This is a genomic window from Micromonospora saelicesensis, assembly GCF_900091575.1.
Classification (GTDB): domain Bacteria; phylum Actinomycetota; class Actinomycetes; order Mycobacteriales; family Micromonosporaceae; genus Micromonospora; species Micromonospora saelicesensis.
Genome location: NZ_FMCR01000003.1, coordinates 681,945 through 738,745 on the forward strand (window position 1 = coordinate 681,945; position 56,801 = coordinate 738,745).

The 56,801-nt window shown below is 72.2% G+C and carries 51 protein-coding genes and 1 riboswitch (2 of these 52 cut by a window edge); of the genes, 25 read left to right on the top strand and 26 right to left on the bottom strand.

Annotated features, from left to right (window positions below; genetic code table 11):
- Positions 1 to 1,136: the 3' portion of an amylo-alpha-1,6-glucosidase gene (locus tag GA0070561_RS16165; RefSeq protein WP_091401348.1), read on the top strand. 922 nt of this gene lie to the left of the window's left edge; the window shows 1,136 of its 2,058 coding nt (coding positions 923-2,058); the start codon falls outside the window, past its left edge; the stop codon is at positions 1,134 to 1,136.
- 43 nt (positions 1,137 to 1,179) lie between these two features.
- Here GA0070561_RS16165 and GA0070561_RS16170 read toward each other — a convergent pair whose 3' ends face one another.
- Entirely contained in the window at positions 1,180 to 1,683 is a 504-nt protein-coding gene (locus tag GA0070561_RS16170; protein WP_091401350.1) for a DinB family protein, read from the bottom strand.
- Positions 1,684 to 1,817: 134 nt separating this feature from the next.
- Between GA0070561_RS16170 and GA0070561_RS16175 the strand changes: the two genes are divergently transcribed.
- A complete protein-coding gene (locus tag GA0070561_RS16175) occupies positions 1,818 to 2,723 on the top strand; it encodes a DUF72 domain-containing protein (RefSeq protein WP_091401352.1) in 906 nt (301 codons plus the stop codon).
- 36 nt (positions 2,724 to 2,759) lie between these two features.
- On the opposite strand, the gene GA0070561_RS16180 is transcribed toward GA0070561_RS16175, so the two are convergent.
- Together GA0070561_RS16180 and GA0070561_RS16185 are read right to left on the bottom strand one after the other, a co-directional pair.
- A complete protein-coding gene (locus tag GA0070561_RS16180; RefSeq protein ID WP_091401355.1) occupies positions 2,760 to 3,131 on the bottom strand; it encodes a hypothetical protein in 372 nt (123 codons plus the stop codon).
- 199 nt (positions 3,132 to 3,330) lie between these two features.
- Positions 3,331 to 3,957: a hypothetical protein gene (locus GA0070561_RS16185; RefSeq protein WP_091401358.1), complete on the bottom strand. Its 627-nt coding sequence runs from the start codon at positions 3,955 to 3,957 to the stop codon at positions 3,331 to 3,333.
- 197 nt (positions 3,958 to 4,154) lie between these two features.
- On the opposite strand from GA0070561_RS16185, the gene GA0070561_RS33620 reads away from it, so the two are divergent.
- A complete protein-coding gene (locus tag GA0070561_RS33620) occupies positions 4,155 to 4,325 on the top strand; it encodes a hypothetical protein (protein WP_158629581.1) in 171 nt (56 codons plus the stop codon).
- 30 nt (positions 4,326 to 4,355) lie between these two features.
- On the opposite strand, the gene GA0070561_RS16190 is transcribed toward GA0070561_RS33620, so the two are convergent.
- The 3 genes from GA0070561_RS16190 to GA0070561_RS16200 all read right to left on the bottom strand — a co-directional run bounded on the left by GA0070561_RS16190 (position 4,356) and on the right by GA0070561_RS16200 (position 7,621).
- Complete coding sequence (locus GA0070561_RS16190) at positions 4,356 to 5,219, bottom strand: alpha/beta hydrolase family protein (RefSeq protein WP_091401360.1); 864 nt, start codon at positions 5,217 to 5,219, stop codon at positions 4,356 to 4,358.
- A gap of 143 nt (positions 5,220 to 5,362) precedes the next feature.
- Entirely contained in the window at positions 5,363 to 6,619 is a 1,257-nt protein-coding gene (locus tag GA0070561_RS16195) for an SGNH/GDSL hydrolase family protein (RefSeq protein WP_091401362.1), read from the bottom strand.
- Positions 6,620 to 6,814: 195 nt separating this feature from the next.
- Positions 6,815 to 7,621: a hypothetical protein gene (locus tag GA0070561_RS16200; RefSeq protein WP_141710385.1), complete on the bottom strand. Its 807-nt coding sequence runs from the start codon at positions 7,619 to 7,621 to the stop codon at positions 6,815 to 6,817.
- Positions 7,622 to 7,792: 171 nt separating this feature from the next.
- Between GA0070561_RS16200 and GA0070561_RS16205 the strand changes: the two genes are divergently transcribed.
- From GA0070561_RS16205 to GA0070561_RS16215, 3 genes are all read left to right on the top strand, one after another.
- The gene (locus GA0070561_RS16205; protein ID WP_091401367.1) at positions 7,793 to 9,850 is read left to right on the top strand and encodes a DNA gyrase/topoisomerase IV subunit B; all 2,058 of its coding nucleotides are present in this window, start codon (positions 7,793 to 7,795) and stop codon (positions 9,848 to 9,850) included.
- 32 nt (positions 9,851 to 9,882) lie between these two features.
- Positions 9,883 to 12,366: a DNA gyrase/topoisomerase IV subunit A gene (locus GA0070561_RS16210; protein ID WP_091401369.1), complete on the top strand. Its 2,484-nt coding sequence runs from the start codon at positions 9,883 to 9,885 to the stop codon at positions 12,364 to 12,366.
- Between the two features lie 251 nt (positions 12,367 to 12,617).
- Positions 12,618 to 13,136, top strand: a complete 519-nt coding sequence (locus GA0070561_RS16215; RefSeq protein WP_208603778.1) for a TrmH family RNA methyltransferase — start codon at positions 12,618 to 12,620, stop codon at positions 13,134 to 13,136.
- A gap of 201 nt (positions 13,137 to 13,337) precedes the next feature.
- On the opposite strand, the gene GA0070561_RS16220 is transcribed toward GA0070561_RS16215, so the two are convergent.
- Positions 13,338 to 13,910 carry a peptidoglycan-binding domain-containing protein gene (locus tag GA0070561_RS16220; protein ID WP_167362420.1) on the bottom strand — a complete coding sequence of 191 codons (573 nt, stop codon included), beginning with the start codon at positions 13,908 to 13,910 and terminating at the stop codon, positions 13,338 to 13,340.
- Between the two features lie 416 nt (positions 13,911 to 14,326).
- Between GA0070561_RS16220 and GA0070561_RS16225 the strand changes: the two genes are divergently transcribed.
- Positions 14,327 to 17,071 (top strand): AfsR/SARP family transcriptional regulator, encoded by a 2,745-nt coding sequence (locus GA0070561_RS16225; protein WP_244166264.1) that lies wholly within the window; start codon positions 14,327 to 14,329, stop codon positions 17,069 to 17,071.
- 13 nt (positions 17,072 to 17,084) lie between these two features.
- Here GA0070561_RS16225 and GA0070561_RS16230 read toward each other — a convergent pair whose 3' ends face one another.
- From GA0070561_RS16230 to pseB, 7 genes are all read right to left on the bottom strand, one after another.
- Positions 17,085 to 17,720, bottom strand: coding sequence for an alpha-ketoglutarate-dependent dioxygenase AlkB (locus GA0070561_RS16230; RefSeq protein WP_091401378.1), 636 nt, complete (start codon positions 17,718 to 17,720; stop codon positions 17,085 to 17,087).
- 69 nt (positions 17,721 to 17,789) lie between these two features.
- The gene (locus tag GA0070561_RS16235) at positions 17,790 to 18,866 is read right to left on the bottom strand and encodes a PseG/SpsG family protein (protein ID WP_091401380.1); all 1,077 of its coding nucleotides are present in this window, start codon (positions 18,864 to 18,866) and stop codon (positions 17,790 to 17,792) included.
- Positions 18,863 to 19,636, bottom strand: coding sequence for a glycosyltransferase family protein (locus GA0070561_RS16240; RefSeq protein ID WP_258395523.1), 774 nt, complete (start codon positions 19,634 to 19,636; stop codon positions 18,863 to 18,865). The genes GA0070561_RS16235 and GA0070561_RS16240 overlap by 4 nt, the downstream gene beginning before the upstream one ends.
- Complete coding sequence (locus GA0070561_RS16245; RefSeq protein WP_091401382.1) at positions 19,633 to 21,459, bottom strand: hypothetical protein; 1,827 nt, start codon at positions 21,457 to 21,459, stop codon at positions 19,633 to 19,635. Before GA0070561_RS16245 ends, GA0070561_RS16240 begins: the two co-directional genes overlap by 4 nt.
- Positions 21,449 to 22,297, bottom strand: coding sequence for a hypothetical protein (locus tag GA0070561_RS16250; RefSeq protein ID WP_091401385.1), 849 nt, complete (start codon positions 22,295 to 22,297; stop codon positions 21,449 to 21,451). The genes GA0070561_RS16245 and GA0070561_RS16250 overlap by 11 nt, the downstream gene beginning before the upstream one ends.
- A 10-nt stretch (positions 22,298 to 22,307) precedes the next feature.
- Positions 22,308 to 23,465, bottom strand: a complete 1,158-nt coding sequence (locus GA0070561_RS16255; RefSeq protein ID WP_091401387.1) for a DegT/DnrJ/EryC1/StrS family aminotransferase — start codon at positions 23,463 to 23,465, stop codon at positions 22,308 to 22,310.
- Positions 23,462 to 24,445, bottom strand: coding sequence for a UDP-N-acetylglucosamine 4,6-dehydratase (inverting) (gene pseB / locus GA0070561_RS16260; RefSeq protein WP_091401390.1), 984 nt, complete (start codon positions 24,443 to 24,445; stop codon positions 23,462 to 23,464). The genes GA0070561_RS16255 and pseB overlap by 4 nt, the downstream gene beginning before the upstream one ends.
- Positions 24,446 to 24,810: 365 nt before the next feature.
- On the opposite strand from pseB, the gene GA0070561_RS16265 reads away from it, so the two are divergent.
- Positions 24,811 to 26,547 (top strand): hypothetical protein, encoded by a 1,737-nt coding sequence (locus GA0070561_RS16265; protein WP_167362421.1) that lies wholly within the window; start codon positions 24,811 to 24,813, stop codon positions 26,545 to 26,547.
- Positions 26,548 to 26,649: 102 nt separating this feature from the next.
- On the opposite strand, the gene GA0070561_RS16270 is transcribed toward GA0070561_RS16265, so the two are convergent.
- A complete protein-coding gene (locus tag GA0070561_RS16270) occupies positions 26,650 to 27,159 on the bottom strand; it encodes a GNAT family N-acetyltransferase (protein WP_091401394.1) in 510 nt (169 codons plus the stop codon).
- Positions 27,160 to 27,259: 100 nt separating this feature from the next.
- Between GA0070561_RS16270 and GA0070561_RS16275 the strand changes: the two genes are divergently transcribed.
- The 4 genes from GA0070561_RS16275 to GA0070561_RS16290 are packed head-to-tail and all read left to right on the top strand — an operon-like array spanning position 27,260 to position 30,044.
- A complete protein-coding gene (locus GA0070561_RS16275; protein WP_091401397.1) occupies positions 27,260 to 27,511 on the top strand; it encodes an acyl carrier protein in 252 nt (83 codons plus the stop codon).
- Positions 27,508 to 28,788 carry an AMP-binding protein gene (locus GA0070561_RS16280; RefSeq protein WP_091401399.1) on the top strand — a complete coding sequence of 427 codons (1,281 nt, stop codon included), beginning with the start codon at positions 27,508 to 27,510 and terminating at the stop codon, positions 28,786 to 28,788. Before GA0070561_RS16275 ends, GA0070561_RS16280 begins: the two co-directional genes overlap by 4 nt.
- The gene (locus GA0070561_RS16285) at positions 28,781 to 29,536 is read left to right on the top strand and encodes an SDR family NAD(P)-dependent oxidoreductase (protein ID WP_091401401.1); all 756 of its coding nucleotides are present in this window, start codon (positions 28,781 to 28,783) and stop codon (positions 29,534 to 29,536) included. The genes GA0070561_RS16280 and GA0070561_RS16285 overlap by 8 nt, the downstream gene beginning before the upstream one ends.
- Positions 29,537 to 29,588: 52 nt before the next feature.
- The gene (locus GA0070561_RS16290; protein ID WP_208603779.1) at positions 29,589 to 30,044 is read left to right on the top strand and encodes a hypothetical protein; all 456 of its coding nucleotides are present in this window, start codon (positions 29,589 to 29,591) and stop codon (positions 30,042 to 30,044) included.
- A gap of 27 nt (positions 30,045 to 30,071) precedes the next feature.
- Here GA0070561_RS16290 and pseI read toward each other — a convergent pair whose 3' ends face one another.
- Together pseI and GA0070561_RS16300 are read right to left on the bottom strand one after the other, a co-directional pair.
- Entirely contained in the window at positions 30,072 to 31,124 is a 1,053-nt protein-coding gene (pseI, locus tag GA0070561_RS16295) for a pseudaminic acid synthase (protein ID WP_091401404.1), read from the bottom strand.
- 133 nt (positions 31,125 to 31,257) lie between these two features.
- Positions 31,258 to 32,421 carry a glycosyltransferase family 2 protein gene (locus GA0070561_RS16300; RefSeq protein ID WP_091402178.1) on the bottom strand — a complete coding sequence of 388 codons (1,164 nt, stop codon included), beginning with the start codon at positions 32,419 to 32,421 and terminating at the stop codon, positions 31,258 to 31,260.
- A gap of 298 nt (positions 32,422 to 32,719) precedes the next feature.
- Between GA0070561_RS16300 and GA0070561_RS16305 the strand changes: the two genes are divergently transcribed.
- From GA0070561_RS16305 to GA0070561_RS16325, 5 genes are all read left to right on the top strand, one after another.
- Positions 32,720 to 33,955: an acyltransferase family protein gene (locus GA0070561_RS16305; protein ID WP_244166265.1), complete on the top strand. Its 1,236-nt coding sequence runs from the start codon at positions 32,720 to 32,722 to the stop codon at positions 33,953 to 33,955.
- 92 nt (positions 33,956 to 34,047) lie between these two features.
- Positions 34,048 to 34,470 carry a hypothetical protein gene (locus tag GA0070561_RS16310; protein ID WP_091401407.1) on the top strand — a complete coding sequence of 141 codons (423 nt, stop codon included), beginning with the start codon at positions 34,048 to 34,050 and terminating at the stop codon, positions 34,468 to 34,470.
- A 132-nt stretch (positions 34,471 to 34,602) separates the two neighbouring features.
- Positions 34,603 to 35,373 carry a hypothetical protein gene (locus GA0070561_RS16315; protein WP_091401409.1) on the top strand — a complete coding sequence of 257 codons (771 nt, stop codon included), beginning with the start codon at positions 34,603 to 34,605 and terminating at the stop codon, positions 35,371 to 35,373.
- A gap of 284 nt (positions 35,374 to 35,657) precedes the next feature.
- Positions 35,658 to 35,798, top strand: a riboswitch (cyclic di-AMP (ydaO/yuaA leader).
- 233 nt (positions 35,799 to 36,031) lie between these two features.
- Positions 36,032 to 36,880: a C39 family peptidase gene (locus GA0070561_RS16320; protein ID WP_181541056.1), complete on the top strand. Its 849-nt coding sequence runs from the start codon at positions 36,032 to 36,034 to the stop codon at positions 36,878 to 36,880.
- Between the two features lie 123 nt (positions 36,881 to 37,003).
- Complete coding sequence (locus tag GA0070561_RS16325; RefSeq protein WP_091401414.1) at positions 37,004 to 37,750, top strand: alpha/beta fold hydrolase; 747 nt, start codon at positions 37,004 to 37,006, stop codon at positions 37,748 to 37,750.
- Positions 37,751 to 37,798: 48 nt separating this feature from the next.
- Here GA0070561_RS16325 and GA0070561_RS16330 read toward each other — a convergent pair whose 3' ends face one another.
- The 4 genes from GA0070561_RS16330 to GA0070561_RS16345 form a co-directional block, all read right to left on the bottom strand.
- Positions 37,799 to 39,469 carry a CDP-glycerol glycerophosphotransferase family protein gene (locus GA0070561_RS16330; protein WP_091401416.1) on the bottom strand — a complete coding sequence of 557 codons (1,671 nt, stop codon included), beginning with the start codon at positions 39,467 to 39,469 and terminating at the stop codon, positions 37,799 to 37,801.
- 33 nt (positions 39,470 to 39,502) lie between these two features.
- Entirely contained in the window at positions 39,503 to 41,020 is a 1,518-nt protein-coding gene (locus GA0070561_RS16335; RefSeq protein ID WP_091401419.1) for a bifunctional cytidylyltransferase/SDR family oxidoreductase, read from the bottom strand.
- Between the two features lie 145 nt (positions 41,021 to 41,165).
- The gene (locus GA0070561_RS16340; RefSeq protein WP_091402180.1) at positions 41,166 to 41,942 is read right to left on the bottom strand and encodes an ABC transporter ATP-binding protein; all 777 of its coding nucleotides are present in this window, start codon (positions 41,940 to 41,942) and stop codon (positions 41,166 to 41,168) included.
- Positions 41,943 to 41,976: 34 nt separating this feature from the next.
- Complete coding sequence (locus GA0070561_RS16345) at positions 41,977 to 42,870, bottom strand: ABC transporter permease (RefSeq protein ID WP_091401422.1); 894 nt, start codon at positions 42,868 to 42,870, stop codon at positions 41,977 to 41,979.
- Positions 42,871 to 43,050: 180 nt separating this feature from the next.
- Between GA0070561_RS16345 and GA0070561_RS16350 the strand changes: the two genes are divergently transcribed.
- The 3 genes from GA0070561_RS16350 to GA0070561_RS16360 all read left to right on the top strand — a co-directional run bounded on the left by GA0070561_RS16350 (position 43,051) and on the right by GA0070561_RS16360 (position 48,023).
- Entirely contained in the window at positions 43,051 to 43,689 is a 639-nt protein-coding gene (locus GA0070561_RS16350) for a TetR/AcrR family transcriptional regulator (protein WP_091401424.1), read from the top strand.
- A 109-nt stretch (positions 43,690 to 43,798) separates the two neighbouring features.
- On the top strand, positions 43,799 to 45,913 hold the full coding sequence (locus GA0070561_RS16355; protein WP_141710386.1) for a DUF6077 domain-containing protein: 2,115 nt from the start codon (positions 43,799 to 43,801) through the stop codon (positions 45,911 to 45,913).
- Positions 45,914 to 46,265: 352 nt separating this feature from the next.
- Complete coding sequence (locus GA0070561_RS16360) at positions 46,266 to 48,023, top strand: CDP-glycerol glycerophosphotransferase family protein (protein WP_091401429.1); 1,758 nt, start codon at positions 46,266 to 46,268, stop codon at positions 48,021 to 48,023.
- 101 nt (positions 48,024 to 48,124) lie between these two features.
- Here GA0070561_RS16360 and GA0070561_RS16365 read toward each other — a convergent pair whose 3' ends face one another.
- A complete protein-coding gene (locus tag GA0070561_RS16365) occupies positions 48,125 to 48,463 on the bottom strand; it encodes a DUF952 domain-containing protein (RefSeq protein ID WP_091402182.1) in 339 nt (112 codons plus the stop codon).
- A 113-nt stretch (positions 48,464 to 48,576) separates the two neighbouring features.
- On the opposite strand from GA0070561_RS16365, the gene GA0070561_RS16370 reads away from it, so the two are divergent.
- The 3 genes from GA0070561_RS16370 to GA0070561_RS16380 all read left to right on the top strand — a co-directional run bounded on the left by GA0070561_RS16370 (position 48,577) and on the right by GA0070561_RS16380 (position 51,082).
- Positions 48,577 to 48,888 carry a hypothetical protein gene (locus tag GA0070561_RS16370; protein WP_091401431.1) on the top strand — a complete coding sequence of 104 codons (312 nt, stop codon included), beginning with the start codon at positions 48,577 to 48,579 and terminating at the stop codon, positions 48,886 to 48,888.
- A gap of 97 nt (positions 48,889 to 48,985) precedes the next feature.
- Entirely contained in the window at positions 48,986 to 49,642 is a 657-nt protein-coding gene (locus GA0070561_RS16375; protein WP_091401433.1) for a response regulator transcription factor, read from the top strand.
- Positions 49,643 to 49,651: 9 nt separating this feature from the next.
- A complete protein-coding gene (locus GA0070561_RS16380) occupies positions 49,652 to 51,082 on the top strand; it encodes a sensor histidine kinase (RefSeq protein ID WP_091401435.1) in 1,431 nt (476 codons plus the stop codon).
- A 10-nt stretch (positions 51,083 to 51,092) separates the two neighbouring features.
- On the opposite strand, the gene GA0070561_RS16385 is transcribed toward GA0070561_RS16380, so the two are convergent.
- The 4 genes from GA0070561_RS16385 to GA0070561_RS16400 all read right to left on the bottom strand — a co-directional run bounded on the left by GA0070561_RS16385 (position 51,093) and on the right by GA0070561_RS16400 (position 55,492).
- Complete coding sequence (locus GA0070561_RS16385) at positions 51,093 to 51,992, bottom strand: TAXI family TRAP transporter solute-binding subunit (protein ID WP_373861564.1); 900 nt, start codon at positions 51,990 to 51,992, stop codon at positions 51,093 to 51,095.
- A 122-nt stretch (positions 51,993 to 52,114) separates the two neighbouring features.
- Positions 52,115 to 52,867, bottom strand: a complete 753-nt coding sequence (locus GA0070561_RS16390) for a hypothetical protein (protein WP_244166266.1) — start codon at positions 52,865 to 52,867, stop codon at positions 52,115 to 52,117.
- Positions 52,868 to 52,973: 106 nt separating this feature from the next.
- Entirely contained in the window at positions 52,974 to 53,771 is a 798-nt protein-coding gene (gene yaaA, locus GA0070561_RS16395) for a peroxide stress protein YaaA (RefSeq protein WP_091401439.1), read from the bottom strand.
- Positions 53,772 to 53,836: 65 nt separating this feature from the next.
- Entirely contained in the window at positions 53,837 to 55,492 is a 1,656-nt protein-coding gene (locus GA0070561_RS16400; RefSeq protein WP_091401442.1) for an ArnT family glycosyltransferase, read from the bottom strand.
- A 174-nt stretch (positions 55,493 to 55,666) separates the two neighbouring features.
- Between GA0070561_RS16400 and GA0070561_RS16405 the strand changes: the two genes are divergently transcribed.
- Positions 55,667 to 56,707 carry an App1 family protein gene (locus GA0070561_RS16405; RefSeq protein WP_091402183.1) on the top strand — a complete coding sequence of 347 codons (1,041 nt, stop codon included), beginning with the start codon at positions 55,667 to 55,669 and terminating at the stop codon, positions 56,705 to 56,707.
- A gap of 64 nt (positions 56,708 to 56,771) precedes the next feature.
- Positions 56,772 to 56,801, top strand: partial view of a family 10 glycosylhydrolase gene (locus GA0070561_RS34535; protein WP_091401444.1) — the 5' portion only. It continues 1,974 nt past the right edge of the window; the window shows 30 of its 2,004 coding nt (coding positions 1-30); it begins with the start codon at positions 56,772 to 56,774; its stop codon lies beyond the right edge, outside the window.

The following is a 56,801-nucleotide window of genomic DNA, read 5'->3' on the forward strand; positions in this document are numbered from 1 at the left end:
GCGGCCAGCTCGACGACGCGCTGGACGAGGAGCCCGGCAAGATCCTCGCCCAGCTCCGGTACGGCGAGACCGGAACATTCAGCGACCGGGTGAGCGCGCTGTACTACGGCGCGGCGGACACCACCCCGCTCTTCGTCGTGCTGCTCGACGAGTACGAGCGCTGGTCCGGTGACGCCGACCTGGTCCGCGAGCTGCGCCACCCGGCCCGGATGGCGCTGGACTGGATCGACGAGTACGGCGACCTGACCGGCGACGGCTACCTGCGCTACCAGCGTCGCAACGAACGTGACGGCACGATCAACCAGTGCTGGAAGGACTCCCCGGACGCCATCGTCGACGCCCACGGTCGACAACCCGCCTTCCCCCGCGCCACCTGCGAGTTGCAGGGCTACGCGTACGACGCGAAGCGGCGCGGCGCCCGACTGGCCCGCGAGTTCTGGGGCGACCCCGCGTACGCCGACCGGTTGGAACGGGAGGCGGCAGCACTGAAGGAGCGCTTCAACCGGGACTTCTGGCTGCCGCACCGGGAGTACTACGCGTTGGCGCTCGACCCGTACGGCGAACCGGTCGACGCGCTGGCCTCCAACATCGGGCACCTGCTCTGGAGCGGGATCGTCGCGGACGAACGCGCGGAAGCGGTCGCCGAGCACCTGGTCGGGCCGCGACTGTTCAGCGGTTGGGGGGTACGCACGTTCGCCGCGGGGCAGCGCACGTACAACCCGGTGGGCACGCACCTGGGCGCGGTGTGGCCGTCGGACAACGCGCTGATCGCCGCCGGGTTGCGCCGCTACCGCCTCGACGCGCAGGCGGCCCGGATCGCGGCCGGCATCTTCGACATGGCGCAGACGCTCGGTGGCGAGGCGCCGGGAGTGATCGCCGGATACGAGCGCGACCTGACGACCTACCCCGTCCAGTTGACGACGAGCTGCCGCCCGCAGGCCTGGTCGTCGGGAGCGTTGCTGATGCTGCTCGGCACCATGCTGGGCCTGCGACCCACCGGCGACAACCTGTTGGTGAACCCGGCGGTGCCGGAGGGGTTCGGTCGGCTGGAACTGCTGGACATCCCGGGCCGTTGGGGTCACTCCGACGCCTACGCGAGAGACCGGACCACCGAACGCCGGCACCGCCTGCGCTGAGGCGATGCGGCAGCGTTCGGCCCGGCGACGGTCGACGTCGGAGTCAGCCCATCGTCTTGGCGCCGTCGATCGACTCCCGCAGGATGTCGGCGTGCCCGGCGTGCTGGGCCGTCTCGGCGATCAGGTGCAGCAGCACCCGGCGGACCGTCCAACTCGCCCCCGGCTCGAACCACGGCGCCTGCGGCAGCGGGTGCGCCGCGTCCAGGTCGAGGGTGGCGGTCAACTCGTCGGTCTGGGCGGCCACCTCCTGGAAGCGCTCGACCAACCCGGCGAGGGTCTCGCCCGGCAACATCTGGAACTGACCGACCCAGTCGATCTCCTCGCGCCCCATCGCCTCCGCGCCGCCGACGGCGAAGAGCATCCACCGGTGCTCGACGCCGGACACGTGCTTGATGAGGCCACCGAGGCAGAGCCCGCTGACGGTGGGGCGGCTGGCCGCCTGCTCGTCGGTGAGCCCGTCAACCGTCTGCAAGAGGAAACCGCGGTGCCTGCGCAGGCTCTGCAGGAGGTCGGTGCGCTCACCGGTGAGCTGCTCAGTGCTGGTCATGCCGCCACCCTTCGTTGATGTCCACCCGGTGCCACCGTAGGGCGAGGCACCGACACTTTTCGGGCACGACACCTTCTCGACCGAAGACCCCCCAGCGGTTGCCGATCCGCGCCGGTGGCGGTCCACTGAATGACATGGGTGTGATTAAGGTGGGCACGTCGTCCTGGGCGGACCAGTCCCTGCTGCGCTCCGGGTGGTACCCGCGCTCGGCCAGCACACCGGCCCGTCGACTGGGCTTCTACGCCAGCCAGTTCCCGATGGTCGAGGTGGACACGTCCTACTACGCCATCCCGGTGCCGGAGACGACCCAGGGATGGGTGGACGCCACACCTGACGACTTCACCTTCGACGTCAAGGCGTTCAGCCTCTTCACCGGTCACCCGACACCGGTCGCCGTGCTGCCCCGGGACCTGCGACCGGCCGGCGGCCCGAGCCGGATCCGCCGCCGGGACCTGCCGGAGCCGGCGTACGACGAGCTGTGGGCCCGGTTCCGCGCGGCCCTCGACCCGATCGCGGCGGCCGGCAAGCTGGGTGTGGTGATGTTGCAGTTCCCGCCGTGGCTGGTGCGCAGCCCCGCGGCCGAACGCCGGATCGTCGAGCTGGCGCAGCGCTGCCGGCCGTGGCGGGTCGCTGTGGAGCTGCGGCACGGCTCCTGGTTGGACGACGACGCCGTGACGGACACTCTGGACCTGTTACGCGCCCACGACCTGTCCCTGGTCTGCGTCGACATGCCACAGGGGCACCCGTCGTCGGTGCCGCCGATCCTGACCATGACGGCGGAGCCGGCGATCGTCCGGTTCCACGGTCACAGCGACGCCTGGGGCGAGGGCGACAAGCAGGAGAAGTTCCGGTACGCGTACGCCGAGGACGAGCTGCGGTACTGGGCCGGACGGCTGGCCGAGTTCGCCGAGCTCTCCGACGAGCTGCACGTGTTGTTCAACAACTGCTGCGCCGGGCAGGCCCAGCGCGACGCCACCCGGCTGGCGCAACTGCTCGCCGAGACGATGGTCGTCGAGCAGGCCGTCCCGGCGACCGGCTGATCGCGGCACGGGCCGCTCGGCCGGGTGCCGGTCCGCTCAGGACCGCCGTCCCCGGCTGCGCAGGGCGTCCTGGGTCGACTCGCCGATGTCCGCGTCGTCGGGGAAGCTCCGGCCACTGGGGGCGGGATCGGGTGGGGCCCCCGGTCCGGCCATCGTCGTACGGGTCGGCTCGACCGAGCCGAAGCCGTGTCGTCCCGCCGGGTCCGACCGGCCCGCCGGAGCACCCGCGCGTCGCTCGCCGCGCCGTCCTTCGGGCACCGCGGTCTCCTCGCTGCCCTCGTCCATCGGTGAGTCGTCGGCCGTGCCCCAGGGCGCGTCGGCGTCGAAGCCGTCGCCGGTGCCCCACGGCTTGGTCGCCTCCGGCTCCAGCCGGTCGTTGTCCCCGCTGCGTCCCTTGTGCGCCGTCATGACAACCCCGCTCGTCGGTCCGCCGCCAGCGGCGGACGATGTGCCGTCCTCGGGCCGGGACCGCCGGCCCGAGTGCGGCGCACGACATGTCGCCGGCACGCCGCCGCGCACGTGGCATCCGTCATCGCTCCGGTGCGCGCGTAGGGCCGGCCAGCGCCCCGCCGTCGAGGTGGCGGCGGGACGCCGGTCGGCCCGACGTTCAGCGTCCGGCCATCGCCATCGGCCGCTTGCCGTTGCTCATTCCCATCTTGATCATGCTCTTCGAGGCGCCCTTCATCCCACCGGCGCGACCGAGCATGCCGCGGAACACCTGGCCGGGCTTCTGCTGCTCACCCATGTACGCCGTGACCACGACCAAGGTCCCGGTCAGCGCCGGAATGGCCCACTGGAGCAGCTTCATCTGCCGCTGCGACGAGGCCACACTGGCCGGGGTCTGGTGGTTCGGCTCGGTGGCGCCACTCACCGACGGGCCGCCAGCCTTCTCCAGCCGCATGCCGATCAACCGGCTGTAGCCGGTGACCGCCAGCGCGCCGATGGTCAAGGCCGTCTTGATGGCGCTGGCCCGGGCGACGCCGGACTGGGCCGCCACCCGTGGGCTCTCGGTCACCAGCTCGCCGACGGCACCGGCCAGGTGCGCGCCGATCGCGGCCGCGTTGACCGGTGTCCACTTGGACCATCCCGCCGAGGCGACCGGGAGCCGCTGGGTCGAGTCGCTGATTTTCGCCGCTGCGCCGTTGACGCCGAAGGCACCCATGAGGGAGCCGCCAAACCAGGCCGCCAGGCCCAGATCGTGCATCGAGCGCAGTGCGGTGTGCCGTTCGGACATGTGATCCCCTTCCGCCGTGTCGGGCGGTGCGGCTTACCCGCCGGTCGGGCGGCTAACCCCGCCCCGGGCGGACCGATCCGGGTCGTGGAGGGCCGCTACCGGACATCCGTGGCGTCGGCGGGTCGACCTGCCCCGGGCAGGAGTCGTTCGCCCGGTGGTGGGTAGATCCCGAGCGACGCCGACGAGAGGGGAACGCGATGTCGCAGCCGGACGAGAGCCGGGAGAAGACCCCCAAAACAGACGCGGTGCTCATGCACCCCGACAACGACCCACACCGGAACACCGCAGAGGTCGCACCCCGCAAGGAGCACGCCGAGATCCAGGTGGAGCGGGACGGTGAACTGGTGCCGCTGGACCAGGACGAGTGAGCCGACCGGCCGCCAACCGGCCGGTACGGCTCAGCGGGGCGGCAGATCGCCGACGAAACCGGCGATCCGCCGCGCCAGCGGGACGCTGGCGCGGACCCAGGTGAAGTGGTCCAACGTCGTACCGGCCTGCGCCACTGTGTACCGCTCCCGGGTCACCGGCGCGTCGGCGAGCTTCGCGCAGAGGTGGTCCATGGTCTCGTGCGGGGTGAACTGGTCGTCGTCCACACTGACGGCCAGCACCGGGGTCCGTACCGCGCGGACGGCGGCCTCGGTGTCCGTACCGTCGAGCCGGGGGAATCGGCCGGTCCGCGCGGTGTGGGCCCAGTCGCGGATCACGCCGCGTGCCTGCCGACCGCCGAAGCCCCAGCCCGGCCAGACCCCGAGCAGCGCCGCAGTGGCGGCGATCCCCTGGGTGTAGGGCAGTACGCCGAGGCCGCGCCGGCCCGGGTAGCTCCGCCAGTACGGGATGCCGACCGCCACCAGCGCCAACCCGTCCACCTCGCCGCTGCCGTGCAGGGCGAGGTGCAGCAGCGCGGCCTGCCCGCCGAGCGAGTGTCCGAGGAGCAGTCGGGTGCGTCCGTCCAGACGTGGCTTGAGGGCGGCCAGGACGGCGCCGACGTCGTCGGCCAGTTCGGCGTAACCGTGCCGGTCCGCCCGACTCGGCGCGGGCGTGCTCGCCCCGGTGCCGCGCAGGTCGGCCACGACCACGGCCAGTCCGGCGGCGCGCAGGGCGGCGGCGAAGGGCCGGTAGTACCGGGCCCGGACCCCCATCGCGGGCCAGATCACGACCACTGGCGCGCCCGACACGCCGGCCGGTTCCGGATAGACCTGCACACCCAACCGGCCACCGTCGACGTCGACGAACTCCTGCGCGTACTCCGGGTCCCCGTTCATCGGCCCAGCCTACGGCCTGACGTTACCGGCGGGTAGCAGTAGGCCGTCGGGGTCCACGACAGCGGTGGGCAGACGTGCCGCGCGCGCGACGGACGCGACGGAGGGCCCCGCCGAATGGCGGAGCCCTCCGAAGGACGCTGCGGTCAGGAGACCGAGATCGCCCCGTTGCTGGCCCGCACGCAGGCCACCGAACGGGCGCTGGTGGAGGCCGCGCCGCTCAGGCACTGGCCGAGCACCTGGTGCCCGGTGGCGTTCGGGTGCCACGACTCCTGGCAGGTCTGGAAGTAGGTGACGCAGGTGTTGGCGATGCGCTGGATGGCGATCTTGTCCTTGCCGGCGAGGCTGGTGACGAAGGTGCCGGTCGCGCCGTCCTGAAGCCGGATCGGAGTGGCCAGCGAGCCGCTCGGGCTGCTGGTCTGCTCGCAGAGCCGTGCACCGTTGAAGGCCTGCTGCACGTTCAGGTACACCAGCTCGTCGGCGGGGAACTCGGCGGCCAGAGTGTCCCGGGTGGACTTCACGATGCTGCCCAGACCCTGCGAGAAGCGGTGCCCCGGCGCCAGGCTGGCCCGGTGGATCGGGCAACCGCCCGCGTACCGCTCGGCACCCAGGTCACGGAACTTGTCCCTGGTGTCGTCCCGGCTGTCCTCCTCGTGGAACTGCGGGTTCAGGTCCAGCGGCAGTGGGTTCGTGTAGTCCTGGAACACCACCCGGTGCTGCCCGTCCGCGTCCACCTGGTCGAGGGTGGTCAGGATCTGGCGTACGGCCGCGGTGGTCTCCGCGGTCGCGGCGCTGATCTGCGCGGCGGTGGCCAGGTCGGCGTCGCTGCACGGCTTCTGCTCCACCGGCCCGTTCAGGTACGCCCAGAACTCCCACCAGCCGGTCCAGGCGTCGGCGATGAACCGGTTGGCGCACTTCTCCGCGACACTGCCGAAGGTGAACGAGCTGTTGTTGGAGCCGAGGCCGACCAGCACCAGGTCGATGTCCTGGGTCTGCGCCACGGCGCGCAGCTGACTCAGCTGCGAGGCGACCGTACGACCGTTGGTCCGCGCCTGGGAGGCGTTGGCGATGTCGTGTGGCTGACCGCCGGAGCAGGCCAGGTTGAACCGGTTCTGGATGCCCGGCAGGTTGGCCTGGTTGAGCGAGGCGTTCGCCGAGCGGTGGCAGAAGAACGCGTTGTTGTTCGCCGCGGTCCAACCGGGGAAGCCCTGGCTGACTCCGTTGACGTCGACGACCGGGGTGTACGCCCCGGCGCCCTCGCCACTGATGAAGCTGTCCCCGAGTGCCACCGCGGCGGTGGGCAACGCGGCGGACGCGGGTGCGGGCAGCGCGACGGCGGTCGACAACGCGGCCATGGCGATCGTTAGTCCCGCGGCGAGCGCGGTACGCCGGAACCTGGGCATGGGGCCCCCAACCATCGAAAGATGAAAGATTCTCTGAGAGCGCGATCAGATCACCCCGGCGCGACGGGCGTCAATGGCCCGTAACAGATTCGTTCGACGAAAGACATGCGCCCGTAGGCATGACGGGCTACCGCGTCGAGATTGGACCCGCGCTCAGGGTTGTCGACCGCGCCGACCCGCGCCCTCGGCGCGGAGTCAGCGACCGGTCGGGCGGCCGCGGCGGTTCAACAGGGCCGCGCCCACGGCGTTCAGCCCGACACCCCAGACCAGGAGTACGCACAGCCACTGCACCCACGCCACGGCGCTCATCTCGCCCGAGAGCAGGTTGCGCACGCTGCCGAACGGGGTCAGCCACGACTGTGCCGGACGGAGCGCGTCCACGACGCCCAGCAGCGCGAACAGCCCCAGCGGCAGGATGATCGTGGCCAGGAACGCCAGCACCACCGAGCGCAGCAACAGGCCCAGCCCGGTGCCCACCAGGCCGGCGACGATCTGCACCAGCACACTGCCCACCGCGACCGTCCCGGCGAACCGCCACGGCGCTTCGGCGACGTCGGCCGGGGTGAGGGCCAGCGTCGCGGCGCAGATCAGCACACCGGCCACGCCGATGACGACAGCCGGCAGCCCCACCGCGAGCACGGTGGGCAGGACCGGAAGGCGGACGGGCGCCCGGCGCAGGTCGCGTACCAGCAGGATGCCGAAGAGCGGGGTCGCGACGGACAGCAGGCTCTGCACAGTGCCCGAGAGTTCGGCGAAGGTCCGGTCGGCGGGATCCGCCGCCGCGACCAGCGCCACGGCGGCCAGCAGCCCCATCACCAGGGTGCCCACCAGAAGCCACCGCCGGGCCGGCGTGCCGAGAGAGCGCCGCAGCGCCTCGCGAATCGTCTCGTCCACCTCGACCGCCTCCCGATCTCCTCGACCCGGACCGGCGTGCGCCCCCGCGCTCAACCGGCCGCGATCATGGGTGAGCGTACCGGCGGCGGTGTCTCTGCGTGGTCCCATGATCACGCGGCGGCTGTTCGTTGGCTCACGTCCGGAGGGGCGCGCGCGGCGGGTCGCGTAGGTCCTCCGGTAGTTGTCCTAGCCTCGGGCTAGGCTCGCTGCGGCGCGCCCACGCCGGCTGATGTCGCCGGTGACCGGCAGCACACCGCCGAGACCGGGGAGTACGACCAGTTGACCGCAGAGCCTGACACCCTGTACGGGGCCGATGACCTCACCCACCTTGAGGGGCTGGACGCTGTCCGCAAGCGGCCCGGCATGTACATCGGTTCCACCGACAGCCGTGGCGTGGGTCACCTCGTCAACGAGATCCTCGACAACTCCACCGACGAGGGTGTCGCCGGTCACGCCAGCCACGTCGAGGTGATCCTGCACGCCGACGGCTCGGTGCAGGTCGACGACGACGGCCGCGGCATCCCCACCGACGTGCACGCCAAGTCCGGCATCTCCGGCGTCGAGCTGGTGCTGACCCGGCTGCACGCCGGCGGCAAGTTCGGCGGCTCCGGCTACAAGACCTCCGGCGGTCTGCACGGCGTCGGCGCATCGGCGGTCAACGCGCTGTCCCGCCGCTTCGACGTGACCGTCCGCCGGGCCGGCAAGATCCACGCGATGTCGTTCCGGCACGGCGTCCCGGGCATCTTCGACGGCGACGGGCCGGACGCCCCCTTCACCGCCGGCCCCGGGCTCCAGGTGACCGGTGCCATGAAGCGCGGCCAGCGCACCGGCACCTCGATCCGCTGGTGGCACGACGCCCGCTACTTCGAGACCGGCGCCGCGCTCGACGTCGACGCCGTCCGGATGAAGCTTCGCAACACCGCGTTCCTGGTCCCCGGCGTGACCTACCTGCTGCGCGACCTGACCGGTGAGGCGCCCGCCGAGGAGCGGTTCCACTACCCCAACGGGCTCAGCGACATGGTGGAGTTCCTCGCCCCGGCCGGCGATCGGCCGGTCTCCGGCACCCTGCTGGTCAACGGCGAGGGCACCTACCGGGAGAACGCCGCCGACGCCAACGGCGTCATGCAGTCCAACGTGCAGCGTCGCGCCGAGGTCGAGGTGGCGTTCCGGTGGGGCACCGGTTACGAGCGCACCGTCGAGTGCTTCACCAACACCATCCGCAACGCGCACGGCGGCACCCACCGCAAGGGTTTCGAGCGGGCCCTCGTCCGCGCGCTCGCCGACGCCATCCGCAACACCCGCGGCCTGCTCAAGGCCAAGGAGGAGCCGCCCACCCTGGACGACGTCCTGGAGGGGATGACGGCGGTGGTGCACGTGCGGATCCCCGAGCCGCAGTTCACCTCGCAGACCAAGGACGAGCTCTCCACCACCGGCATCACCAAGGTTCTCCAGTCCCTGGTCGATGCCCACATCAAGGCCTGGCTGGAGGACCGGCGCACCAAGGCCGAGGCGCGCACCGTCCTGCAGAAGATCGTCGACGCCGCCCGGGTGCGACTCACCCAGAAGCAACAGAAGGACGCCGCCCGGCGCAAGACCGCCCTGGAGGGCGCGTCCATGCCGCCGAAGCTGGTCGACTGCCGGGCCACCGGCATCGATCGCAGCGAGCTGTTCATCGTCGAGGGTGACAGCGCCCTGGGTACGAGCCGGATGGCCCGTTCGTCGGAATACCAGGCGCTGCTGCCGATCCGCGGCAAGATCCTCAACGTGCAGAAGGCCAACCTCCAGCAGGTTCTGGACAATGCCGAGTGCGCGGCCATCGTGCAGGTCCTCGGCGCCGGCTCGGGGCGCACCTTCGACCTCTCCGCGCTGCGCTACGGCCGTGTGCTGATCATGGCCGACGCCGACGTGGACGGCGCCCACATCCGTACGTTGCTGATCACCCTGTTCGCCCGGTACATGCGACCGCTGATCGAGGCCGGTCGGCTCTACGCCGCGATGCCGCCCCTGCACAAGATCACCACCAAGGGGCGCAGCCCGCAGACCGTCTACACCTACACCCAGGCCGAGATGGAGACGACGGTCCGCAAGCTGGAGAAGGCCGGCAAGCAGATCGTCACGCCCATCCCACGGTTCAAGGGTCTCGGTGAGATGGACGCCGACGAGTTGTGGGACACCACGATGAACCCGGCCACCCGGGCCGTCCGCCGGATCACCCTCGATGACGTCGACGCCGCCGAACGCATCCTCGAACTGCTGATGGGCGAGAAGGTCGAGCCGCGTCGCAACTGGCTCATCGACTCCGCCGACCGCGTCGACCGGGATGCGATCGACGCATGAGCGCCCGTTCCGTTCCAGTGGAGAGCTGAGTCATGGCACGCCGTAAGGAAAACAAGGTCGACCTCTCCTCGTTCGACCAGGCCGGTGCGCGGGTGTTCGACAACCCGCTGGTCACCGAGGTTTCCGACTCCTACCTGGAGTACGCGTTCTCGGTCATCCACTCCCGCGCACTGCCCGACGCCCGCGACGGCCTCAAGCCCGTGCACCGGCGCATCCTGTGGTCGATGTACGAGCAGGGCTACCGCCCCGACCGTGGGCACGTGAAGTCTGCCCGAATTGTCGGCGATACGATGGGTAAGTACCATCCGCACGGGGACACGGCGATCTACGACGCCATGGTCCGCCTCGCGCAGGACTTCTCCCTCAACGTGCCACTCATCGACGGGCATGGAAATTTTGGGTCCCCTGACGATGGACCGGCAGCATCGAGATACACCGAAGCGCGGATGTCCCGCGAGGCCATGCTGCTCGTCGGTGAGCTGGGCGAGGACACCGTCGATGTCGAGCCCAACTACGACGGGTCGCTGACCCAACCGACCGTACTGCCGGCGGCCTTCCCCAACCTGCTGGTCAACGGCGCGTCCGGGATCGCGGTCGGGATGGCCACCAACATGATCCCGCACAACCTGGCGGAGGTCGTCTCCGCGGCCCGCTGGTTGATCAACCACCCGGACGCCACTCTGGACAAACTCATGGAGTTCGTCCCCGGCCCCGACCTGCCCACCGGTGGGGTGCTGCTCGGCCTGGACGAGGTGCGCCGGGCGTACGAGACCGGGCGTGGCGTGGTGCGGATGCGCGGCAAGGTGGAGATCGGCCCGATCGAGGGCAGCCGGGGCCGTCAGGCGATCACCGTGGTCGAGCTGCCCTACGGTGTCGGCGCGGAGAAGGTCATCGCCGCGATCACCAACGAGGTCACCAAGACCAAGCGGCTGACCGGCATCGCCGACGTCAAGGACCTCACCGACCGGGAGAGCGGCACCCGACTCGTCGTCGAGTGCAAGGTCGGGGTCAACCCGCAGGCGCTGCTCGCCGACCTCTACCGGCTGACCCCGCTGGAGCAGTCGTTCGGCGTCAACAACCTGGTCCTGGTCGACGGGCAGCCGCGCACACTGGGCCTCAAGGCGCTGCTGGAGGTCTTCCTGGCCCACCGGTACGAGGTGGTCACCCGGCGCACCTCGTACCGTCGGCGCAAGCGTCAGGAGCGGCTGCACCTGGTCGACGGTCTGCTGATCGCGCTGCTGGACATCGACGAGGTGGTCCGGCTGATCCGGGGCAGCGACGACGCGCAGGCCGCGAAGGACGGGCTGATGAGCCGGTTCGGCCTCTCCGACATCCAGGCCACGTACATCCTGGACACTCCGTTGCGCCGGCTGACCAAGTTCGACCGGATCGAGCTGGAGGCCGAGCAGGAGCGGCTGCGCGCCGAGATCGCCGAGCTGAGCAAGATCCTCGACGACGAGCGCGTGCTCCGGAAGGTGGTCTCCGACGAGCTGGCGGCCGTGGTCAAGCAGTTCGCCACCGAACGTCGTACGACGCTTGTCGACGGTGACCTGAAGGAGGTGCTGGCCGCGTCCGCGCCGGCCGGCCCGCTGGAGGTCGCCGACGATCCGTGCCAGGTGATCCTCTCCGCGACCGGGCTGGTCGCCCGGACCGCTGCCGAGTCGGAGGAGAGCTCCGAGGGGCGCCGACGCAACGGCCGGGTCAAGCACGACACGGTACGCGCCATCGCGCACTCCACCGCCCGTGGTCGGGTGCTGCTGTTGACCAGCGCCGGTCGGGCGTTCAAGGTCGACGTCCTGCCGCTGCCGGTGCTGCCCGAGCACGCGGGCACTGTGTCACTGCGTGGCGGTATGTCCGCGGCCGAGCTGGTGCCGTTGGCGGCGGGGGAGGCCGTCGTCGGCCTGGCCCCGCTGGGCGGGCAGGCGGAGGGCTCACCGGGGCTGGCGTTGGGCACCCGGCAGGGCGCGGTGAAGATCTGCTCGCCGGAGTGGCCGGTGCGCTCCGACGAGTTCGAGGTGATCGGTCTGCGCGACGGTGACGAGGTGGTCGGGGCGACCTGGCTGGCCGATGGCACCGAGACGCTGACCTTCGTCACCTCGGAGGCGTCGCTGTTGCGCTTCCCCGCCGGGTTGGTCCGGCCGCAGGGTCTCAAGGGCGGCGGTATGGCCGGCATCAACCTGCCGGCCGGGGCGCGGGTCGCGTTCTTCGGCGCGGTGCGCACCGACGATCCGGGGCATGGCGAGCCGATGGTGGTCACCTCCACCGGCGCGACGGTCAAGGTGACGCCGTTCAAGGCGTACCCGGCGAAGGGCCGGGCGACCGGCGGCGTGCGCGCGCACCGCTTCCTCAAGGGTGAGACGGACGTGGCCGTCGCCTGGGTGGGCCCGCGACCGGTCGGCGCGACCGCCACCGGCGACCCGGTGGAACTGCCCGCGGCGGATCCACGCCGCGACGGCAGCGGCTTCGCGGTGATGCTCGGCCCGACTGTGGTGGGCCACCTGATCGAACGCGACTGACCCACCCGCGTTGTCGGGCCGTCCCCCGGGCCGGCCCGGCACCTGCGGCCCGAAGATCGTGCTCGATCCTGGAAGTAGTGGTTCACCGACGCGGTGATGCCACTCGATCCTGGATCGAGCACGATCATGCGGGGTGGGGCGTCCGCCAGCGCGGTATGGTGGTGCCCTCTGTTGTCGGTGAGGGTCCGGGTGCACCGCGAAGCGCCCCTCAACATGATTTCTTCTCTGTCCGGCGGAGTCGCCGGCGCGGCGTGAGCGCCGCCATCCGGGTCCGGCCGAGGCGTGAGCTACGCGCCGCCCGCCGCCCCCGGCCACACCGCTGTTGGGGTCACCTGATCGCCGCGCCACTCTGGCCGCTGCACGGCGCGAACCTGGGCACCCTGTTGCGTACGTGCGACGCGGTCGGCGCCTGCCTCGCCGTGCCACCGTTCCGTTGGGTGGACGAGGCCGTGGCCCGGGGCAACACGCTGCGGCGGCCGGGCTGCATCCACCGGGTCGGCAGTCCGCTGCAATGGCTGGCCGCCGAACGGGCCGCCGGCACCCGGGTCCTCGGGGTGGAACTGGCCGACGAGGCCGTCCGGCTCGGAGATCTGCCCGCCGCTCGGGGGCGCACCGTGGTGCTGCTGGGCCACGAGGCGACCGGCATCCCGCCCGAGGCGCTCGACCAACTGGACGCGGCGGTGGAGATTCCCATGGTCGGCCACGGCCACAGCCTGAACGTCGCGGTAGCCGGCTCCCTGGTCCTCTACAAACTGGCCGGCCTCCTCTAGTACGGTGCCCGGTCGCCGCTGGATCAGTGGCGATCAGGCCGGAGAACCGCACGGTAGGTCCGGACAACCGGTCCCGTCGCGTCCGGACCTACCGTGCGAGTCGCTGGTCACCGCGTGGGGGTCGGGCCACTCGCGATATTTCTCTTCCGGATCGGCACACGGGCTGGCCCGGCATCCGCCCCGCCGTGGTCCTGGGCGAGGTCAGCAGGTGCGGGAGTTGTAGGCGGCCCAGTAGGGGCCGCTGCCCTGAGGCGGGTAGAACCGGTAGTTCCCGTCGGGCGAACGCTGCAGGACGAACTGGTGCGAGCCGTACGGGCTCCGGGAACCTGTCGCACCGTGGTACACCACGTACAGCCACCCGTTCTGGTTGTCGTGCTGCACCAGCTTGTCGCCGGCCTTCGTCCAGCTGTTCCGGCCTGCGGAGCCATCCGCCGAGAGGCCCTTGTCGCGCTGGAAGTTCCTCGTCGCGGCATCGGTCTGGTCGCCGAAGACGCCGTCGACCCCGGACGAGGGCAGGTACCCATTCGCCCAGAGAATGGTCTGCCAGAGACAGGCGACGTTGGAGTTGCGGTGCGTGGTGACGTTGGTGACGCCTTCGTCATCGAAGTCGTCAGACACCGCGCCGGTGCCATGGACGAACGCCCGGCCCGTGTAGGAGCCGCTGGCCGCGGCCGGCGTGGCGATGGTGACGTTGATGCCGATGGCCAGTGCCGCGCCGATGGCGGGCACCGCGACTCTCTTGAGGACCCGGCGGGTGGTGCGGAGCGACGACATGTATCTCCTCTGGTCGGGATTCATGAGGGGGCGGCGGTGCTGGGGAGTTGCGCCAGCCGGCGGTGTCACACCTGGCACGACGAGGCGAGGTGGCCTCGCGCCAGGTGTGGACAGACGGTCCCGTTCGGCCTCGCGCAATCGCCGTGCAACCAGGCCTGGCGATTGGTGCTCTTGGATGGGGCGGTGAGGACGGTAGAACCGTCCTCACCGCTCCGGGCCCCCCGTGGAGAAGGTACGGTGGGGCCGGTACAACCGCCGCACAACTCACGCACAGCTCGTCTGCTCACCCGCGTTATCCGGGTGCTGTACGCGTGGCGGCACATGGCAGCGCCCACATGTGAGGTGCCTGGTTGCGTTTCGAACTCCTTGGCCCGTTCCGGGTGTACCGCGACGGCCGGTCGGTTCCACTGGGCTCGGTGAAGCAGCGTCTCCTGCTGGCGACCCTGCTGCTGCGCCCGAATGAGGTCGTCGGCACCAACGAGTTGGCCGCGATGCTGTGGGGCGACGAAGAACCGGCGTCGGCCGCCGCGAATTTGCGCACCTATGTGCGCGGGCTGCGGCGGTCGCTCGGAGGTGGGGAGACCTGGGATGGGATAACCGCTGCGGCCGGCGGCTACCTGCTGCGGGTGGGCCCAGGCGAACGGGACCTGGACCTGTTCGACGCCGCGGCGGCGCGGGGCCGTGAGGCGCTCGCCGCTTCCGATCTGGACCGGGCCGAGGCCGAACTCTCCGCCGCGGTACGCCTGTGGCGTGGCGCGCCGCTGTCCGACCTGCCGCTGCGCTCGACGCTGGCTCGGCGGGTGGCGCAGTTGGAGGAGCGCCGACTGCTCGTGGAGGAGGACTACGCCGAGGCGGTGCTGGCCCTCGGCGCGTCGGCCGACGTCGTGCACCGGTTGCGCGGCCTGCTCGACCGGCATCCGTTGCGGCAGCGGGCGTGGGGCCAGCTGATGGTGGGCCTGTACCGCATCGGAGACGTGGCCGGCGCACTGGATGCCTTCCGGCAGGCCCGACAGACGCTGGCGGAGGAGACCGGCCTCGATCCCGCGCCCGAGCTCGTCACCCTGTACGACGACATCCTGCATCACCGCCCGGGCCTGGCGGCGCAGCCGCCAACGGGGTCGGACCGGCCAGCGCCGGAGACGGCAGTCGGGCCGCTCATTCAGCGCCCCGAGCAACTGCCGCGTGCGGTGCCGGAATTCGTCGGACGCAGCGTCGAGCTGGCGGGCCTCGACGGGCTTCTGCACGGCGGGGCTGAGGGGCCGACGAGCGGGGCCATCTCCGTGGTGTCCGGCATGGCCGGAGTCGGCAAGACGGCCCTGGCGTTGCACTGGGCCCACCGGGTTGCCGACCGCTTCCCGGACGGCCAGCTCTATGTGAACCTTCGCGGTTACGACGAAGCTGGCGCGGTGTCCCCGCCCGACGCCCTGTCCGGCTTCCTCGAGGCGCTCGGTGTGCCCCACGCCCGGATACCCTCCGACATGGAGGCCCGGACTGGTCTCTACCGCAGCCTGCTGGCCTCCCGCCGGATGCTCCTGGTGCTCGACAACGCTCGCGACTCCGCCCAGGTGCGCGCGCTGTTGCCCGGTGCGGGCCGCTGCATGGTCGTGGTCACCAGCCGTGACCGGCTCGGCGGCCTGATCGCGGCCGAGTGTGCCAGGCCGTTGACACTGGACGTGCTCACCGCGGAGGAGTCGAGGAGCCTGCTCGCCAGACGTCTCGGGGTCAGCAGGCTCGCCTCCGAGTCGGTGGCGGTGGCCGACATCATCGAGGCCGCAGGCCGGCTTCCGCTGGCACTGTCGATAGTGGCGGCGCGTGTCGCGACCCATCCCACCTTCCCGCTCAGCGCGATCGCCGCCGAACTGCACTCGGCCGAGGCGAGGCTGGACGCCTTGGCCGACGGCGACGTCCGGCGCGTCTTCTCGTGGTCGTTCCTGGCCCTAGGGGTGGACGCGGCCCGGCTGTTCACCCTGCTGGGGCTGCATCCGGGCCCGGACCTGACCACCGCCGCGGCCTCGGCGCTCGCCGGTGTGTCGGCCGCGGCCGTCACGCCGATCCTGCGGGAACTGACCCGGCTCCATCTGCTGGCGGAGCACGCGCCCGGCCGGTTCGCCTTCCACGATCTTCTGCGCGCCTATGCGGCCGAGCTTGCACAGTCGTCGGAGCGCGGCGACGAACACGTCGCAGCCCGACGGCGCCTGTACGACCACTACCTGCACGCCGCCTATCCGGCCGCCCGGCTCCTCCAGCCGCAGTGGCCCCCGATCGAGCCGATGCCGCCGCTGCCCGTACCCGCCAGGTCGTCGGTGACCGATCACGACGGCGCTCTCGCCTGGTTCACGGCGGAGCATCGAGTGCTGGTCCGGGTGGTCCGACAGGCCGCCGAGAACGGCTTCGAGACGTACGCCTGGCAGATCGCGTGGGCGCTGACCACCTTCGTGGCGCCGCGCGGCCTCTGGCAGGACCAGCTCGCCATCCAAGAGGTCGCGCTGGGCGCCGCGGAGAAGATCGACGACCTCGCCGGTCAGGCCGTCGCCAACCGGCTGGTCTCCCGCGCGCTGACCCGACTGGGCGACCGCACCACTGCCGAGTACCGGCTCAAGCGCGCGCTTGAGCTGCACGAACGTCTCGGCGACCCGATCGGCCAGGCCCAGACGCTGCACAACTACTGCGAACTCTGCTACCTGGACGGCCGGCTCGACGAGGCGCTCGCACACGGTCGCGAGGCGCTGCGGCTCTACCGGCTGGTCGGTAATCACGCGGGCGAGGCCCGGACGCTCAACGCGATCGGTTGGCTGCTCGCCACCACCGGCGACTATGTCCAGGCCATCGCCAGCTGCACCGAGGCCCTCGAACAGCAACGACGGACCGACGACCGCAACGGTCAGGCCGCGACGCTGGACAGCCTCGGCTTCGCCTACGACCGTCTCGGTGAACGCGACCGCGCGGCCAACTGCTACGAGCAGGCGATCTCACTCTTTCGCGACTCCGCGGACCGGTATCACGAGGCGGAGACCCTCATCCGACTCGGGGACACCCGGGAAGGGATGGGGGACCGGAACGCTGCCGCTGCCGCTTGGCGCCTGGCCGCGCGGATCTATGAGGACGTGGGCGACCCCGCAGCCGAGGAGGTCCGCCGCCGCCTCGAACGTCTGTCGCCCTAGTGCAGGGCCACTGTCAGGCGACGTTGTGGGGGCGGAACTGGACGCTCACCCGGGGGCCCACGGGCCGGGTGGTCTTGGGGATGGCGTGTTCCCAGGTGCGTTGGCAGGAGCCACCCATCACGATCAGGTCGCCGTGGCCCACCGGGAAGCGCAGGCTCTCGCCGCCGCCGCGTGGGCGTAGCAGCAGCGGTCGGGGTGCGCCGAACGACACGATCGCGACGACCGTGTCGGTGTGCGCCGATCGGCCGATGGTGTCGCCGTGCCAGGCCACGCTGTCGCGCCCGGACCGGTAGAGGCACATGCCGGCGGTGACGAAGGGCTCGCCCAAGTCGGGCGCGTAGTGCTCGGTGAGCGCGGCCCGCGCGGCGGTCAGCACGGGATGGGGGAGTGGCTTCGCGCCGTCGTACCAGCAGAGCAGGCGGGGCACGTCGACCTCGGCGTCATACATGGTGCGCCGTTCGGCACGCCAGGGCACCTCGGTGAGCAGGGTGTCGAGGACCGTGTCGGAGCCGCGCACCCAGCCGGGAAGGTGGTCGACCCAGGCGCCCCGGCTGAGCTGGTGCCGGCGGATCTGGCCGGGCAGCGGCCCCAGGGTCGGCCCGGCGTCGGCCAGGTCGAGCATCGACGGCTGGTAGGCGGCCTGCGTCATACGGCCACCCTAGCAGCACTTTCGTACACCCGTGCTAGTGCCGGCCCGGTCCGACCTGGCCTTCGGCGGTCAGCCGGGGACGGCGGCGGCGCGTACGGCGTCGAACACCGCGTCCACCACGCGCGCCCGGCCCTGCCCGTCGACGGTTGACCAGGCGCGCGCAGCGAGCGTCGCGCGCCGCTGCGGCGAGCTGAGCAGCCCGTGCAGGGTCCGTGCCGCCGTCGCGCGGGCGGCTCGTCCGGCGACGCCACCCGCGGTCAGCTCCGGCAGCTCGCCGAGGCCGGCGGCCAGGCCGTGCCGCACCACCCGGGTGTACGACTCACGTTGGTTGTCGACCACGCAGACCAGTGCGCTGGGTGCGCCGAGGCAGCAGAGTTCCCAGGTGGACGTGCCGGCGGCGCTGACCACCAGGTCCGCTTCGGTGATCAGTGCCGGCAGCGAGGTGGTGGGCGGTACCGGTCGGATGGTCTGCCCCCGGCCGGGGGCGACATCGTCGACCTCCGCCTCGATCTCGGGTCGCCCGACGATGACCGTGAGGTCCATCGGGTGGCCGGTGGCCACCAGCACCCGGGTCAGGACCGGCGCCGCGCCGACCGCGTCGGTGCCGCCGAAGAAGGCCAGCACCCGGGGGCGGCTGACCGCCGTGGCGGGCGGTACGACCGGCGGCCGGGCGCTGATCACGGTGTCGCGCAGCAGGGCGTACCCGCTCCCGGCGAGCAGCCGGCCGGGCAGCTCCGCTGCGGACCCCGGCCCGGGCAGCTCCGCTCCGAAGTTCTGGTCGAGGTAGAGGTCCGCGACCTGGCCCCGGCTGTCGCCGTCGATGATGGCGAGGGTGTGGACGCCGGCGGCGCGCAGGGCGCCGGCCCCGGCCGGGTCCAGTTCGTAGGAGTCGAGGACCAGCACGTCCAGGTGGTGTCGGCGGGCCGCCTCGACCAGTTCGTCCGCCGAGTCCGGGCCGGGGAGCAGCGGGATGCCCCGCGCGGCCAGCTCCGCGGTTGCCCAGTCGAGCCGTTGAACGGTGCCGAACACGGTGACGTCGGCGCCCCGGGCGAGGAACTCCTCGGCGAGCGCCAGGCAGCGAACGAGGTGGCCGACGCCGCGCCGTGGCCCGGCGTCGCAGCGCAACCCGACCCTCAGGGTGCTCAGGACTCCTCCAGGTGCTTCTGTCGTACGTCGGCGTTGAGCGCCCGCAGCCGGGGCTGACCGTCGAGCCAGTCGGCGAGCTTGGCCAGCGGCACGCTGACGTCACCGAAGTGGTCGATGATCGCGCTGACCAGCGTCCAGTCCTGCTCGGTGTCGAGGGTGAGCCGCAGCGCGGAGCGGTCCGGGGTGAGCGTCACCCCGAGCACCCGGAACAGTTCCGGATGGGTGTACGCGTACGAGGTCACGTGCACCCGGTGATGGTCGGTGGCGAGCCGGCCCAGGGTGCGCAGGGCCTCCGCTCGGATGATCTCGACGTCCAGCCCTCGGGGCAGGGTCCGGGCGATCGACGTGCTGGCGTAGTCCAGCCCGGGGACCGCCCGGTACACCGACGCGACCAGTGTGATGATCTCCGGGTCGAGCAGGGGGCAGTCGGCGGTGAAGCGCATGACAGCGTCCCCCGGATGCGCCGCGAGGGCGCCCACGAACCGGTCCAGCACGTCGTCGACCGGCCCGCGGTGGCACGGCACGTCGAGCCGCGCGCACTCGGCGGCCACCGCGTCGTCGACCGCGTCGGTGCTGGTGGCGACCACCAGGTCGGCCAGGACGCCGCTGTCGGAGGCGGCGCGTACCACCCGGCCCAGCACGGAGCGTCCGGCGAGCGGGCGGAGCACCTTGCCGGGTAGCCGCGACGATCCCATCCGCGCCTGCACGATGCCGACGATCCGTGGCCCCGCGTCGTCCGCGGCGACCCCGGGCACCGGTACGCCGGTCACTGCTGCTCCTCCTGCTTGGGGGCCAGCACAGCGGTGGCCCGACGTTTGGCGGCGCGGGCACCCCGCTTGGCCAGCCGGGCCGGGGTGATGGCGAGCCGGCCCACCCGGTAGCTGAGCGACCCGCTGAGCAGGCCGATCGTCGTCTCGGCCCGGCGCAGCGCCCGTTCCCGTGAGGTGAGCAGCTCCTCGGTCCACGCGGTCAGCGCGGCCAACCGGGTGAGTTCCTCGCGCTGGCGCAGCCACGCCTCGCGTAGCTGCTGGTAGCTGTGCCCACCCACCGGCGGGTCGGTCGGCGCGACGGCGTGCAGCTCGATGGCGAGGCCGACCCTGCCGTCGGCGTCCAGCCCGTGCAGCGCGGCGGCGATGGCCGCCTCGGCCTCGACCGCCTCGCTGACGGTCGCGCGGTCGAGGTCGTGACCGGCGAGTCCACCGAGCACCACGGTCAGGCCCGCGACGTCGAGAGTGGACGACCACGGGTGGGCGTACCCGCCGGTGAGCAGGCCCGCGGCGAAGCGCCACAGCCCGCGGGCGAGCACCACGTCGGCGGGCAGCGCGGCGGTGGCCCGCCAGCTGGGGTCGAGCACCGCGTACCGCTCGCCGTCGACCACCACGTTGTCGCTGCCGGCCAGTGCCGCCGCGCCGGCGATCCGGCCGTCGGTGTCGGCCTGGTCGGCGAGCCAGCCCGCGTAACCGCGCAGCAGCGCGCGAAGGGTGGCCAGGTCGCGGCGCAGGGCCGCGTCGAGCAGCAGGGTACGCAGCAGCCGGCCGGACGGCACCGGTCCGGACAGCGCGTCCGCGTCCCGGTACGCCGCCTCGCGGCTGGCGAACGGCGCGACGGCCGGCGTCGTCGCGTCGGTGGCCGGGATGAGCCCCCAGCGCCAACCGGAGGGGCCGTGCAGCACCTCCAGCACGCCGATCCCGGGGCGACCGGTCTGCACGAGCGCCACCGGCAGGTCCCGGTCGACGGCCGGCGTGGTCGGGTCCGTGGGGTCGGCGGGCCGGTGGGCGAGCGTCAACCAGCCCGGTGCGAGGTCGGCGGCACGCCCGGCGTGCAGCGCGTCCACAGCGAGCCGGGCCGGGTCCTGGAGCACCGTGGCGCTGGTGAAACCCCCGGCGCAGGCGCCGTGCAGCACCGCGTCGAACAGGCCGGAGCCCGCGTCCCGGTCGAGGTGGTCGGCGTCCAGCAGCGCCGTCGGGGTGCTGACACCGGGGTACGCGGCCCAGCACGCGGCCGGCCGCAGCCCCGCAGCGCCGAGCCGCTCGCGCAGTTGGTCCCGGTTGGCCGGGTGGGCTCGGTCCAGCACGCCGCCGATCACCCAGGCGGAGTCGTCGCGTCGGGCGTACCAGGGGGTGGTGTCGACCAGCCGGTGCAGGCCCAGGGGGTTGTCCAGGCGCAGCAGCAACGCGCCACCCGGTCGCACCGCGGCGACGAGTCGCGCCAGAACACCGTCCCAGCCGAGCCGGGTGCCCTCCACCGACTCCACCGGGTCCAGCCCGGCAGCGGCGATCACCACGTCGTACGTCTCGTCGTCGGGCAGCCCGGCCGGGCCACCCACCACCACGCGGGCGGCCCGGTGCGCCAGCGCCACCGCGTCCGGGTGGCTGCGCAGCAGGCAGGTCACCTCGGCGTGGGTGAGCTGGTCGAGCAGCGCTGGATCGTGTGGACCGGCCACCAGGACCCGGGCGCCGGGCGGCACCAACCGGGCGGCCAGCGCGGCGAGCGGCCCACCGTTGGCCAACCGTTCCTGCGGCAGGTCCGACCAGGCCAGCATCTCGCCGCCCGGCAGGGTGATCCGGTCGGCGGGTGCCGTCTCAGTCGTCACGGTCTTCCTCTTCCTCCTGGAGGTTCGCCCAACCGAGCAGCTCGCGGAGCTCGGCCGGCGTGCAGCGGTGGTCGGTGCCCAGCTCGGCGCGGGCGATCTCGACCGCGGTGGGCAGGTCGACAGTCGTGCCGTGCAGCTGCGGCCACTGCCGTCGGATCCGAGCGGTACCGCCGAAGGTGGGGTCCTCGTTGGACAGGATCATCGGGTCGCCGTAGACCGCCGGTTCGCACCCCGCAGCGATGCCGTAGAAGATCGCGCTGGTCAGCCGGTTGGACGCCACCCGGCGGTGACGGCGCAGCTCGGTGAGCTGTCGGTCGAGGAACTCCGGATCGGTGTCCTTCCACCAGTGTCCCCGGTAGCCGTGGCAGATCACCCGGAACCCGGCGCGCTCGTAGAGCCGGCGCACGTTGCGCATCCGGTACTCGTGCCAGTAGAGGCAGACCGTGACCGGGCCGGGCTCGGTGTCCTGGATGAGGGCGATCAGTTTGCGGTGGTCGCCCTTGACGTGTTGACCCTCCCAGCCGTGGAACGGGTACCAGATGGTGCCCTCCCGCTCCTGGGCCGGTGGTTCCTCGGGTCGCATGGCCAACAGGTAGCTGAACGGCGCGCCGATGACCACCACGTTGCGTCGCCCCACCGACCAGGCCCGGCGGCGGGTCTGCTCCGACCAGAGCAGGCTGGGGGTGCGCTCGGCGTACGGGTGGCCGGGGGCCAGGCCGTCACCGATGTTCCAGCCGTGCTGCACGTACCCGTTGATCCGGGGTGGGTGCCGGTCGCCGAGGCCGGCGTACCGGGCCAGCACGTGGGCGTGGCCGTAGAAGTGGTTGGCGTGGTGCATCAGGTTCCCATCAGGCGGCGGAACGCACCGAGCCGCCCCGCACCGCGGCGGTCAGCGCGTCGATGACGCGGTCCTGGTCGGCGTCGCTGAGCCCCGGGTACAGCGGCAGCGACAGCTGCTGGGAGTAGAACGACTCGGCCACCGGGCAGGACCCGCGCCGGTAGCCCAGGTCGGCGAAGGCCGGGTGCCAGTGCACCGGGATGTAGTTGACCTGGACGCCGATGCCGGCGGCCCGCATCCGGTCGTACACCTCGCGGCGACGCCCGTCGAGCACCCGGATCGGGTAGAGGTGCCAGGCCGGGTCGGCCCACGACCTGCGGTTCGGCAGCAGCACGCCGTCCAGGTCGGCCAGCGCCTCGTCGTAGCGGGCGACCAGGGCGCTGCGGCGGGCCGTGAACTGGCCGAGCCGACGTAGCTGGCTGCGGCCCAGGGCGCAGAGCACGTCCGACAGCCGGTAGTTCAGCCCGAACTCGTGCACCTCCTGGTGCCAGCCGCCCTCATCCGGGAAACGCAGGTCGTCGCGTTCGCGGACCACACCGACGCCACGGAACCGGCGGGCCCGCCTCAGGATCTCCGGGTCCAGCGCCGCGACGGCGCCACCCTCGGCGGTGGTCAGGTTCTTCGTGGGGAAGAACGAGAACGTGGTCAGGTCGGCGAGCGAACCGACCGGCCGACCGTGGTACGTCCCGCCGATCGAGTGCGCCGCGTCGGCGAGCAGCAGCGCGTCGCTGCCCTCGACCGACTTGCGCAGCGCGTCGTAGTCGGCGGGGTGGCCGGCGTAGTCGACCGCGGCGACGACCTTCGTCCGCGAGGTGACCGCGGCGGCGGCCGCCGCCGGGTCGAGGCAGAACGTCTCGTCGTCGACGTCGGCGAACACGATCTTCGCGCCGAGGGCGACCGCGCTGCTGGCGGTCGCCACGAACGTCATCGGCGGGACGACCACCTCGTCGCCCGGCCTCACCCCGGCCGCCGCGTACGCCACGTGCAGCGCCGCGGTGCCGTTGGAGACGGCGGCGACACCGACTCCGCCGGTCCACCGGGCGAGGTCGGCCTCGAAGGCGTCGACCTGCGGACCGGTGGTGAGCCAGTCGCCGCGCAGCACGTCGGCGACGGCTGCGATGTCGTCCTCGCTGATCGACTGCCGGCCGTACGGGAGCATCCCCGTCATCCGTTGATGCCGAGCATGTCGCGCAACTGCTCGACGGTGAGCCACTCGTCGTTGGTGTCCGACTGGTAGGCGAAGCCGTCCGGCACCGGGTCGCAGTCGACCGGCGCCTGGTAGCCCCAGGTGGCGATGGTCGGCTGGACGATGAACCGGCCGTCGGCGCGCAGCGTCCGCCGGCTGTCGTCGGGCGCGATCATCTCCTCGTGCAGCTTCTCGCCCGGCCGGATCCCGATCTCGTGGGTGGTGGCGTCCGGGGCCACGGCCTCGACCAGGTCGAGGATGCGCATGCTCGGGATACGCGGCACGAACAGCTCGCCGCCCTGCATCTGGTCGAACGAGTCCATGACGAACTGCACGGCCTGGTCCAGGGTGATCCAGAAGCGGGTCATCCGCTTGTCGGTGATCGGCAGGCTCTTGCCCTCGGCGGCCAGCCGGCGGAACAGCGGGACCACCGAGCCGCGGCTGCCCACCACGTTGCCGTAGCGCACCACGGCGAACCGGGTGGGGTGCTGGGCGGCGTAGTGGTTGGCCGAGACGAACAGCTTGTCGCCGACCAGCTTCGTCGCGCCGTACAAATTGATCGGGCTGGACGCCTTGTCGGTGGAGAGCGCGATGACCTTCCTGACGCCGGCCTCGATCGCCGCGTCGACGACGTGCTGCGAGCCGGTGATGTTGGTGGCGATGTACTCCGAGGGGTTGTACTCCGCGGTGTCCACCTGCTTCAGCGCGGCGGCGTGCACCACGTGGTCGACGCCGTGCATGGCCCGGGTGAGGCGGTGCCGGTCCCGGATGTCGCCGATGAACCAGCGCAGCCGCGGGTCGTCGCCAAGTTGCTGGCGCAGCTCGTACTGCTTGAGCTCGTCGCGGGAGAACACCACCACGCGGGCGGGGTCGGCCTCGTTGAGGATGTGCCGGAGGAACGTCCTGCCGAAGGAACCAGTTCCCCCGGTGATCAGAATGGACGATCCATTCAACTCACTCAATGTGGTGCTCCCGTGTTCGTGGATGAACGAGCGGCCCTGGGCCGGCCGACCGGGGTGACACGCTAGCCATGGCGGGTTAACTCCTCGGCGCTCGCGGGTGAACCACAACCTCTGCTCCCGTGAATGCCGAACACCGCGTAGGCGAACACTTCCGACCGCCCCGAATGTGGGCTGACCTGGCCGGATCGGGCCGTTACAGTGACCGCGCGAACGGCCCGGCGGCCCGGCGCGCAGCCGGGTCCCACGTTCACCCGACATCCACACCGGCTCGGTGCGAGCGGGCCACCCCGGGCGTCACCGACGCCGGTCGGCGGGCCTGTCGGATCAGCGCGGGCCCGGTCCGGCCGGCAATTCTGGAGGCGTTCATGGCACCCGGTAGTGACGTGATCGAACGGCCGGTGGTGGTGGCCGAGACGCCGGGTGGCCCGCCCGCCCGACGGTGGCTGGTGCCGCTGCTGCTGGTCGTCGGTTGGGTGCTCAGCGTGGCCTGGCGGATGTGGTGGTCCCGGCACATCGTGCTGCCCATCGCGCACACCGACGAGGACAGTTACCTGAACACCGCCCGCGCGCTGGCCGGCGGCCCGGGGGGCTTCAGCAGCGAGAACGACCTGCTGCGCCGGGTCGGCTACCCGATGCTGATCTCGCCGGCGTTCCTCGGGGACCGGGACTTCACCGACAGCTACCGGATCGTCCAGCTGATCAACGCGATGGTGAACTCGGCGCTGCTGCCGCTGGCGTACCTGTTCGGTCGTCGGCTGTTCCAGCTGCGCCGCTCGTACGCGCTGCTCGGCGCGGTCGCGGCGGCGACCCTGCCGGCCACCGCCTTCTACGCGGGCGTCGCCATGATCGACGCGGTGATGGCGCCGCTCGTGGTCGCCTGGCTGCTCGCCGTGCACCGCTGGATCACCCGGCCCGGCCCGCTCGCCGCCGCCACCGTGGGCCTGCTGGTCGGCGGGTTCCACCTGCTGCACTCCCGCGGCCTGGTGATCGTGGCCGTGCACGCCGGGCTGGTGCTGCTGCTGTTCGTCCGCCGCCGGATCAGCCCGCCCGTGGTGCTCGCGGCGCTGCTGCCGGTGCTCGCCATGGCACTCGTCAACGAGGCCGCCATCCGCTACCTCGGCGGCAAGGTCTACCTGCTCGGCAGCACCCCCGACGGCGGCACGTTCGAGGCGATCACCTCCGCCCAGGGGGTGGTCCGGGTGAGCGCCGCGGTCACCACCCAGCTCTGGTACCTCGTGGTGATCACGTTCGGAATGGCCGGGGTGGCCTGGGCCGGCGCCCTACGCGAGCTGTGGCGCCCACGGCACGGCGACGCGGCCCGCTGGACGATGGGCGTGGCGCTGGTGGTGACCGTCGGGGTGGCCGGCGGCGCGTCGGTGATCCTGTCCGGCATCACCGGCAAGCCGCTGGACGCGATCTACGGCCGCTACGTGCAGATGCTGGCGCCGCTCTGGCTGCTGGTCGGGCTGGGGGTGCTGTTCACCACCGGGTGGCGGGCAGTGCTGCGCCGGGCGGCGGTCGCGGTGGCGCTGCTGGTCGGCGGCGGCGCGCTGGTCGCCGCCCGACTCGCGTACGTGGCCAGCCAGGGCCACCGATTGCGCTACGGCGGATTCAGCGCACCGGACCTGGCGGCGTTGACCGACGGATGGCGGGAGCTACGACCGGTGGTCGGGTCGCTGGTCGGCATCGCCGGCTGCGTGCTGCTCGTCGCCACGGTCCGGGTGCCCCGCCTGCGGCTGCCCATCCTCGGCGCCATCGTGGTGGTCAACCTCGTCACGATGCAGGTGATCGACCAACGGATCGTGCGACCGACCGCCGTGAGCACCGCGCCGACGCCCCGGGTGGCCGACGTCGGCGTACGCCCCGGCGAGCGGGTGTGGGCCTCGACCGGCGTGCACTACACCCTCCGGTTCAACCTCAGCCACCAGGTGACCTGGGCCGACGTCCGATGGTTCGGCGACAGACAGCCGCCGGCCGCGGCGCAGGTCGTGTTCGCCCGCTGGGCACCGGGGCAGGTCGACGACTGGGACGGCACGGCGTACGGCTTCGTCCGACTCGGCGGCAACCCGGAGCAGCACTGGGCCGCCTGGCGGCGGGCCTGACCCACCACGCTTCGGTGGACACCGCTATTCGTGAACGGCGGATGTCCACCGGGAGCACGGCCGGTTAATGCTTTCTGTCCATTGCGGAAAATGGTCCGTGAATCAGCGTTGGCGGCGGTCCGCCCGAGCCAGGGAAATCGGGATGACGGTGATTTCCCGGCCGTCGGACAGCTCCTGTCGCGGGGTTCCCTCGACGAATCGGAAACGCCGGTTCATCTGTCGTACGACGGTATTGTGGCCGAGCACCTCGCCGTCGAGTCGGTCCAGGTGCAGCCCGTCGAAGGCGTACTCGACGGCCTCCCGCATGACCCCCAGCCAGGCCGGCAGTGTCTCGCCCCGCCCGTCCAGCCCGTCGGCGTCGAGATAGAAGCCCCACGCGCCGGTGCGGGGGCCGTCCAACCGCAGGTCGAAGAAGGTGACCACACCACAGGGCCGGTCGTCGCGGACGTACACCAGCACTCGCCGGGACGGGTCGTCGCGGACCGCCGACCACCACCGGGCGTGCTCCTCGGCGGTGATCTCGTGACTGGTCTTGCTGACCTGTCGATTGGTTTCCTGATTACGCCAGGACAACATCAGATGAACGTCGTCCGTCGTCGCTTCGCGCAGCACGTGCGTCTCGCTTTCCTAGCCGTTCACGTCGGGTTCCGGCACCTTACCCGGGCCTACCGGGAAATCGGATATGCATTCGTTGGGTTGTAGACTGCGGCGCATGAACGAATTGAGTCGCGCGCAGATCCGCGACCTCATGGCTCAGGTGCTGAAGAATCAGGACAAGGAGCTGCCCGCGGACGACGCGGCGCAGTTGCGGGAGATCGGCTTCCGGTCGCTCGACTTCTCCGAGCTGGCCCTGCGGGTGGAGGACGAGACGGGGGAGGAGCTCAACTTCGACGCCCCCGGGCTGCGTCGCATCGCCACCGTCGGGGACGTCCTCGATTTCCTCGTCGAGCTTCAACACCAGTGACCGTCGCGACGTCGCGCCACCTGACCCCCGCCAGCCCGGAGCCAGCCGGTGTCGACAACCGGCTCGTCGTCGGTGGCGCCCCGCTGACCTGGCGTTCGCTGCCGACGCCCACCCTGCCCGACCCGGCGGCGGTGCTCGCCCGCTCGGCCGTGCACGCGCTCACTGCGGCGCGGCAGCACGCCGTGCACGGCACCGAGCTGCTGCTCAGCACCGCGAGTCGGGTCGACGCGGTGATGCGCACCGAACTGCTGACGGCCGGGTTCACCGTCGGCGTCCTCGACGACGACGGCGTGCACCCGAGCGCACCGGCCCGGCCGCGAGCCGCCGAGCCGGGCCGGCTCTGGCTGCTGACCTCGGGCTCCACCGGGCGTCCGAAGCGGGTCGGGCACACCCTCGACACGCTGACCACGGTGCGGGGCGACCAGCCTGAGCGGACCTGGCTCTGCCCGTACGCCCCCGGCACGTACGCCTGGTGGCAGGTCGTCACCCTGTCGCTGACCCAGCCCGGCCAGCACCTGGTGGTGGTCGAGCCCGACGAGTTGGACGACTGGCCCACTGTCGCGGCCACCCACCGGGTGGACGCGGCCTCCGGCACCCCGACCTTCTGGCGTCGCACCCTCTACCGCGACGCCGAGGCGCTGGCCCGGGTGCCGCTGCGCCAGATCACCCTCGGCGGGGAGCCGGTGGACCAGGCGATCCTGGACCAGCTGCGGGAGGTCTTTCCGACGGCCCGGATCTCCTGGATCTACGCGTCCTCCGAGGCGGGTGCGTCCATTGTGGTGCACGACGGGCGGGCCGGGTTCCCGGTCGACTGGCTGGACCGGGAGACCCCGGGTCGACCGACGCTCTCGGTCCGCGACGACGAGTTGGTGGTCACCTCCCCGTACCACGGGGCCGGCCTCGCCGGCCCGATCCGCACCGGGGACCGGGTGCAGGTGCTCGACGGCCGGGTGCTGATCACCGGCCGACTGGACTCCGACGAGATCAACGTCGGTGGCAGCAAGGTCTCCGCCGGTGTGGTCCGCGGCGTACTCACCGGTCATCCGGCGGTGGCCTGGGCCCGGGTGACCGGCCGCCGCGCCCCGGTGCTCGGGCGGATGGTGGTCGCCGAGGTGGTCCTCGCCGCTGCCGACCCGTCCGGCGCTGACACCGGTGTGCCGGACGAGGCGGCGCTGGTCCGCTGGTGCGCCGACCGGCTCCCCGAGCACGCGGTGCCGCGCCGCATTCGCGTCCTGACCGACATTCCCGTCAAGGAGACCCTGAAGAGCGATGTCTGAGCCAGCCGACACCCAGCTCGTCCCGCCCAGCTCCGTGGTTCTCGTCTCCGGCGGTTCCCGTGGCCTGGGCCTGGCCATCGTCACCGACCTGCTCGACGCGGGCGTACGCGTGGCCGCGTTCGCCCGCACCATCACCTCGGAGTTGGAGAAGCTCGCCGCCGAGCACCCCGACCGGGTGCACGTCGGCTCGGTGGACGTCACCGACCTGCGCGCCGCGCAGAGCTTCGTCCGCGAGGTGGAGCAACGCCTCGGCCCGATCGACGGCATCGTCAACAACGCCGCCATGGGGCAGGACTCCCTGCACGCCCACACCGCCGCCGACGACATCGCCCGGATCATCGAGACGAACCTGACGGCCCCGCTGCAGCTGACCCGGCTGGTTATCCGCCGGATGCTCGCCAAGGGGCTGCGCGGGCGGATCGTCAACATCACCTCGATCTGCGGGCAGCGCGGTTTCCCCGGCCTCGTCGCGTACTCGGCCACCAAGGGCGGCATGGACGCCGCCACCCGCTCGCTCGCCCGCGAACTGGGCGGCCGGATGCTGGTCAACTCGGTCGCGCCCGGGTTCTTCGCCTCGGAGATGTCCGCCGTGCTCGGTCCGACCCAGCTCGACCAGATCGTGCGCCGCACCCCAACCGGTCACCTGACCGAGCCGGTGGAGGTCACCCCGGTCGTGCGGATGCTGCTGCGGGAGCACACCAACATCAACGGCCAGGTCATCGTGGTGGACGGTGCCGCCGCCATCTGACCTGCGGCCGGTTCCCCTGCCGGTGCGACCAGCACGGCACGGCGGGGCGGCCGTGCCGCGTCCGGTGCCGGGGCTGCTCGTCGCCGCCGAACAGCATCTGCGCATCGGGTCGCGGGCCGCGATGGCCGACGCGGTGACCCGCAGTCACCTCGACGATGGACGGTGCGTCGGCTGGTACGGCCCACCGGCGCCCGGCTGGCGGGTGGCCGTCGACGCGGAGCGCGCCGACGCCCCGGTGCCCCCGGCGCTGGCTCGTCGGTTCGGCACTGCGGACTTCTGGGCTCGGTGGACCCGGGCCGAATGCTGGTGCAAGTTGGCCGATGTGTCGGTGGCATCCTGGTGGCGGCGTCATGGTCTGGGTACGCCGGCCGACGGGTCGGCGATCTGGCGGACCCTCTGGGTGGACGACCTGGTGGTCACCGTCGGCTTCGCCCCGACCCTCCCACCCCGCGATCTTGCACTTTCTGACGCCGAATCGCGGCTTACACGCCTTTCGCCGGGACAGTAACTGCAAGATCGCGCGGCGGGGTGGGGGTTAGATCTGGTTCCAGCTCAGGGGGGTGCCGCGCGGGACGTCGGTGGTGAAGGTGCGGCCCAGGACCCGGTCGATCTCCACGGGCGCCAGCCCGCCGGCCGGCCGGATCGAGCGGACGTTGTGCACGGTCACCGGATCGCCGGCCCGGACGTCCTCGACCACGAAGAGCGACCGGCGGAACCGTAGCCCCTCCCGCTCCGCGGGGGTCGGTCCGATCGCGGTGCCGCCCAGCGCCTCGTACGCGCGGCCGGACTCGGCGACCAGGGCCGTCAGTTCCGCCGGGTTCAGGGAGAAGTCCGAGTCCACGCCGCCGTCGGCCCGGTCCAGCGTCACGTGCTTCTCGATGAAGCAGGCGCCGAGCGCCACCGAGGCGAGGGCCACCCCGATGCCGGGGGTGTGGTCGGAGAGCCCGACCGGCACGTCGAACGCGCCGGCCAGCACGGGCAACCGGCGCAGGTTGCTGTCGGCCGGCGGCGCCGGGTAGGACGCGGTGCAGGCCAGCAGGACGATGCCCGCCGCGCCGCCGGCCCGGGCGGTGCGTACGGCGGCGTCGATCTCGGCGACCGTCGCCATTCCGGTGGAGATCACCATCGGCTTGCCGGTGCTGGCCACCAGTCGGATCAGCGGCAGGTCGACCAGCTCCGACGAGGCGATCTTGTACGCGGGCGCGTCCAGCGACTCCAGCAGCTCCACGGCTGTCGCGTCGAACGGCGACGAGAAGACCGTCAGGCCCCGCTCGCGGGCCCGCTCGAAGATCGGGGCGTGCCACTCGTACGGGGTGTGCGCGCGTTCGTAGAGGCGGTACAGGTTCTCCCCGCCCCACAGCTCGTGCCCGCTGGAGATTCGGAACGCCGGGGTGTCGACGTCGATGGTGATGGTGTCCGGCCGGTACGTCTGGAGCTTGAGCGCGTGCGCCCCGCTCGCGGCCACCGCGTCGACGATGGCCAGCGCCCGGTTCAGATCGCCGTTGTGGTTGCCGGACATCTCGGCGACCACGAACGGTCGCTCCCCGGCACCGACCGCGTGCGGTCCGATCTTGATTGTCGCCGTCATTCCGACCTCTGCTCAGGTACGTCCGCACCGGGGTGCGGTGGTGCTGTCATCGTCCACCCGGCGGGCGGACGACCTGGGAAATCAGGGCGCCGGGAGCCGCCCCGGCTCCCGGCGTGCTCCGCGGTGGGGTCGATCACGGCAGCCGGCCGACGGCCAGCGCGTCGCGCCGCTCCGGCGCGAGCCCACCGTCGTGCTTCGGCCCGGCGCTCGCCCCTCGCCCCGGGTCCTCGTCGGCGGCGAGCGAACCGCCGTCGGCGCCGACCGCCGGGCCGGGTCGACGCAGGCGACCAGCGACCCGGTGGGCCTGGCGCAGCGCCGAGTACGCCACCCAGTCACCCCGCCCGATGAGGCGGTGCTTGAGCCCGGTCACGCCCGGGGGCAGCGGGTAGCCGCCGGTGGGCAGGTAGCGACGGTAGTGCGCGGCGGCCCGGTGGAAGAAGTCGCGCCGCAGGTGTGGGTGCAGCCGGCCGTCGTTGCCCACCACCACCAGGTAGTGGCTGATCATCAGCTCGAACAGCTCGGCCTGCAACCGCTCGTCCGGGTGCTTCCGGGCGACCCAGTCCATCAGCCGCTCGTACTGGGCGAAGGCGTCGAAGTGCCGGCCGCTGCGGGTGGAGGTGATCGCGCCCTGGCGGCCCTGGCGGTACAGGTAGCAGACCCGGTCCAGCACGGAGATCTTCTCGGCCCCGATCAGCAGAGGATGGCTGAACGGGATGTCCTCGTACCAGCCGGGGAAGAACCGCAGCTCCAGCTCGTCCATGAAGTCCCGGCGGACCACCTTGTTCCAAGCGGTGTGCTGCACCCGCAGCAGCTGCGGCTGGTCGGCCAACCGGGTCACGCCGGTGATCCCGCGCAGCAGCGGGCTGCTCGCGTCGACCTCCCGCCGACCGTCCTCGTGCATGCGCAGGTGGTCGAGCATCAGAACGTCGGGCTGGTGCTGGCGCAGCCGGTCCAGCACCGCCGCGATCGTGCCCGGTGGCAACCAGTCGTCGCTGTCGACGAACCAGACGTACCGGCCGGTGGCCACGTCGAGTCCGGCGTTGCGGGCCAGCCCCAGACCCACGTTGCTGCTCAGGTGCACGACGCGCACGCCGTCGCGGCTGACCGCGTACGAGCGGAGCATGTCGCCGCAGCCGTCCGGGGAGGCGTCGTCGACGGCGATCAGCTCGACCGCGTCCGACTCGCCCGCCGGGATGTCGGCCCGGATCGACTCGAGGCACTGGTACAGGTACGCCTCGACGCCGTACACGGGCACGACGATGCTCAGCAGCGGTGCGTGCGTCGGCTCATTGACCACGTCCGCCACCTTCGACGACCCGGGTGGCCGGCCCCGGAACCTGACGTTGCCGCCGATGGTGGACTCTCTGAACTCCCGCCCAGCGGAAGGTTAACGCCGGCCGATGGGCGGTTTCCGGCCCAGGGATCGCGGGCTCGTGGGGCGGGTGGGATGCGTCCGGTTCACCCGGGAGTGACCCGGTAGGGTGCCTCGGTGCGGCCCTGCCGGGTCGTCGTGGGCGTCGCCGTCGCGTCGTCCGACGCCACGACGAGGAGGCTACGACCGTGCTGGTGACCCTGCCGAGCGCCGGGATCCCGGCATGACGAGCGTCGCCGCGACGTCGACCGCCCGGCCAGCACCCGCCCCGCCCCGGCTGCCCTCGTTGACCGGGCTGCGTTGGATCGCCGCGCTGCTGGTCTTCGGCTTTCACGCCGGCACCATGCGGATCATCGCCGAGCCGGACTACAAGGCCGTCATCGACGCGCTGTTCACCCTCGGCCTCTCCGGGGTGCAGTTCTTCTTCATCCTCAGCGGGTTCGTGCTCGTCTGGTCGGCCCGTGAGGGGGACTCCCGGCTCACCTTCTGGCGGCGACGGATCGCCAAGATCTACCCGAACCACCTGGTGTTGTTCGCGGCGACGCTGGCGGTCGCCTGGTGGTTCGCCGACCCGGTCCTGCCAGCGGCCGCGTTGGAGAACCTGCTGCTGTTGCAGGCGTGGGACCCCCGGCCGGGCTGGTTCTACAGCATCAACACCGTCAGCTGGTCGCTGTCCTGCGAGTTCTTCTTCTACCTCTGTCTGCCGCTGGCGCTGCCACTGCTGCGCCGGGCCCGGCCGAAGCTGCTCTGGGCGCTGATCGTCGCGCTGCCGCTGCTGATCCTCGCGCTCTGGCCGGCGCAGGAGTTGGTGCCGGAGGTGAGCCGCTGGTGGTTCACCCAGATCTTCCCGCCGGTGCGGTCGCTGGAGTTCTGGTTGGGCGCGGTGGCGGCCGAGTTGATGCGCCGGGGGCTCTGGCGCGGTCCCGGACTGACAGTGGCCAGCGGGATCTTCCTGGTCACCTGGGTGGCGGCCGCGCAGTGGATCCGCGCCGAGCTGTGGACCACGCTGCTCGCGGTCGCGTACCTGTTGGTGATCACGGCGGCTGCGGACGCGGACGTGCGGGGTCGGCGCTCGCCGTGGCGGTCCCGGCCGGTGGTCTGGCTCGGTGAGGTCTCGTTCGCCTTCTACCTGGTGCACGTGCTGGTGATGACGAGCGTGCTGCGCTGGAGCGGAACCTGGGGGATCGGCTTCGCGGGTTGGCGTGGCCCGGCCGTGGTGCTCGGCTTCCTGGCGGCGAACCTGATCCTCGCCGGGCTGCTGCACCGCTTCGTCGAAACCCCGATGATGCGCAGGCTCGCGCCGCGCCGCGCGGCCCGTCCGGCGCCCGTCCCCCGACAACGCGCGGCCGGCGACGACGACGCACCGGACCCCGCGAGCAGCGCCCGCGGCGAGGTCGACGGACCTGCCGACGAGGTCGGTCGGGTCGGCGGTCGATCAACGTACGTCGACCTGCGCTGACAACGTCCACCCTGGTCAACGGGGTCGGCGCGGCGTGATCCGACACGCCCGTGGTCGGTGCGCCCGGGTCGGTGCGACGGTAGCGTGGGGACGTGCTTCCGGTCGCGTTCACCTGTCCGCTGTGGTGGGTGGCGCGCTGGGCGACTCGGGTGCTGACCAGCCTCGCCGTCGTCGCGGCCCTGGCGCTCGGCGCAGGCCCGGCCACGGCCGCCACGCCAACACCCGGCCCGGTGCCGACGTCGAGCGCGATGCCGGCCTCGGTCGCCGTCGGGTCGCTGGCGGCCTGCTACCGGCACTGCGAGGCACACAGTGCGGCCCGCCCGGGCCCGGCGATACCGCCGGAGGCCGCCGAGGAGCCGGTCCCGACATGGTCGGTCGACACGCTGGTGGCGCTCCCCGGCGATCAGGGCACCATCGCGGCCGGCGTGCTGCCGGTCCGCGCGGCCGAATCCGACCGGCTGTCCCTCGTCGACGCAGCGGGCGATCGGGCTTCCCGGGCCCCACCCGGTCGCTGAGCCACCGGGACGACCGTCCCGACACCGCGCCCCGTCGACCCACCCGCTCCCTGACCCGCCGACCCGTGGCCCGCCGTGGCCCGCTGGTCGCGCGGCTCCCCATCGCACTGCTCTCTCCCCGAGGTGCCGACCATGGAGACCGTCGTCTTCTACCAGTTCGTGACCGAGGTGCCGCAGGCCGCCGCCATCTGGTCGACGCTGTTCCTGCTGACCCTGGGCCTGCTCGCCGTGCTGGCCGCCCGCCCCGAACGGGACCGGCCCACTGACGACCCGCTCCCGGCCGGGCCCACTCCTCGGGAGCTGGCCGCCGCCGAGGCCGTCGACCTGCGCCGCTACGCCGAGGAGGTGGCCGTCGCCGCGGCCGGTGCGGCCACCACCGCCAAGCGGTGGCGTGCCGCCTGGCTGACTGCTCAGGAGCAGCTGGAGCAGGCCAGGATCCGGTACGACGAGGCGGACACCGCCGCGCGTCGCTTCGCCGGCGCCGGGGCGTTGCCCACCCCGCAGACCCCGCACACCCCCGCCGAGTACGCCGCCCGGGAACGCTATCTGCACCGGGCGGCGATGGCGGCGTACTGGCGGGGCGACCTGACCATGGCGCAGCTCGGCGACGTGTTCGGGCACCGGCGCGGCTGGGATCCCCGGCGACACCCGGTCGAGCAGGAGGTGCTGATCAGCCGGGTGGTCCGGGATGCGCGGCTGGCCGACTACCAGGTGGCCGCCGACCGTGAGCGGGCCGCCTGGCGCGACGCGGAGTTGGCCGCCGAGTCGGCTCGTGCCCTCGCCGAGGAGGCGTACGCGGCGGCGGCCCGGCTCCGCCCGACAGTGGTCCCCGCGCGCCGCACGGTGGCCGGGGCGCTGCGTCCCGCCGTCGTGGCACGGTGGCGCCCGGCCCGGGTGGGTTGAGCCCAATCCGTGATGTGAGGCCGGTCACCTAATCGCGAAATGGGACGTCCGGCACGATCGGCGTGATTGTTCCCGCGATTGTGGCCGCGTTTTTTGCGGCCTGTCCGGTTGTCGCCCACAGGCGTCGCCGTAACCGGTTGTCCCATCGAGTCACATCATCGCCAATACGCGCAGAAATTGTCGCGCCAATTGGGGTTTACGCAGGTGAACCTGGCTTGGCAGGGGGTTGAGACGCCAGTAGTGTCGTCCCGTCCGGTGCGGTAACCGATCGCAAGACGCGACGCCGCATCGACCCGCTTAATCGTGATCAACGAACCGGGGACCCACCAGTAAGTCCGGGGTGAATCCGCGAGCCACGGCCCGCGGTAGGGCGTCTTCCCGCCCGAATCCGTCAGCTAACCCGGTAGGCGGTGTCGGAAGGAGTCCCATCCTCGTGCAGCACCTTTCCACCCCTCGGTTGTTCCCTCGCCTCCACGGCGCGGCGGTGCACCCGCTCATTCGTCCAGTCACGGTGAGCTGACCCCCCGGGTCATCGCCTTCCCCGCCCGGCCGCGCCGGGCGTTCCCCTGAGCGGTTCACCATCCGCGGACCACGGTCCGCGCGCTGGCGCCTGCCCGGATGCCGGTCCGGCCCCGGTGTGCCGCTCTCCCCCCGATCCGTGGAGGACCCCGTGAAGCACACCCTGCAGCGTCAGCTCCGCCGCCTCGCCACCGAGCGTCCGTACCAGATCGTCGCCGCCTCCGCCGCGGCCCTCGCGATCGCCACCACCACCGGCGCCCTGCTCACCACTGCCGACGACGCCCCGGCCGGCCAGCGCACCGCGACAACGGTCGCCGAGATGCGCAGCGACGTCGCCGCCTCCCGCGGCGAGGCTCGGGACACGTCCCCCTCGGCCAGCGCCGCGCCGACCACGGCCGCCCCGGCCACCAGCGCCGCGTCGCCCGCCGCCAAGGCCAGCAGCAACCCCGACCTGACCCGGAAGCCGGAGCGGCCGAAGCCGCCCGCGACCAAGGTGCTCGACTACGACTACGAGGCGCAGAACACCTACTACAACTGCGGCCCGGCGGCCACCCGGAACGCGCTCAGCGCCGCCGGCATCGACCGCACCCAGGAGGAGCTCGGCGCCGAGCTGGGCACCACCGAGATGGGCACCAACTCGGCCGAGGACACCACCCGGGTGCTCAACGCCGAGGTGAAGGGCTCCCCGTACCGGACCCGGATGTTCCCCGGCGCTCCCAGCCCGGCACAGATGGACCGCCTCCAGGCCGACGTGGTGAAGGCCATCACCGACGGCCGGGGCGTGGTGGCCAACGTCGTCGGGGACGCCACCGACACCGACGGCGGCTGGCACTCCTACGGCGGCGGGCACTACATCGCCGTCGTGGGCTACAAGGACAACGGTCGCACCGTGCGGATCGCCGACTCGGCGAACCCGGCCGACCCGTCGTACTGGATCACCACGATCGACCTGGCCAACTGGATCACCAGCCGAGGCTACTCCGCCTGACCCGGGCACGCTGACCGCTGCGGGCGCCGTCCCCCACAAGGGGCCGGCGCCCGCGGCGTCTGTCCGCGCGGTCCGTCATCGACGGCTCTCGTACCCGGCCGTGAACCGTGGGAGACTGCGGCCGTGGTGGAGAAGACGGGTGGTCACGCCGGCCGCAGGCCGGTCCTGCTGCTGCTGCACGGCATGGGAGCGACCGGGGACGTGTGGTTGCCCTGGGCCCCGTACCTCGAGCAGCACTGGCCCGGGCGGTGGCTGGCACCGGACCTCGCCGGCCACGGCTGGGCGTCGCCGCTGCCGGCGTACTCCTTCGCGGGCTTCGCCCAGCAGATCGCGCAGGCCCTCGCCCCCGACGACCGGCTGGTCGTGCTCGGACACTCGCTGGGTGGGGTGGTCGGCCTGGCGCTGGCCGCCCGCGACGCCGGAACGCCGGTGGACGCGGTGGTCGGGCTGGGCATCAAGGCACTCTGGTCACCCGCTGAGCTGACCCGCGCCGCCGAGGTCGCCGCCCGCCCGGTGAGCTGGTTCGCCAGCCGCACCGAGGCGGCTCGCCGCTACCTGCGGGTCTCCGGTCTGGCCGGCCTGGTCTCGCCCGACCACCCGGTGGTGGACGCCGGGCTGCGCCAGGCCGACGGCCGGTGGCGCCTCGCCATGGACCCGACCGCCTTCGCCGTCGGCGAGCCCGACCTGGCCGCGCTTCTGGCGGCGACCGACGTGCCGGTGGTGCTGGCGCGCGGGGAGAACGATCCGATGGTCACCGACGAACAGCTCAAGGAGTACGGCGTACCGGTCACCACGCTGCCCGGTCTCGGGCACAACGCGCACGTGGAGGACCCGGCGGCGGTGCTGGCGCTGCTCGACCCGTACCGCTGAGCGGTCAGGGCGGCCGGCCTCGGCTCGACCGCCCTTATGAAACAGGCCCTACGCCGGTGTGGACGCGGTCAGGGTCTCAGCCGGTGCCAGCTCCCGGCGGGCGGCGGACAGGAACGCCTCGGCGTACGCCTCGGCCGGGAAGTCACCCAGGTAGCGGCGGCGGGTGGCCCAGCGGGCCTCGGCCAGCGGGTCGGTGTCCAGCAGGGCGGTCAGCACCTCGTCCACGTTGGACATGTCCCGGCGCAGCACGTAACCCGACCCGGCCAGCGGGAACCGCTCCACGAACCGGTCGCCCTGGTCGCCCATGTCGGTGACCGCGTACGGCTTGCCGGAGTAGAGGAAGTCCGAGATCACGCCGGACACATCGGAGACCAGCGCGTCGGCGGAGTTGACGCACTCGGTCAGGCTCAGCTCCCGAGCCGCCGCCCCGACCACGTGCCGGCGGCCGGTGCGGGCACGGTCGGCGACGAGCAGCTCGGTCAGGCGGCCCAGTTGGCGGGCCGATGCCGGGTTCTGCGTGGTGTACGGGTGGGCCCGCAGGATCACCGTCGCGCCGCGCTCCAACAGTCGGCGCAGCAGGCTTTCGGCCACCGGCAGCGAGCAGTAGTCGGCGTCGGCGTGGTGCCCGGTCCAGGTCGGCGTGTAGAGCACCGTCGGGTGCGCCAACCCTCGCGCGGGCTCCGGGCGAACCTCGATCGACTCGACCTGTGGGCGACCCACCACCACGAACTTGTCCGCCGGGATCTGCACTCCGGCGCGGGCGTACCGGTCGATCGCTGCCTGCCCGGCCACGAAGATCCGGTCGAAGATCCCCGACACCGGGTTGGCGCTCGGCGCCTTGTCGCTGTCGCCGTGGTGCAGCTGGATGTGGGTGAGCTGGGTGAAGCGGACACAGTGGCTGTTCTTCGCACCGTGGTTGACGTAGAACGCCGCCCGCAGGCTCGGCACCAACGCCTCGTCCATCGCCCCCAGGGTGGGGCAGTAGACCACCGGCGCGTCGGTGGCCGCCGCGATCGAGGTCAGGAACTCCGGCTCACGCAACACGACCAGGAACGGCCGGCCGATCCGTTCCAGGTACGGCAGCCACATGGTGACCTGGTATTCCGAGCCGGGAGGCGCGGAGAAGTAGAGCAGGAACTCCGGCTGGTGCCGGCGCAGCGCGGCGGCCACCGCCCCGCCACCGGCCCGCGGCCGGAAACGCCGCCGGGCCAGGTCCAGCGCGACCGCACCGGCGCCCGCGCCGACCAGCAGGCTGGCGGCCAGCGCCACACCGGCCGGCAGGGCGAGCGCGGCGGTGAGCGCCAGGACGACGAGCAGCCCGAGCAGGGCCGTGCCGAGCCGGTCGGCGATCAGCGGGGTCCAGGCGCGTACCGGCAGGTTGGCCGCCCGGATCTCCAGACCGCCGGCGGTGCGCAGCGGCCCCACCAGCAGCACCAGCCCCAGCAGGACCAGCCCGGTGGCGACCAACGCGAGGTTGAGCCCGTCGTCCAGCCGCCGGGAGTAACCGACCAGGATCGCCGCGGCGATCAACACGGTCTCCGCCACCAGGTCGGCGCCGGGCCGGATCCGCTGCTCGGCGGCCGAGGCGGCCAGCGCGGCGACGGCCAACGCCAGCCCCCAGCCGGTGGCGCCGGTCAGCGCCAGCACGACAAAGGCCAGCACGGCCAACCCGGTGGTCAGGCACCGGGCGGCCAGCTTTCGGACCAGGTCGCCGCGCATGTCGCTCCGTTCGTGGTTCCGCAGCCGTCGGCGTCAGTTCGCGGACGTCGCGCCGGCCGGCGTCTCGACCCGACCCGACCCGGACTGCACCGGCACGCTCGGCGTCGGCCCGTCGCCGGGTGCCCGGCGTACGTCGATCACCTGGCCGGTCAGGTCGGAGATCAGCACGTCCAGCGAGGACTGGGCGACGGCCTCCGCGGCGAGCAGGGTGTGCTCCGGCTCCTCGCCGAAGGCCCGCGTCCGCATCGGGGTGGCGGTGCGCTCCGGGTTGATGCAGTTGACGCGGACACCGACGTCGGCCCACTCGTCGGCGAGCGCCTGGGTGAGATTGACCAGCGCGGCCTTGGTGGCCGAGTAGAGCGCGTAGCGGGCCCGGCCCCGGGTGTAGGAGCTGGAGGTGTAGAGCAGCAACTGGCCCTTGGTCTGCTGGAGGTACGGGAGGGCCTGGCGGGCGATGGTCACCGGGCCGACGAAGTTGACCTGGAGCAGCCGGTCCATGGTCTCCTCGTCCATCTCGGCGAGGGCGCCCTTCTCCAGGATGCCGGCGGTGACCACCACGTGGTCGATCCGGCCGGTGGCCTCGAAGGCGGTCGTCAGCGCGGCCTTGACGTCCTCGGCCCGCTCCACGTGGGTGCCCGTGCTGGAACGGCTGAACGGGAAGACCTGGGCGCCGTAGCGCCGGGCCAGCTCGGTCAACTCGTGGCCGATGCCGTAGCTGCCGCCGAACACCACGATGGTCCGGCCGGTCAGCTCCTCGCTGTAGCTGCGGTGGTCGGTCAGTCGGGGCGCCTGCGCGGCGGCGAGCTGGAAGAGCTTGTCCGCCAGGTGCACGTCGACCGGGTGGGTGACCTTGATGTTCTCGTCCGAACCGTCGATCACCTTGATCGGGGTGCCGGGAAGGTAGCGCAGCACCACGCCACAGTCGTCGGTGGCGGCGAAGTCCGGGTCGTCCTCGGCGATCTGGTACGCCGCCCGGATCGTGGGGGAGCGGAACGCCTGCGGGGTCTGACCACGGCGCAGCCGGGAGCGCACCGGGATGTCGGTGATGCAGTCGTTGTCGTCGACCTGGATGATCGTGTCCGCGGAGGGGATGGCCACGTCCACGGCGTCGTAGCTCCAGAGCGCGTTGACGCACTCGCGCACGATCCGGCCGCTGAGCAGCGGGCGTACCGCGTCGTGGAAGAGGATGTTGCAGTCTTCCGGGCCGACCGCGTCCAGCGCGATCCGGGTGGTGGCGTTGCGGGTGTCGCCGCCCTCGATCACCTTGGTGACCTTGCGCAGGCCGGCCTTCTCGACGATCTGCCGGGCGTCCTCGACGTGGCCGGTGGCCATCAGCACGATGATCTCGTCGATCTCCGGTGCCGCCTCGAAGACCGCCAGGGTGTGCTCGATGATCGGCTTACCGGCGATCTTCAGCAGCTGCTTCGGGATGCCGAGGCCCAGGCGGGTCCCGGTGCCGCCGGCCAGAACCACCGCCACTGTCCGTGCGGGCCGCCACGGCGTCGGGGTCTCCGCTTCGGCGTCCGGGCCAGGGGTCTGGTCCTGCGTCATTGCCGGATCCTCACTCTCAGGGATGCGTTAACGGAAGTTTCCGCCCGAGCGGCGACGGAATGAACCTTAACGCGCGGACCGCGTCGCCCCAACGCGGGCGACGCGGTCCTCAGGTGCATGTCGATGCCGGACGTTCGCCGGAACTCTACTTGCTGTTCGCGTACGCCTCGTACGCCCGGATGACCTCGTCGGTGGGCCCATCCATCCGGATGACGCCCGATTCCAGCCAGATCGTCCGTTCGCAGGTGTCCCGTACGGAGGAGAGCTGGTGGCTGACCAGGAACACCGTCCCCGCGCCCTCCCGCAGCTCCCGCACCCGCTGCTCGCTGCGCTTGCGGAAGCCCTTGTCGCCGGTGGCGAGCGCCTCGTCGATGAGCAGCACGTCGTGCTTCTTGGCGGCGGCGATGGAGAACCGCAGCCGGGCCGCCATGCCCGACGAGTACGTCCGCATCGGCAGGCTGGCGAAGTCACCCCGCTCGTTGATCCCGGAGAAGTCGATGATCCCCGCGGCCTGCCTGGCCACGTCATCGGGGTGCATGCCCATGGCCAGGCACCCGAGGACGACGTTGCGTTCCCCGGAGAGGTCGTTGAGCAGGGCGGCGTTGACGCCCAGCAGCGACGGTTGCCCCTGGGTGTGGATGGCGCCCCGGTTCACCGGCAGCAGACCGGCGATGGCCCGCAGGATGGTGGACTTGCCGGAGCCGTTGCTGCCGATCAGCCCGATCGCCTCGCCCCGGTACGCGGTGAACGAGATGCCCTTGACCGCGTGCACCTCCCGGACGTTCGGCGCATGGGTGCGCTTGACCAGCCGGCGCAGGGCGGCCACCGGTGTGGTGCCGCCGGCCGCGCCCTGGTGCACCCGGTAGATGATGTGCGCGTCGTCCACGACCACGGTCGGGATGCGCTCCTGGGTTCGGGTCATCGTCGCGCTCGCCTCGGTGGGGGCGTCGAAGTGCTCAACCACGGCCGTACTCCTGTTCGCCGCGCCAGAAGTAGATGAAACCGCCGATGCCGGCGACCAGCGCCCAACCGGCGCCGACCAGCCAGAGCTGGGTCAGCGACTCGTTGAGCAGCGGCGCCTCCTCGAGCAGCGCGTACCGCGCCAGCTCGATGTAGACCAGCAGCGGGTTGTACTGCACCAGTGTCGTCGCCCAGCCGGGCAGTCGGTCGAAGAGGCTGACGCTGTAGAGGACGCCGGAGCCGTACATCCAGGTCCGCATGATGAACGGCATGACCTGCTTCAGGTCGCTCGACTTGGCGCCCAGTCGGGCCACCAGCAGCACCACGCCGGCGTTGAACACCGCCTGCAGCAGCAGCGCCGGCACCAGCAGCAACCACTCCCAGGTGAGCGGCTCGCCGGTGACCAGCACGATGCCGACCAGCACCACCATCGAGGCCAGCAGTTGCTGGAACTGGGTGATCGTGGTGGACAGCGGCAGGCTGGCCCGGGGGAAGTGCAGCGCCCGGATCAGCCCCAGGTTGCTGCTGATCGACTGGGTGCCGGCCAGGACCGCGCTCTGGGTGAAGTTGAAGATGAACAACCCGGTGGTCAGGTAGGCGATGAAGTTCGGGATGCTGTTCTGTGCGAGCACCACCCCGAAGATCAGGTAGTAGACCGCCGCGTTGGTGAGCGGGGTGAGCACCTGCCAGAGCTGACCCAGCTTGGCGTTGCTGTACGAGGCGACGAGCTTGGCGTTGGCGTACGCGGCGATGAAGTGCCGGTAGGCCCAGAGTCGGCGGCTGTACTCGACGAGGCTGGGTCGCTCACCGGCGACCCGTAGCCCGTGCCGAGCGGCCAGCTGCGCCTGGGTCAGGCCCGTGTCGGGGTCGACCAGCGCGGTGGTGGCCATGGAAATGGCGCTCCGATCTTTCGTGCAGACGGGGGTTGCTCGCGACGATCGAATCCTAGTGGGAAATTTGCGCGGGGCGCCGCCTCGTCGCTGCGAGGACAGTAGTCCGAAACACGTCGGGACGCAACCGTACCGTCGTTGCGCTACGCTATCCGGCGTGACCTGCGATAAGAGCCCTCGATGACCACCGAAAAGAGGCGGGCGCCGGCCGGCGCGGCGGTGCTGCGCGACGAGATCACCACGGCGATCCGCCGGGCGCTGATGCAGGAGCTCGCCGCGGTCGGCTACGGCCGGCTCTCCATCGAGGCGGTGGCCCGGCGGGCCGGCGTCAGCAAGACGGCGATCTACCGACGGTGGAGCTCGAAGCTTGAGCTGGTGCTGGAGGTCGTCGCCGCTGCGGCACACGGCAAGCTCCCCGCACTGGACACCGGCACGCTGCGCGGTGACCTCGCGCTGCTCTTCCAGGCGGTGGCGCACGCGCTGCGGCACCCACTGGCGTCGCAGATCATCCCGGACCTGCTGGCCGAGGCCGCCCGCAACCCCAGCATCGACGCGACCCTGCGTCAGGTGCTGCACGCCCGGCAGCAGGAGATCGGCGGTCACCTGGTCACCCGGGCCGTGCAGCGTGGCGAACTGCCCGCCGACACGGAGCTGGACGCCGCCGTCGACCTCATCGTGGGGCCGCTCTACTGGCGGCTCGCCATCGCCCGTCTCCCACTCACCGACGGCTACCTCGACAATCTGGTCGAATCCGTGGCGGCCGGGCTCGGTGCCGACAGCGTGCTGCCCCGTCCCCGGGCAGCCCCGGTCTCCGGCTGACCACGCCCGCGACACCCCACCACACGGAAAATGGTTCAGCTACCGGTCTCCGCTACGCTGCCCCATTGACACCCGGCCGTCACCGTGCCGAAGCCCGCCTGCTCCCCAGATGAGAAGGACACCCGTGGCCAACGTCGACAGCATCGCCGTCGCGCCCACCGGTTCGGACCCAGCACCGAGGTCCGACCAGGCTCCCCAGCCCTCCGACGACACCGGCCGGGCCCCGGCGGCCCGGGTCCGCGCGTTGGTCGCGGCCGCCCCGGTGCTGATCACCGATGGCGCCGTGGTGGCGTTCGCGCTCTGGACGGTTCTCTACCACCTGGCCTTCGTGTTCGGCCTGGCGCCGTCGGCGACGTTCCTGATCTGGATCGGTGGCTGCCTGGTAGGCCTCGGGGTTTGGCTGTGGCGCCGCCGGGGTCGTGCGTCCTCCGCCGCTGGTCGTGTTCATCAGGAGGCCGTCGAGGGCGCCGCCCCGGCGTATCCGCGCCCTCTGCTCGCCCTGGTGCTCGGTGCGGGCACGATCGCCGCAGTCACGGCGGGGCTGACCACCGTCGAGGACGGCGTCGGGGAAGGAATCCCGTGGTGGATCCCGGGTGGCTTCGGCGCTCTCGCCGCGGCGGGGGCCATGTTCCTCGTCCGGCGTCGCTGGCTCGCCACCCCGGCCGGCTCCGCCCCAGCCGCCGCCGCCACCCCGCTCTCGTCGGCGTACGCCCTGATCGTTGCCGTCCTGGCCGCGATCTCGGGACTCTTCTTCGCCCGCAACTCCGTCGACGACGCCTTCTTCCTCGGTAAGTCGGTCTGGGTGGCGGAACGCGACGAGGTGCCACTGCGGGACTTCCTGTTCACCGACGGTGTCGCGCCTGCGATGAACTCTCAGCCGCCAGTGCCCTCGATCGAGGTCTTCTACGGCGCCTTTGCCCACGTCTTCGGCCTGCACGCCGCCTCCGCCACGTGGTACATCGTGACGCCGGTCATGTCCGTCGTCGCGGTGCTGGCCCTGTGGCGGCTGGTGCAGCGCTGGGCGCCGCGCCGTGCCGCGCTCGCCTTCACCGTCGCTGTGACCTACCTCTACCTGGTCGCCGGTGATGACGCCGCCCTCGGCACCTTCCACCTGACCAGACTGCACCAGGGCAAGACCATGTTCGTGGCGGCGGTCGTGCCGCTGATGTGGGTGTACCTGACCGAGTGGTTCGACTCGCGGTCCCGTCGCGGGCTGATACTCATCGCAGCGCTCTCCATCGTGGCCACCGGCCTCTCCACCACCTCCGCCATCGTCCTGCCGCTGCTGGTCGGCGGCGCGGTCTTCGCGATGATGCTGGTCGGCCGGTGGCGGGACGCGATCCTGGCCGGGGCTGCCGCGCTGGTCTATCCGATCGGCGCGACGATCTGGTCGCGGCTCAACGCCGGCCCCATCACCGAGAACGCCGCCGCGGCCTTCTACGACGCCGAGGCCACCTACCGGCGGACCGTCCTGTTCGGTGTGCTCGGCGTGATCGGTGGCCTGGCCCTGTGGCTCGGTCCCCTGATCGCTCGTCGGCGGACGCCCCAACTGCTCGTCGCGGGCAGCACGCTGGCGATGAGTGTGCTGCTCTTCCCCGGCGTCCTCGATGCGCTCAACAGCCTGACCGGTATCGGCGTCGTGCTCTGGCGGATGCCGTGGATGTTCGCCCTCCCGGCGGTGATCGGCATCCTCTGCACCGTCGACCTGCCGCGCCTGCGGGTGTTCGGGAGCGTCGCCATCGCGGCGGCACTGGTCGCTTGCTTCGCCCTCTTCGGCACGCCCATGTGGTCGTCGAAGAGCTATGTGACGGTGCACGAACAGCCGGTCTGGAAGCTGCCCCAGCAGCGTAAGTCGATCGTCTTCTGGATGACCCGGCTCGACCGGCCCGACGGCGTGGTGCTGGCTCCGTCCACCCTCATGCACACCGCCCCGATGGTGACCAGCAGGATGCGGGTGGTCAGCCCCAACGACCGCTACCTGCCTGACTATGGCATCGACTCGCCGTTCGCCCAGGACCGGCTGAAGTTGGTTGCGCTCGCCAACGGCAAGCCCGAGCTCGCGCCGGTATCTGAGCTGGCCGGGGCGATCGAGCGGCTCGATGTCACCACCATCTGTGTCTATTCGGGCAACCAGGTGGCCCGGGACCTGGCTCCGCAGTTGGGTTTCCAGCAGTTCGCCACCCGCGGGCGGCCGGGAGCGATGACCTGTTTCCGTCGCGGATGAGGCCTGGAATCCACCCTCGTCCACGACGCGTGACGGAGCGCGCTGGACGGATGGCTACCGAGTTTCCCACCGGAAAGGGCATTGATACCTGAGCGGCATCCCGATGTCCCCTCGCGTTAAGGTCATAGGTGCGCGAGCGGCACGTAGGGGATTCGGTCGTCGCCGTGCGGGCTGTGATGCGGGAGTTCAGACATGGGTTGAGGCTGCCAGCTGTCGACAGCTGTCCAGTTCCGCAGCAGTCACTCAAGGTGATGGGCGGCGAACGGGGCGACGCCTCAGTCTGCCCTCGTCGGGTAATGCCGTGACGAATTCAGGCCCTGCCCGTAACCGATCTAGTAGGGAGCGAAATTCGTTGTTCGGCACGTTGACAGGACGCCTCGGGGTGGCCGCCCAGAGTGCGCTACTGGTACTGGCCTACCTGGTCATGCTCGTCGGTGGCGTATTCGGTTGGGTCGGCCTGTTCGCCGTCGCCGGGCTGGCCGCCATCATCGGCGAGTTCGCCGTCGCCCGCTGGTCACCTCCGTCGCAGTTGCTGTTGGAGAAGGTGGGCCTGCACTGGTCGTACCGACAGCTGACCCGCGACCTGGCCGCCGTGCTGCTGGTCGTCGCCGAGGTGCGGCTCAACGGCGGCGAGCTGACCCTGCTGCTCGTTCTGCCGGCGGCGGTGTGGGTCGTGTCGGTCTTCGCCGGTGCGCTCTCCACCATGATCGAGCGTCGTAACCCGCTCTCCGCCATGGTGCGCAACATCGAGCTGGGTCCACTGTCCAGCGCCCCCCAGCCGCCCGTCTGGGCCGCGGCGGTAGCGGGTGACCGGATGCCCCTGCTCAACCTGCTGCTGGTGCCGGCCGGCGTGGCCGCCGCGGTGCAGCACGATCCGACGCCGTTCTTCGTGGCCGGCGCGGTGGCGGTCGTGGCGACCGGTCTGGTGGGCGCCATCATCGCGCTGACCTGGCTGCGGGGTCGGGGCGCGGGGCAGGGTCCGCTGCTACCGGCGGTCCAGCGTTGGCTGGACAACTACCGGCCGGAGGTGGCGCTCTACTTCGCCGGCCCGGCGAAGGACGTCTACCAGGCGAACATGTGGCTCGCCCCGACCGAGGCGCTCCAGCAGCGCGCGGTGGTGCTGATGCGCAGCCGCGAGGCGTTCCTGGAACTGGCCGACACCCGGCTGCCGGTGATCTGCGTGCCGGCCGGGGTGGACTTCATGAACCTCGACCTCGGCGGCATCCGCGCGGCGCTCTACTCCGCGAACGTCGGCGCGAACATCCACATGCTCCGCGAGCCGGGCACGAAGCACGTCTTCGTCGGGCACGGCGACAGCGACAAGCAGGCCAGCGTCAACCCCTACAGCAAGGTGTACGACGAGGTCTGGGTCGCCGGCCTGGCCGGCCGGGAGCGCTACGCGCGGGCCGGCGTGGGGGTGCTCGACTCGGACATCGTCGAGATCGGCCGGCCGCAGCTCGCCGGCGTGCACACCTTCGGCGCCGAGTCGGTGGACCGGCCGTTCACGGTGCTCTACGCGCCAACCTGGGAGGGTTGGCTCGACGACGACCCGTACCACACCTCGCTGGTGCTGATGGGTGAGCGGATCGTCAAGGGGCTGCTCGCCACGAATCCCCGGGTCCGCCTGATCTACAAGCCGCACCCGCTCACCGGCTCGCGGTCCAGGGCGGCGAAGGTCGTGCACGACCGGGTCGTCACGGCGATCCGCGCGGCCGGCGGCAACCCGGACGCGTCCTCGCTGGACGGCACCGCGCACCTGGTGGTCACCGGCCGCACGCCGGCGTTGTTCGACTGCTTCAACCAGACCGACCTGCTGATCAGCGACGTCTCCAGTGTGGTGTCCGACTTCGTGCAGAGCCAGCGGCCGTACGTGGTGGCCAACCCGGCCGGCCTGTCCGAGGACGACTTCCGCCGCGAGTACCCGACGGCGCGGGCCGCGTACCTGCTCTCCAAGGACTGCGGCGAACTGGAGAAGATCGTGTCGGTCACCCGAGCCGGTGACGACCCGATGACCGAGGCCCGCCGGGAGCTGAAGACCTACCTGCTCGGCCCCGCCGAGGCGAACCCGATGGACCGGTTCCAGCAGGAGATCGACCGGCTCTGCCACTGAGCCCCGTCACCACGGCATCGCGCCCGGCCCGACACTGTCGGGTCGGGCGCGTCCGTGTCAGCCCAGCAGGGCGGCCACAACCCAGCAGGGCGGTCGCCGGGTCAGCCCAGCAGGGCGGCCACCGCGTCGGCGGCCGGAAGGTCCGCCGGCAACGCCCGCGCCGCCACCACCGCCGCGACCGGCAGCGGGCCGTACACGTGCGGGAAGAGCTGCCCGCCGCGCGACGGCTCCCACCGCAGCGCGTCGCCCAGTCGGTCCTCCTCGACGCTGAGCACTGTCAACCCGGTCGCCCCGGTGAAGTACCGCCGCGCCGTCTCGACCACCTGGTCGGCGCCGGAGAGATGGATGAAACCGTCCTGCCGGTCCACCGCGGAGCCGGTGAAGGCACCGGCGGCGAGGGCGTCGTCCCATTCGGCGCTCGACAGCAGTTTGTAGATCACCACCGCAGCGTACGGGGCCGTGGCCGGCGCGCCCGCCCGGTTTTCGCCGGTACCGCCGCGCCCGTCGCCTCCCGCCGGGCATGCTCAGGTCAAGGGCCGCGGAGGGATGGGCGATGCAGAGCTACGACGACGACTGGACCGACAGCCAGCGCGCGCTGTACGACGAGTGCTACCAGGCCGGCGGCGAGTGGGCCGACGATCCGGACACGTCGTCCGACGACGTGCAGCACGTGATCAACCTGGCCGAGGCGGACGACGACGCCTTCCAGGATGCCGAAATCGACTACCCGGCCCTGGTCGACGCGGTCACCCAGGCCAGCGGGGTCAGCGTCACCAGCGTGCCGGCCAGCCACGAGGACCCGGGCTTCCGCGGGTTCACCGACGGCGTCCGGGACGCCGTCGCCGACGACACCTTCGGCCTGTAACGGCCGGTAGCCCGCCCAGCGCGGGTGGGCGGCCTCCCGGTCCGCGCGCACTTCTGCCACCATTCGCAGAACAGCGCTGCGAGGGACGGGGGCACGGGTGCGGATCCTGCTGGTGGAGGACGACCGCCGGGTGGCCGCTGCGCTGTCCTCCGCCCTCACCCGCCGGGGGTACGAGGTCGAGCACGCCGCCACCGTCGCCGCCGCGCTCTCCGCCGCACCCTGTGACCTGGTGCTGCTCGACCTGACCCTGCCCGACGGGGACGGCACGGACCTGTGCCGGGAACTGCGTCGGCGCAGCAGTCAGCTCGGCATCATCGCGGTGACCGCCCGGGGTGAGGAACGTGACCGGGTGCTGGGTCTGCGCCTGGGCGCTGACGACTACGTGGTCAAGCCGTTCTCGATGGTGGAGTTGCAGGCCCGGATCGAGGCGGTGTTGCGCCGCGCCGCGAACGCCGCGCCCGAGCGGCACCTCATCGAGGCCGGGCCGGTCCGCATCGACGTGGCCGCCCGGACGGTGACCGTAGACGGCCGTGCCGTCACGTTGACCCGCAAGGAGTTCGACGTGCTGCTCTCGCTGGCCCGCCAGCCCGGGGTGGCGGTGCCCCGCGATCGGATCCTGCTCGACGCCTGGGGCACCACCTGGGCCGACCGGCACACCGTCGAGGTGCACGTCGGGTCGCTGCGCGGCAAGCTCGGCGACGCCCGCCTGGTGGAGACCGTACGCGGCGTCGGCTACCGGCTGCGCGACGCGTGAGGAGCTGACGTGCGCCGTCGCCTGGTGATCAGCTATCTGCTGCTGATGGTCCTCGTCCTCATCGCGTTGGAGACCCCACTGGCCGCCACCATGGCCAGCCGCGAGACCGAACGGGTCCGCGCAGACCGGCTCGCCGACGCCACCCGATTCGCGTCGCTGGCCGGCCCGGCGTTGCGCGACGGCGGGCCCGGCCCGATCGAGTCGGAGCTGACCAGCTACGACGACCTGTACGCGATCAGCGCCGCGATCGTCGACCGGGACCGGAACATCCCGGTCTCGTCGCCGAGGTGGCAGGCCAGCCCGGGGACCGCGACGGTGCTGGACGTCGCGCTGTCCGGGCAGCAGACCAGCGCCCCCGAGTCGGTCTGGCCCTGGACGACCGACCCCGTGGTCGTGGCGGTACCGATCAACGACGGAGGTGAGGTGCTCGGAGCGGTGGTGATCGTGACCCCGGCCGGCCCGATCCGCCGAGCCGTTGTCGCGTGGTGGCTGCTGCTCGCCCTGGCCGGTCTGCTCGCCGTGCTGGCCTGCGTGCTCACCGCGTTCGGGCTGGCCGGTTGGGTGCTGCGCCCGGTCACCGAACTGGACGCGGTCACCCACGAGATCGCCGAGGGCGACCGGGGGGCCCGGGTGCAGCACCGGCTGGGACCGCCGGAGCTGCGCCGCCTCGCGGCCAGTTTCAACCACATGGCCGACGTGGTCTCCGACGTGATGGACCGGCAGCGTGCCTTCGTCGCGCACGCCAGCCACCAACTGCGTAACCCGCTCACCGCGCTGCGGCTGAGGGTGGAGGAGTTGGGGCCCAGCCTCACCGACCCCGACGGTCGGTCCGAGCACCGGCTGGCCCTGGAGGAGACCGACCGGCTCGCGCTGGTGCTCGACGCGCTGCTCACCCTCGCCCGGGCCGAACGGGAGGAGAACGAACGCGTCACCGTGGACGCCGCCGCGGTGGCCGCCTCCCGGGTGGCCGCGTGGGCGCCGCTGGCCCGGCACCGGTCGGTCGCGTTGCGGCTGGCCACCACCGACGCCCCGGCGTACGCCCAGACCGTGCCGACCGCCGTCGACCAGGCGCTGGACGCGCTCATCGACAACGCGGTGAAGTTCAGCGGTGCGGGCGGGTCGGTGACGGTGACGGTGGCCCGCCGCGACGGCGGGGTGGCGCTGGAGGTTCGCGACTCCGGCCCCGGCATGACCGAGAGTCAGCTCGGCCAGGCGACCGAGCGGTTCTGGCGGGCCCCGGACGCGCAGAACGTGGACGGCGCGGGGCTCGGTCTGACCATCGCCGCCGTGCTGGTGGACGCCTCGGACGGGCGGCTCACCATGCGCCCGGGGGAGTCGCGGGGGCTGATCGCCGCCCTGTGGTTCCCGACGCCGACCCTTGCGGTGGAGCCGGCGGAGGAGGAACCGGCCGCCGACCTGCGACCCTCCCCGGCGCGGTGAGGCCCGGCCGTCACGGTTTCGTGGCGCGGTACCAGGACGCGGCGCCGGGGTGCAGTGACAGCGGGGCGGTGACGATCGCCGAGCGAGGGCTCATCCGTCCCGCCGCCGGATGGGCGGCGGCCAGCTCGGCCCGGCGGTCCATCAGCAGCCGGGTCACCTCACGGACCAACGGCTCCGGCAGGTCGGCCCGGACGATCAGGTAGTTCGGGTCGGCCACGGTGGTCACCGCGTCCACCCCGTACACCGAGCGGGGGATGTCCCGGGAGACGTAGACCTGGCCGTAGCGTGAGCGCAGCGGCTCGGTCCACTCGCTGAGGTCGACGATCCGGATGGCGCTGGCGTCGGCCAACTCCTCGATGCCCCGGACCGGCAATCCACCGGAGAAGAAGAACGCGTCGATCCGTCCGGAGCGCAGCGCCGCCACCGAATCGTCCAGTCCGAGCCGTTCCCGGCGCACCTCGTCGCCACCGAGGCGGGCCACCTCCAGCAGCCGGGTCGCGGTGATCTCGGTGCCTGAGCCGGCGGCGCCGACGGAGACTCGCCGGCCGCGCAGGTCGGCGACAGTGCGGACCGGGCCGCCGCTCGTGGTGACCAGGTGCAGTTGGTCGTCGTACACCCGGGCGACGGCGTCGACGGTGGGGCTTCCCGCCGTGCTGGTGGGCAGCACGTCGGCCTGGGTGAAGCCCAGCTCGGCCCCGCCGGAGCCGACGAGCTGGACGTTCTCCGCCGAGGCGGCGGTGATCACCACGCTGGCCCGTACGTCGGGGAGTTCCCGGTTGAGGATGGCCGCCAGGGACTGCCCGAACGCGTAGTAGACAGCGGTGGGGCTACCGGTGGCGATCCGGATCGACGTCGGCTCGGTCGGGGCGTCCCGGCAGCTGGCGACGGCCAGGTTCGCGATCAGCAGCACCGTCGACAGGGTGGCCAGGCCGGCGCGGCGGGACGAGGTACGACTCACGCGGTGCACTGTGCGCCGTCGGGCGGGTGCGCGCAAGCCCGGGGTTGGCGACCTGCCGGACGGTCGGAACCCGATCAGCAGGCCGCGCGACCCGCCGGCGCCACGCCCGCGCCCCGCGCCGACGCCGGGGTCACCCCGCGCGCCGTCGCCGTCCCGGGTTCCGCCATCGGGCCGCGCGCCGGCTCCAACGCCGCACTGCGCAGGATCCGCTGCCGGTCCGGGCCGTCGGCCACGCTGACCAGGAAGCAACCGGTGCCGGGGCGGAGCCGGGCCGGCACGTCGAGCACGGCCGCGCCCCGGATCAGCACCGCGGCCAGCTCCCGGTCGGTGAGCCGGACACCGAGGATGTGCCGGCGGACGTGCCGCCCGGCGGCCAGCAACGCCGAGCGCCAGGCTGCCTCCGCCAGGCGGGTCACCAACCGTCGGCGGGCCGGTGAGGCGCCGGGCAGCGGCCCGCCGAGCAGCTCGCGTCGCCCCTGCCACCAGCCCGCGTCCAACATCCGGGTGTACGCGCCCTGGTGCTCCCGGGGCACCCACAGCCGGTGCAGCTCGTAGCGGCGGCGCAGGCCGCCGACGGCCACCTCGTGGGTGACCGGGATGTCCAGCCGGTTGAGCAGTTGCCGCATCCGCTGCGCGGCGTCCTCCCGGTTGAACTCCACGCCGGCGGTGTGCTCGGCCCGGACCGCGCTGGGCCGGGCGGCGGTCGGTGGCGGCGTGCAACGCAGCAGGCAGGCAGCCTCGAACGCGTCGCCCAGTGTCAGCCAGCCCAGCGGGGATGGGGTGGTCGGGGTGTGGGGCCGGTCGAGCAGGGCGGGTTCGTGGGTCAACGGAGGCTCCCTTGTCGGAGTCTGGGTTGCCTTACCGTGGCCCCTGGCACGCCGTTACGGAACCGGTCCGGCCCAGCCTTGAGCAAATCTTGCGGCTGGGGTGCCGCTACAGGTCGGTGACCACCAGATCCACCTGGCGCACCCGGCCCGCGGCGGTGTCGTGCTCCAGCACTGTGTGCTTCAACTCCCGCAGGGTGCCCACCAGTTCCGCAGCGGTGCGCGGCCGGGCGCCGGCGACGAGCAGGTCCCGGACCAGACGTCCCTTGGTCGCCTTGTTGAAGTGGCTGACCACCGAGCGGACCGGCACCCCGTCGACCTCCCGCTCGTGCAGAACCCGCACGGTGACCGTGCGCTCGGCCAGCTCACCGCGCGGCGTCCAGGTGGCGGCGTACGCGCCGGAGCGCAGGTCCAGCACCGGGCCGCGCCCGGCGGCGCCGTCCAGCGCCGAGGTCAGCTCCCTGCGCCAGTACGTCGACAGCGCCCCCACGTCGGGCAGGCGGGCGCCGATCGGGCAGCGGTACGGCGGGATCCGGTCAGCCAGTCGGACCGCGCCCCACAACCCGGAGCTGATCAGGATCGACCGGCGGGCCGCCCGTTGCGCCGTGGCCGGCAACGAGGCCAGGTCCAACGCCTCGTAGAGCACCCCGGTGTAGAGCCGCTCGGCCGGCGCGGTGGCTGCCTCCCGCAGTCGGGCGTTGCGCCGCAGCTCGCCCCGCTGGCCCTCGCTGAGACCGAGCGCCGCCCGCGCGGCCTCCTCGTCCGGCCCGGCGCTCAGCGCCACCAGGCCGTCCAGCACCCGCTCGCGGGCCGGATTCAGCTCGGGCAGCGACAGCCGGTCCGGGGCCCAGCGCCGTCCGGTGCCGGCGTCGGCCTTCCCCTCCGAGGGCGGCAACAGGATGAGCATGGGTCTCCTCGACGGGCGGAACGGCGGCGCCCCACGCGCCGGCCCGGCCAGCGTACGACCAGCCCCTACCGCCAGGGCCGCACCGGGGTGTCGGGGTGGTACACGCGATAGCCTCCGACCTCCCGCACCAGCGCGGCGTCGGCCCGGTCGGCGAGCAATCGGCGCAACCGCCGGTCCATCGGCGAGTCGACCTCCACCACGTAGCCCGGCCGCTCGGCCCGCCCCACCTGCCGCCAGTACGGCCGGTAGCGGTTCTGCCCCGGCGACAGGTTGCCGTTGAGCACCCCGCAGACCACCGACTCATCCGTGTTGAAGATCAATCGGTTGCAGGTCCAGTAGTCCCCGTACACCTCGTGGGGTCCGTCGGCGCGCAGCGCGGCGGCCAACTCCCGGGCCTGGCGCTCCTCGGTCCGTGACGCCGCGGTGCCGGTGGCCGCGAACAGCACCGTGATCACCAGGGTGGTCACGGTCAGCGCGGCCAGCACGGCGGCGGACAGCGCGCCGGTGAACCGCCCCAGCACGCTGCTGGTGCCCCGCCAGGCGGTCAGCGCCGCCACCCAGAGCGGCCAGAGCACCGCCGGCAGCGACAGTTGCAGCACCGACAGGTAGCGGGCGTTGTCCAGCGGGCTGGTCGCGGCGAGCGGACTGCGCACGTACGACAGCAGGGTCAACGCCGCGCCGGCGATCAGCGCGAGCTGCACGACCGGCCCGACCCGCTCCGCGCGTAGCCCTCCGGCCCCGCGTCCGACCCGCTCCCCACGCGGCGCCCCGGCGGCGCGACGGTACGCGAGCACCGCGAGTGCCGCGCCGGCCAGCAGCAGCACCGGGTACAGCACGCCGAACCACTGTTGCCAGCGTCCGCAGCCGTCCACCGGGCAGAGCCCGTGCGCCAGTGGCACCCCCTCCAGCAGGCCGCCCCGGACCCGGTCGGACCACGGCGGCTGCGGCCCGGCCTTGGTGCTGACCGCCCGGAACACCGACAGCGAGTCCTCACCGGGCCCGGCCCGCAGGTTGTCGACGATCATCGGGGCCACGCCGACGACCACCCCCGCCACCAGCAGCAGACCGGACCAGCCGAGCAGTTCCCGCCGTACCGCCCAGACCAGGGCCAACCCGGCCACCGCGAGGTACGGCAGGATCAGCCAGTCCGACCAGACGGCCAGTCCGACGAGCAACCCGAACAGGCCGATCGCGAGCCGTCGGCGGTGGACCGTGCCGGCCGCCAACCCCACGGTGATCAGGAGCATCAGCAGCACCGCCGGCTTCACCTCCGGCCGCCCACCGACGACGGTGAGCTGGTCGCGCACCACCCGCTCCGGTCCGAGCGCGAGCAGACCCACCACGAAGGCGGCGAACCACGGGGTGCCGAGCCGGCGGGTCAAGCGGTGGATCAGGTAGAGGAAGATCGCGTACAGCGCGAGCATCGGCAGGCGCAGCACCGGCCAGCTCGGCCCGACCACCGCCACCAGGGGAGCGGCCAGGTACGACTCCAACATCCCCATGTAGTGCTGGCCGTAGAGGAAGACCGGGCGTTCCCGACCCTGCCCGATGTGCAGCGCGGCAAGGCCGAAGGTCGCCTCGTCGCTGTTCGACACCGGCACCGTGAACAGCGTCAGGACCAGCCGGTAGACGACACCGGCGAGCCCGAACAGCAGCGCGACGAGCGCCGGCCGATCGAGTCGCGGGCGCCATCGCCCACGGTGCTGCTCTGGATGCGACACGACCAGCGCCCCCGTCGTCGTCCCGACCGGAGTGTTTCACGTTCGGCCGGGTCGCCGAGGTGGATCGGCGCAGCCGGGGTGGGGCTGGATCGCCCCCACGGTGGCCGGGCCGCAGCGGCGCCGCCGGGGTCGGCTCGCGTGGCCGTGGCTGTCGACGTGTGGCAGGGTTGGCGCGTGCCACCCACTCCCGCCGGCCAACTGGCCGTTCCGAACCTGCACCGGGCTGCGCGGATCGAGGACGCCGTGCACCAGCTCGTCGAGCGCCGGCTGCGGCGCACCGGCTGGCGGGTCAACATCGTCGCGTACACCGGTTACGGCGCGCCGGGTTGGGTGCGGGTGATGTGTCGGGTGCTGCTGGGCCGTCCGGACACCCGCCAGCGGGGTCGGCTGGACAAGGTCCGCGGCTGGCGCAGCTTCACGACGCTGCCGAACAAGCACGTCACGGTGACCATCGAGGCCGGCGGGGTGCGGCACGAGACGCGGGCCGACCGCAGCGGCTTCGTCGACACACTGGTCGAGGCGGACCTGCCGCCCGGTTGGGGCACGGTCCGGCTCAGTGTCCCGGACGCCGAGCCGGTCGACGCCCCGGTGCGCATCCTCGACCCGGAGGTCAAGTTCGGCATCATCTCCGACATCGACGACACGGTGATGGTGACCGCGCTGCCCCGGCCGCTGCTCGCCGCATGGAACACGTTCGTGCTCGACGAGCACGCCCGCAACGCGGTGCCCGGCATGGCCGTGCTCTACGAGCGGCTGGTCACCGCGCACCCCGGCGCACCGGTCTTCTACCTCTCCACCGGGGCCTGGAACGTGGCGCCCACGCTGACCCGCTTCCTGTCCCGGCACCTCTACCCGGCCGGGCCGCTGCTGCTCACCGACTGGGGGCCGACCGCCGACCGCTGGTTCCGCAGCGGCATGGAACACAAGCGGGTCACCCTCGCGCGGCTGGCCCAGGAGTTCCCCGAGGTGCGCTGGCTGCTCGTCGGCGACGACGGGCAGCACGACCAGGAGATCTACCGGGAGTTCGCCGCCGCCCACCCGGAGAACGTCGCCGGGGTGGCGATCCGCCGGCTCTCCCCGACCCAGTCGGTGCTGGCCGGCACCCTGCCCGCCCCAGCCGGCCGCCCGTCGTCGGGGCCGGTGGGGCAGAAGTGGCTGTCCGCCCCGGACGGCGCCGGCCTGTGGCAGCTGCTGCGCGACGCCGGCCTGGTCTGACCGTCCGACGTCGCCACCGCGAAGGTTACTTGCACAACGGTCAGGCAACGTTGAAAATCCCTTCATGTCCAGAGACTGCTATCGATATTTTTCC

Excerpts from the sequence above, each read along its gene's own strand:
- GA0070561_RS16170 (WP_091401350.1), bottom strand. The coding sequence starts at position 1,683 with ATGACCAGCACTGAGCAGCTCACCGGTGAGCGCACCGACCTCCTGCAG.
- GA0070561_RS16175 (WP_091401352.1), top strand. The coding sequence starts at position 1,818 with ATGGGTGTGATTAAGGTGGGCACGTCGTCCTGGGCGGACCAGTCCCTG.
- GA0070561_RS16180 (WP_091401355.1), bottom strand. The coding sequence starts at position 3,131 with ATGACGGCGCACAAGGGACGCAGCGGGGACAACGACCGGCTGGAGCCG.
- GA0070561_RS16185 (WP_091401358.1), bottom strand. The coding sequence starts at position 3,957 with ATGTCCGAACGGCACACCGCACTGCGCTCGATGCACGATCTGGGCCTG.
- GA0070561_RS33620 (WP_158629581.1), top strand. The coding sequence starts at position 4,155 with ATGTCGCAGCCGGACGAGAGCCGGGAGAAGACCCCCAAAACAGACGCG.
- GA0070561_RS16190 (WP_091401360.1), bottom strand. The coding sequence starts at position 5,219 with ATGAACGGGGACCCGGAGTACGCGCAGGAGTTCGTCGACGTCGACGGT.
- GA0070561_RS16195 (WP_091401362.1), bottom strand. The coding sequence starts at position 6,619 with ATGCCCAGGTTCCGGCGTACCGCGCTCGCCGCGGGACTAACGATCGCC.
- GA0070561_RS16200 (WP_141710385.1), bottom strand. The coding sequence starts at position 7,621 with ATGGGACCACGCAGAGACACCGCCGCCGGTACGCTCACCCATGATCGC.
- GA0070561_RS16210 (WP_091401369.1), top strand. The coding sequence starts at position 9,883 with ATGGCACGCCGTAAGGAAAACAAGGTCGACCTCTCCTCGTTCGACCAG.
- GA0070561_RS16220 (WP_167362420.1), bottom strand. The coding sequence starts at position 13,910 with ATGTCGTCGCTCCGCACCACCCGCCGGGTCCTCAAGAGAGTCGCGGTG.
- GA0070561_RS16230 (WP_091401378.1), bottom strand. The coding sequence starts at position 17,720 with ATGACGCAGGCCGCCTACCAGCCGTCGATGCTCGACCTGGCCGACGCC.
- GA0070561_RS16250 (WP_091401385.1), bottom strand. The coding sequence starts at position 22,297 with ATGCACCACGCCAACCACTTCTACGGCCACGCCCACGTGCTGGCCCGG.
- GA0070561_RS16255 (WP_091401387.1), bottom strand. The coding sequence starts at position 23,465 with ATGACGGGGATGCTCCCGTACGGCCGGCAGTCGATCAGCGAGGACGAC.
- GA0070561_RS16265 (WP_167362421.1), top strand. The coding sequence starts at position 24,811 with ATGGCACCCGGTAGTGACGTGATCGAACGGCCGGTGGTGGTGGCCGAG.
- GA0070561_RS16275 (WP_091401397.1), top strand. The coding sequence starts at position 27,260 with ATGAACGAATTGAGTCGCGCGCAGATCCGCGACCTCATGGCTCAGGTG.
- GA0070561_RS16285 (WP_091401401.1), top strand. The coding sequence starts at position 28,781 with ATGTCTGAGCCAGCCGACACCCAGCTCGTCCCGCCCAGCTCCGTGGTT.
- pseI (WP_091401404.1), bottom strand. The coding sequence starts at position 31,124 with ATGACGGCGACAATCAAGATCGGACCGCACGCGGTCGGTGCCGGGGAG.
- GA0070561_RS16305 (WP_244166265.1), top strand. The coding sequence starts at position 32,720 with ATGACGAGCGTCGCCGCGACGTCGACCGCCCGGCCAGCACCCGCCCCG.
- GA0070561_RS16315 (WP_091401409.1), top strand. The coding sequence starts at position 34,603 with ATGGAGACCGTCGTCTTCTACCAGTTCGTGACCGAGGTGCCGCAGGCC.
- GA0070561_RS16330 (WP_091401416.1), bottom strand. The coding sequence starts at position 39,469 with ATGCGCGGCGACCTGGTCCGAAAGCTGGCCGCCCGGTGCCTGACCACC.
- GA0070561_RS16335 (WP_091401419.1), bottom strand. The coding sequence starts at position 41,020 with ATGACGCAGGACCAGACCCCTGGCCCGGACGCCGAAGCGGAGACCCCG.
- GA0070561_RS16340 (WP_091402180.1), bottom strand. The coding sequence starts at position 41,942 with ATGACCCGAACCCAGGAGCGCATCCCGACCGTGGTCGTGGACGACGCG.
- GA0070561_RS16345 (WP_091401422.1), bottom strand. The coding sequence starts at position 42,870 with ATGGCCACCACCGCGCTGGTCGACCCCGACACGGGCCTGACCCAGGCG.
- GA0070561_RS16350 (WP_091401424.1), top strand. The coding sequence starts at position 43,051 with ATGACCACCGAAAAGAGGCGGGCGCCGGCCGGCGCGGCGGTGCTGCGC.
- GA0070561_RS16355 (WP_141710386.1), top strand. The coding sequence starts at position 43,799 with ATGAGAAGGACACCCGTGGCCAACGTCGACAGCATCGCCGTCGCGCCC.
- GA0070561_RS16370 (WP_091401431.1), top strand. The coding sequence starts at position 48,577 with ATGCAGAGCTACGACGACGACTGGACCGACAGCCAGCGCGCGCTGTAC.
- yaaA (WP_091401439.1), bottom strand. The coding sequence starts at position 53,771 with ATGCTCATCCTGTTGCCGCCCTCGGAGGGGAAGGCCGACGCCGGCACC.